At 53.6% G+C, this 57,671-nt stretch carries 48 protein-coding genes (2 of these 48 only partly in view); 30 read left to right on the forward strand and 18 right to left on the reverse strand.

Translation table 11 applies throughout. The features are described 5' to 3' along the window. Both ACUY4S_RS04565 and ACUY4S_RS04570 read left to right on the forward strand, forming a co-directional pair. Positions 1-318, forward strand: partial view of a sensor domain-containing protein gene (locus tag ACUY4S_RS04565; protein ID WP_312691681.1) — the final stretch only. Its footprint begins 1,332 nt before the window's first position; the window shows 318 of its 1,650 coding nt (coding positions 1,333-1,650); the start codon falls outside the window, past its left edge; it ends in the stop codon at positions 316-318. Positions 319-1,319: 1,001 nt separating this feature from the next. Then, positions 1,320-2,642 carry a sensor domain-containing diguanylate cyclase gene (locus tag ACUY4S_RS04570; protein WP_312691682.1) on the forward strand — a complete coding sequence of 441 codons (1,323 nt, stop codon included), beginning with the start codon at positions 1,320-1,322 and terminating at the stop codon, positions 2,640-2,642. A gap of 53 nt (positions 2,643-2,695) precedes the next feature. Here the strand turns inward: ACUY4S_RS04570 and ACUY4S_RS04575 are convergent, their stop codons facing one another. Then, positions 2,696-3,841, reverse strand: coding sequence for a trans-sulfuration enzyme family protein (locus tag ACUY4S_RS04575; RefSeq protein ID WP_312691683.1), 1,146 nt, complete (start codon positions 3,839-3,841; stop codon positions 2,696-2,698). Between the two features lie 10 nt (positions 3,842-3,851). Beyond that, a complete protein-coding gene (locus ACUY4S_RS04580; RefSeq protein ID WP_458022162.1) occupies positions 3,852-5,222 on the reverse strand; it encodes a pyridoxal-phosphate dependent enzyme in 1,371 nt (456 codons plus the stop codon). Between the two features lie 395 nt (positions 5,223-5,617). Here ACUY4S_RS04580 and ACUY4S_RS04585 point away from each other — a divergent pair, with 395 nt between their 5' ends. The 5 genes from ACUY4S_RS04585 (at position 5,618) to ACUY4S_RS04605 (ending at position 10,626) form a co-directional block, all read left to right on the forward strand. Continuing rightward, positions 5,618-6,640 (forward strand): methionine ABC transporter ATP-binding protein, encoded by a 1,023-nt coding sequence (locus tag ACUY4S_RS04585; protein ID WP_312691685.1) that lies wholly within the window; start codon positions 5,618-5,620, stop codon positions 6,638-6,640. After that, entirely contained in the window at positions 6,633-7,301 is a 669-nt protein-coding gene (locus ACUY4S_RS04590; protein ID WP_312691686.1) for a methionine ABC transporter permease, read from the forward strand. The genes ACUY4S_RS04585 and ACUY4S_RS04590 overlap by 8 nt, the downstream gene beginning before the upstream one ends. Positions 7,302-7,319: 18 nt before the next feature. Then, entirely contained in the window at positions 7,320-8,132 is an 813-nt protein-coding gene (locus tag ACUY4S_RS04595) for a MetQ/NlpA family ABC transporter substrate-binding protein (RefSeq protein ID WP_312691687.1), read from the forward strand. A gap of 156 nt (positions 8,133-8,288) precedes the next feature. Beyond that, positions 8,289-9,470 (forward strand): acetyl-CoA C-acetyltransferase, encoded by a 1,182-nt coding sequence (locus ACUY4S_RS04600; RefSeq protein WP_312691688.1) that lies wholly within the window; start codon positions 8,289-8,291, stop codon positions 9,468-9,470. Between the two features lie 475 nt (positions 9,471-9,945). Further along, positions 9,946-10,626 (forward strand): oligogalacturonate-specific porin KdgM family protein, encoded by a 681-nt coding sequence (locus tag ACUY4S_RS04605; RefSeq protein ID WP_312691689.1) that lies wholly within the window; start codon positions 9,946-9,948, stop codon positions 10,624-10,626. Between the two features lie 264 nt (positions 10,627-10,890). On the opposite strand, the gene ACUY4S_RS04610 is transcribed toward ACUY4S_RS04605, so the two are convergent. After that, positions 10,891-12,066, reverse strand: a complete 1,176-nt coding sequence (locus ACUY4S_RS04610; protein WP_458022161.1) for an oligogalacturonate lyase family protein — start codon at positions 12,064-12,066, stop codon at positions 10,891-10,893. Between the two features lie 488 nt (positions 12,067-12,554). Between ACUY4S_RS04610 and kduI the strand changes: the two genes are divergently transcribed. The 4 genes from kduI to ACUY4S_RS04630 all read left to right on the forward strand — a co-directional run bounded on the left by kduI (position 12,555) and on the right by ACUY4S_RS04630 (position 16,407). Beyond that, entirely contained in the window at positions 12,555-13,391 is an 837-nt protein-coding gene (gene kduI / locus ACUY4S_RS04615; RefSeq protein WP_458022160.1) for a 5-dehydro-4-deoxy-D-glucuronate isomerase, read from the forward strand. A 60-nt stretch (positions 13,392-13,451) separates the two neighbouring features. After that, positions 13,452-14,213: a 2-dehydro-3-deoxy-D-gluconate 5-dehydrogenase KduD gene (gene kduD, locus ACUY4S_RS04620; protein WP_312691692.1), complete on the forward strand. Its 762-nt coding sequence runs from the start codon at positions 13,452-13,454 to the stop codon at positions 14,211-14,213. Positions 14,214-14,528: 315 nt separating this feature from the next. Then, positions 14,529-15,947 (forward strand): arabinose-proton symporter AraE, encoded by a 1,419-nt coding sequence (araE, locus tag ACUY4S_RS04625; RefSeq protein WP_312691693.1) that lies wholly within the window; start codon positions 14,529-14,531, stop codon positions 15,945-15,947. Between the two features lie 124 nt (positions 15,948-16,071). Then, positions 16,072-16,407, forward strand: coding sequence for a colicin E1 family microcin immunity protein (locus ACUY4S_RS04630; protein WP_458022159.1), 336 nt, complete (start codon positions 16,072-16,074; stop codon positions 16,405-16,407). Between the two features lie 20 nt (positions 16,408-16,427). Here ACUY4S_RS04630 and ACUY4S_RS04635 read toward each other — a convergent pair whose 3' ends face one another. From ACUY4S_RS04635 to ACUY4S_RS04665, 7 genes are all read right to left on the reverse strand, one after another. Further along, positions 16,428-17,639, reverse strand: a complete 1,212-nt coding sequence (locus ACUY4S_RS04635; protein ID WP_458022158.1) for a colicin-like pore-forming protein — start codon at positions 17,637-17,639, stop codon at positions 16,428-16,430. Between the two features lie 313 nt (positions 17,640-17,952). Further along, on the reverse strand, positions 17,953-19,083 hold the full coding sequence (locus ACUY4S_RS04640; RefSeq protein WP_458022157.1) for an oligogalacturonate lyase family protein: 1,131 nt from the start codon (positions 19,081-19,083) through the stop codon (positions 17,953-17,955). Positions 19,084-19,150: 67 nt separating this feature from the next. After that, on the reverse strand, positions 19,151-20,440 hold the full coding sequence (locus ACUY4S_RS04645) for an ABC transporter substrate-binding protein (RefSeq protein ID WP_312691697.1): 1,290 nt from the start codon (positions 20,438-20,440) through the stop codon (positions 19,151-19,153). Positions 20,441-20,460: 20 nt separating this feature from the next. After that, positions 20,461-21,588, reverse strand: a complete 1,128-nt coding sequence (locus tag ACUY4S_RS04650) for an ABC transporter ATP-binding protein (RefSeq protein WP_312691698.1) — start codon at positions 21,586-21,588, stop codon at positions 20,461-20,463. Between the two features lie 12 nt (positions 21,589-21,600). Next, entirely contained in the window at positions 21,601-22,503 is a 903-nt protein-coding gene (locus ACUY4S_RS04655) for a carbohydrate ABC transporter permease (RefSeq protein ID WP_312691699.1), read from the reverse strand. Continuing rightward, positions 22,496-23,386, reverse strand: coding sequence for a carbohydrate ABC transporter permease (locus ACUY4S_RS04660; RefSeq protein ID WP_061493306.1), 891 nt, complete (start codon positions 23,384-23,386; stop codon positions 22,496-22,498). The genes ACUY4S_RS04655 and ACUY4S_RS04660 overlap by 8 nt, the downstream gene beginning before the upstream one ends. Before the next feature lie 502 nt (positions 23,387-23,888). Next, positions 23,889-24,215: a cupin domain-containing protein gene (locus ACUY4S_RS04665; protein WP_312691700.1), complete on the reverse strand. Its 327-nt coding sequence runs from the start codon at positions 24,213-24,215 to the stop codon at positions 23,889-23,891. A gap of 147 nt (positions 24,216-24,362) precedes the next feature. On the opposite strand from ACUY4S_RS04665, the gene ACUY4S_RS04670 reads away from it, so the two are divergent. Beyond that, positions 24,363-25,055 (forward strand): aspartate/glutamate racemase, encoded by a 693-nt coding sequence (locus tag ACUY4S_RS04670; protein ID WP_312691701.1) that lies wholly within the window; start codon positions 24,363-24,365, stop codon positions 25,053-25,055. Here the strand turns inward: ACUY4S_RS04670 and ACUY4S_RS04675 are convergent. Continuing rightward, positions 25,052-25,978 (reverse strand): LysR family transcriptional regulator, encoded by a 927-nt coding sequence (locus ACUY4S_RS04675; RefSeq protein ID WP_458022156.1) that lies wholly within the window; start codon positions 25,976-25,978, stop codon positions 25,052-25,054. The two genes, ACUY4S_RS04670 and ACUY4S_RS04675, sit on opposite strands and share 4 nt — an antisense overlap. A gap of 121 nt (positions 25,979-26,099) precedes the next feature. Between ACUY4S_RS04675 and lysA the strand changes: the two genes are divergently transcribed. Then, a complete protein-coding gene (gene lysA, locus ACUY4S_RS04680; protein ID WP_458022155.1) occupies positions 26,100-27,362 on the forward strand; it encodes a diaminopimelate decarboxylase in 1,263 nt (420 codons plus the stop codon). On the opposite strand, the gene ACUY4S_RS04685 is transcribed toward lysA, so the two are convergent. Then, complete coding sequence (locus ACUY4S_RS04685) at positions 27,359-28,372, reverse strand: LacI family DNA-binding transcriptional regulator (protein ID WP_458022154.1); 1,014 nt, start codon at positions 28,370-28,372, stop codon at positions 27,359-27,361. The two genes, lysA and ACUY4S_RS04685, sit on opposite strands and share 4 nt — an antisense overlap. Positions 28,373-28,604: 232 nt before the next feature. Here ACUY4S_RS04685 and ACUY4S_RS04690 point away from each other — a divergent pair, with 232 nt between their 5' ends. The 4 genes from ACUY4S_RS04690 to ACUY4S_RS04705 are packed head-to-tail and all read left to right on the forward strand — an operon-like array spanning position 28,605 to position 32,619. Further along, positions 28,605-29,933, forward strand: coding sequence for a PTS sugar transporter subunit IIC (locus ACUY4S_RS04690; protein WP_312691705.1), 1,329 nt, complete (start codon positions 28,605-28,607; stop codon positions 29,931-29,933). A 7-nt stretch (positions 29,934-29,940) separates the two neighbouring features. Next, the gene (locus ACUY4S_RS04695) at positions 29,941-31,368 is read left to right on the forward strand and encodes a glycoside hydrolase family 1 protein (RefSeq protein ID WP_458022153.1); all 1,428 of its coding nucleotides are present in this window, start codon (positions 29,941-29,943) and stop codon (positions 31,366-31,368) included. A gap of 31 nt (positions 31,369-31,399) precedes the next feature. After that, complete coding sequence (locus ACUY4S_RS04700) at positions 31,400-32,173, forward strand: GntR family transcriptional regulator (protein ID WP_312691707.1); 774 nt, start codon at positions 31,400-31,402, stop codon at positions 32,171-32,173. Then, complete coding sequence (locus ACUY4S_RS04705) at positions 32,170-32,619, forward strand: GNAT family N-acetyltransferase (protein WP_312691708.1); 450 nt, start codon at positions 32,170-32,172, stop codon at positions 32,617-32,619. The genes ACUY4S_RS04700 and ACUY4S_RS04705 overlap by 4 nt, the downstream gene beginning before the upstream one ends. 61 nt (positions 32,620-32,680) lie before the next feature. Here the strand turns inward: ACUY4S_RS04705 and galR are convergent, their stop codons facing one another. Next, complete coding sequence (galR, locus tag ACUY4S_RS04710) at positions 32,681-33,688, reverse strand: HTH-type transcriptional regulator GalR (protein ID WP_312691709.1); 1,008 nt, start codon at positions 33,686-33,688, stop codon at positions 32,681-32,683. A 610-nt stretch (positions 33,689-34,298) separates the two neighbouring features. Between galR and aas the strand changes: the two genes are divergently transcribed. Further along, on the forward strand, positions 34,299-36,458 hold the full coding sequence (gene aas / locus ACUY4S_RS04715; protein ID WP_458022152.1) for a bifunctional acyl-ACP--phospholipid O-acyltransferase/long-chain-fatty-acid--ACP ligase: 2,160 nt from the start codon (positions 34,299-34,301) through the stop codon (positions 36,456-36,458). Next, on the forward strand, positions 36,451-37,644 hold the full coding sequence (gene lplT, locus ACUY4S_RS04720; protein ID WP_312691711.1) for a lysophospholipid transporter LplT: 1,194 nt from the start codon (positions 36,451-36,453) through the stop codon (positions 37,642-37,644). The genes aas and lplT overlap by 8 nt, the downstream gene beginning before the upstream one ends. 3 nt (positions 37,645-37,647) lie before the next feature. Here the strand turns inward: lplT and ACUY4S_RS04725 are convergent, their stop codons facing one another. The 5 genes from ACUY4S_RS04725 to ACUY4S_RS04745 all read right to left on the reverse strand — a co-directional run bounded on the left by ACUY4S_RS04725 (position 37,648) and on the right by ACUY4S_RS04745 (position 40,885). After that, a complete protein-coding gene (locus tag ACUY4S_RS04725) occupies positions 37,648-38,688 on the reverse strand; it encodes an NADP(H)-dependent aldo-keto reductase (protein WP_312691712.1) in 1,041 nt (346 codons plus the stop codon). Positions 38,689-38,817: 129 nt separating this feature from the next. Continuing rightward, positions 38,818-39,036, reverse strand: coding sequence for a YgdI/YgdR family lipoprotein (locus ACUY4S_RS04730; RefSeq protein ID WP_312691713.1), 219 nt, complete (start codon positions 39,034-39,036; stop codon positions 38,818-38,820). Between the two features lie 144 nt (positions 39,037-39,180). Further along, positions 39,181-39,894, reverse strand: coding sequence for a TerC family protein (locus ACUY4S_RS04735; RefSeq protein ID WP_020455057.1), 714 nt, complete (start codon positions 39,892-39,894; stop codon positions 39,181-39,183). A 66-nt stretch (positions 39,895-39,960) separates the two neighbouring features. Continuing rightward, positions 39,961-40,656, reverse strand: a complete 696-nt coding sequence (gene mutH, locus ACUY4S_RS04740) for a DNA mismatch repair endonuclease MutH (RefSeq protein ID WP_312691714.1) — start codon at positions 40,654-40,656, stop codon at positions 39,961-39,963. Between the two features lie 109 nt (positions 40,657-40,765). Further along, positions 40,766-40,885 carry a hypothetical protein gene (locus tag ACUY4S_RS04745; protein ID WP_312691715.1) on the reverse strand — a complete coding sequence of 40 codons (120 nt, stop codon included), beginning with the start codon at positions 40,883-40,885 and terminating at the stop codon, positions 40,766-40,768. A 452-nt stretch (positions 40,886-41,337) separates the two neighbouring features. On the opposite strand from ACUY4S_RS04745, the gene rppH reads away from it, so the two are divergent. The 11 genes from rppH to recB all read left to right on the forward strand — a co-directional run. Further along, a complete protein-coding gene (gene rppH / locus ACUY4S_RS04750) occupies positions 41,338-41,868 on the forward strand; it encodes an RNA pyrophosphohydrolase (RefSeq protein ID WP_458022151.1) in 531 nt (176 codons plus the stop codon). Between the two features lie 12 nt (positions 41,869-41,880). Further along, a complete protein-coding gene (gene ptsP / locus ACUY4S_RS04755) occupies positions 41,881-44,127 on the forward strand; it encodes a phosphoenolpyruvate--protein phosphotransferase (protein WP_458022150.1) in 2,247 nt (748 codons plus the stop codon). Between the two features lie 231 nt (positions 44,128-44,358). Further along, entirely contained in the window at positions 44,359-45,234 is an 876-nt protein-coding gene (gene lgt / locus ACUY4S_RS04760; protein WP_312691718.1) for a prolipoprotein diacylglyceryl transferase, read from the forward strand. Between the two features lie 6 nt (positions 45,235-45,240). After that, positions 45,241-46,035 (forward strand): thymidylate synthase, encoded by a 795-nt coding sequence (gene thyA / locus ACUY4S_RS04765; protein ID WP_458022149.1) that lies wholly within the window; start codon positions 45,241-45,243, stop codon positions 46,033-46,035. Between the two features lie 184 nt (positions 46,036-46,219). Next, positions 46,220-46,681, forward strand: a complete 462-nt coding sequence (locus tag ACUY4S_RS04770; RefSeq protein ID WP_458022148.1) for a prepilin peptidase-dependent protein — start codon at positions 46,220-46,222, stop codon at positions 46,679-46,681. Further along, the gene (locus ACUY4S_RS04775; protein WP_312691721.1) at positions 46,675-47,238 is read left to right on the forward strand and encodes a prepilin peptidase-dependent protein; all 564 of its coding nucleotides are present in this window, start codon (positions 46,675-46,677) and stop codon (positions 47,236-47,238) included. The genes ACUY4S_RS04770 and ACUY4S_RS04775 overlap by 7 nt, the downstream gene beginning before the upstream one ends. Beyond that, positions 47,235-47,642, forward strand: coding sequence for a DUF2509 family protein (locus ACUY4S_RS04780; protein WP_312691722.1), 408 nt, complete (start codon positions 47,235-47,237; stop codon positions 47,640-47,642). The genes ACUY4S_RS04775 and ACUY4S_RS04780 overlap by 4 nt, the downstream gene beginning before the upstream one ends. Continuing rightward, on the forward strand, positions 47,627-47,950 hold the full coding sequence (locus tag ACUY4S_RS04785) for a prepilin-type N-terminal cleavage/methylation domain-containing protein (protein WP_312691723.1): 324 nt from the start codon (positions 47,627-47,629) through the stop codon (positions 47,948-47,950). Before ACUY4S_RS04780 ends, ACUY4S_RS04785 begins: the two co-directional genes overlap by 16 nt. 12 nt (positions 47,951-47,962) lie before the next feature. Then, entirely contained in the window at positions 47,963-51,334 is a 3,372-nt protein-coding gene (gene recC / locus ACUY4S_RS04790) for an exodeoxyribonuclease V subunit gamma (RefSeq protein ID WP_458022147.1), read from the forward strand. Positions 51,335-51,488: 154 nt separating this feature from the next. Then, positions 51,489-54,377, forward strand: a complete 2,889-nt coding sequence (ptrA, locus tag ACUY4S_RS04795) for a pitrilysin (protein ID WP_458022146.1) — start codon at positions 51,489-51,491, stop codon at positions 54,375-54,377. Then, positions 54,370-57,671, forward strand: partial view of an exodeoxyribonuclease V subunit beta gene (gene recB / locus ACUY4S_RS04800; protein WP_458022145.1) — the 5' portion only. The gene runs 247 nt beyond the window's last position; the window shows 3,302 of its 3,549 coding nt (coding positions 1-3,302); the start codon lies at positions 54,370-54,372; the stop codon falls past the right edge of the window. Before ptrA ends, recB begins: the two co-directional genes overlap by 8 nt.

Below are 57,671 nucleotides of genomic sequence, written 5' to 3' on the forward strand. Positions count from 1 at the left end.
ATGGATGATTTCGGTACGGGTTTCTCTTGCCTGTCGCGTCTGGCGCACCTGCCAATGACCGAACTGAAAATCGATCAGAGCTTTATGCGCGACCTGAGCGAAGGCAGCAAAATGAAAGCCATTGCCACGACGGTGGTAAAAATCGGTCAAAGCCTGCACCAGACAGTGGTGGCCGAAGGGGTCGAAACCGAACAGCAGCGTAACCAGTTACGCGATCTGCAATGTGATATAGCGCAGGGATATCTTTATTCACGCGCGCTCACGGCGGCGGCGCTGGCGGGGTGGCTGCAAAGTCGACCACAAAGCGAAATGATTTAATCAAAGAGTGAGTTTGCACGGTAGCAGTGGCCAGGCTTGAAAGGATTATCAGGCCGGAATAACCCCCGGTGCGCGTCCAGTGCCGGGGATTATTTTCATCCCCTCGAGTTTTTCCCGTCTATATATTTTCTGTTTGTTGCAGAATTAACTAAAAAACTTCAAAACGACAAGTAATAAACAAAATCCCAGCATTCCCCATGACATATGTCGATGCGCCTGTCGCGCAGGGTTTACGCTGGTTGTTTTATTTTTGTTGTTTTCAATATTCATATTTCATATTACCCGGAATTGATGACAATCCACGCCAGGCCTTGCGGTACGGGCGCATTACAGGGACGATTGCATGCAGAGCAAGCCGCCGCAGTAGGTGCGGTCAGCCTTTATTTTTTCTTTTATAGATACTTTTAATTAATCCGCTTTTATATATAGCTGAGTTGCGATGATTACCTTTTTATTCTTATTCGTGGGCAACATGTTAAGCGAATTAAATTTATATTACCGTGAAAAAAATAAAAATCCATGCGGAAATTTGCGTTTGGGACAATAATTTTATTAAGATAGGCGAGGTCTATAATTCCAGGTTTTCGGCGGCTGAGAACAAATAAATAACGGTGATTTACTGTTGCCAGCCTGAAAAACGACGCTTGTGTGAACAGGTCGTCAAAACGTCTGAAAGGATAACGAAAAAGCCTGACGTATTGTCACGCGCCAGGGCTATTATTACCTCTCGTAATGGATGGGGGCGCGTACAGACCATTATCGCGCGGCGCGATCGGCGAAGCATTTCACAATGATCGCGCAGAATAAGTGCAAATCTGATTCACTTTCACCGGGTTAGCCTGCAGTTTAGGCATGACGCATAGTTATTTATGTGGTGAATTGTTTGCGACTGAAGGTCATTCTGGCAAGGAGTGCGGCTTTAGCAGTTGCTGGCATTTTTCGCTTTCACTACGTCACCAGGCCGTTGTTAAGCGCATAGCGGGTCATGCGGAACAAAAATCATGAGTGAAAAAAAACGTACAGACCACCGGGATGAAGATGCTGAACATCTCTTTGAATTACTTAATAATAATTCTGACTGGGTATGGGAAGTCGACGCGCAGGGGCGTTATACCTGGTCATCTGATGTTGTCACAGAGTTGCTGGGCGTGTCGCCTGAAGAGGTGATCGGCAAAACGCCTTTTGATTTTATGCCGCCTGGCGAAGCCGAACGGGTGGCTGGCGCTTTCGGCGCCATCGTGGCGGAAAAACGCGCCTTCTCCGGGCTCGTTAACCGCAATCAGCGCAGGGATGGCACCATCGTGGTGCTCGAAACCAGCGGGGTCCCCCTCTTTGACGCGCAGGGTGAACTTCGGGGCTATCGTGGAATCGATCGCAACATCTCCTATCTGGGGGAACGTGTACTGCAGCTGGAAACCATCTATGAAACCACGCCGGTTGCACTTTGCATGATTGACCGCCAGGGGAGGCTGGTGATGTCGAACAAAGCGATGGCAAAACTGCTGGGCGAGCGGGGAACGCAGGGGAGCGACATCTTTTTTCAGCGCTTAATGCCGGACTACTGGCATTTTTTTCGTACTGATTTTGAACTGGCAGACAACGGCGAAGCGCTGCCCTCGCGAGAACTGGGCTGGTTCGACCGCTGCTACGACATTCAGTCGGTACCGGTGCATGACGCGATGGGGAATGTGATTGGCCTGTCGGTCACCTGGGTTGATATTACTGAACGCCGCCATGCGGAGCAGAAACTGGCCAGCGCGAACAAAGTCCTGCAACAGTACGCCCAGCACGACCATTTGACCGGGTTGTTCAATCGTCGTTATATGGATGAGTGTCTGGTGGCCGAAATCACGCGCGCCATTCAGGAGAATTTCCCGTTGTCGGTCTGCCTGGCTGACATTGATTACTTTAAAAACTACAACGATACCCAGGGGCACCAGGCGGGAGATGATTGCCTGCGCATCGTTGCCAAAACGCTGGCATCTGCACGCCTGCGCAGCGGCGATAATGTCAGCCGTTACGGTGGTGAAGAATTTCTGATCATCCTGCCTGGCACCGATCTGGCTCAGGCGCTGGGCGTGGCTGAAGTCGTCAGAAGCAATATTAATGCACTCCAGCTACCGCACGACGCCAGCCCGACCGGTTTTCTGACCATCAGTATTGGCGTGGCGACACTGCATGGTGACTATGCCCGCGATGATGACAAACCGCTGCATATGATTGCCAGCGGTCTGATCCACCGGGCGGATACCGCGCTTTATGCGGCAAAGAAACAGGGGCGTAACCAGGTGGTTTCCGCGCGGGATGTGCATACCGTCCCCTGAAAGCATGGCGTTACCCGCAGTGCCTGCGAACGGTGCAGGCGCTGCGGGGTGCATCAATATGCCAGAGCTTGTTGCCAGTCGGCTATCAGATCCTTTTCATCCTCAATGCCCACCGACAGGCGGATGAGCTGCGGTGTAATACCGTTAGCCAGCCGCTGTTCCAGCGGAATAGAGGCATGCGTCATGCTGAAGGGCTGGCTGACTAGGCTTTCAATCCCGCCCAGACTTTCCGCCAGCGTAAATAACTTCAACGCATGAATAATTGCCGCAGCGCGTGCATCGTCGCCTTTGATGACCACCGAGATCATGCCCCCTGGTAGCGCCATCTGCTTGCGCGCCAGGTGATATTGCGGGTGTGACTCCAGCCACGGAAACCAGACTTTCTCGACCTGCGGTTGCTGCTCCAGCCAGCGTGCCAGCGCCAGCGCATTGCTGCTATGGCGCTCAATGCGCAGCGCCAACGTGCGGATGCCGCGTAAGGTCAGGAAACTGCTAAAGGGATCAAGCACTCCGCCGATGGCGTTTTGCAGATAACCGAGTTTCTCTGCCAGTGGCGGGTTATCGCCCACCACGGCCAGACCGGCGACCACATCGGAGTGACCGTTTAAATATTTGGTGGCAGAGTGCACCACAATATCAAAGCCGAGTTCCAGCGGGCGATGGATCACGGGGGAGGCAAAAGTATTGTCCGCCACGCTGAGCACATTGTGGCGTTTGGCAATCGCGGCAATCGCCTGCAGATCTGCCAGTTTCAGCAGCGGGTTCGTCGGGGTTTCCACCCAAATCATGCGCGTTTCCGGTCGGATAGCGGCTTCCAGCCCGGCAAGATCGTCCGGTTTCACCCAGCTAACCTGTAGACCAGCACTATGACGACGGACATTTTCCAGCAGACGATAGGTGCCGCCGTAGACATCATCGATTGCCACCAGGTGGCTGTCTTTATCCAGCAGCTCAAGCACTGTTGAAATACTGGCAAGACCGGATGCAAACGCAAAACCGCGAGTGCCGCCTTCCAGTTCGGCGATGGCTGTTTCCAGTGCGTGGCGGGTAGGATTGCCGCTGCGCGAATATTCATAGCCCGTGTGCTGCCCCGGCGCGGGCTGCGCAAAGGTGGAGGTGGCGTAAATGGGCGGCATAACCGCGCCATGTTGATCGTGGAAGGTGCCGCTGTGGACGCTTTCGGTTGCCAGTGTTTTCATTTTATTTCCTTTATTGTTCAAGACGGTTGCGCCAGGTCGTCAGTACATCGCTGCGGGTGACGAGGCCGACAAAGCGGCCCTGGTCAGCGATGACCGCCACCAGACCACGATCAAAAATGGCGTACAGCGTGCTTTCCGGCGCGTGCTTATCGAGGATTTCTACATTACGGGTCATGGCCGCTTTTACCGGCAGAGCAAACCGTGCGCTGTCGCCCCGGACATGGCTTATCAGATCCCACTCATCGACAATGCCGACCACTTTGCCATTGTCCAGCACCGGTAGTTGCGAGATGTCATACAGACGCATACGCGCCAGTACTGCCGCAAGGCTGTCTTCCGGGGCTGCGGTAACGGTCGCGCCTTCATCGTGGCGCAGGGCGATAAAATCGGTGAGATCGCCTTGTGTTGGTCGCGTTAACAGACCCTGCTGGCGCATCCAGTCATCGTTAAACATTTTCGACAGGTATTTATTGCCGCTATCGCAGGCAAACGTGACCACCCGTTTGGCCGTTGTTTGCGCCTGGCAGTAACGCAGCGCGGCGCTCAGCAGCGTGCCGGTGGAGGAACCCGCAAGGATCCCTTCCTGCTGCAGCAGTTCCCGCGCGGAGGCAAAGGCGTCGCGATCGCTGACGCGAAAGGCCTGGCGCACGCCGTCGAGATGCGCGAGCGGCGGAATAAAATCTTCGCCGATGCCTTCGACCAGCCAGCTGCCGGGTTCGTTGTAATGGCCGTTTTCAACCTGATCGGCAAGGATCGATCCTGCCGGATCCGCCAGCACGAATTCGGTATGGGGGGAGTGTTCGGCGAACCAGGCTTGCAAACCGCCCAGTGTGCCGCCGGAACCCACACCCACCACGATGGCGTCAATTTTGCCGTCGAGCTGGCGGAAAATTTCCGGTGCGGTAGTGGTGGTGTGCGCCAGCGGATTGGCGTCATTGTTGAACTGGTCGATGTAAAATGCGCCGGGGATCTCCTGCGCGAGGCGGCGGGCATAATCCTGATAATAGGCCGGATGGCCTTTGTTCACATCAGAGCGGGTGAGTATCACTTTCGCCCCTAATGCACGCAGGTGGAAGATCTTTTCGCGGCTCATTTTGTCTGGCACCACCAGTATCAGCGAGTACCCTTTTTGCGCAGCAATTAACGCCAGACCAAGCCCGGTATTGCCCGCCGTGGCTTCAATAATGGTGCCGCCGGCGCGCAGCAAACCTGTGCGTTCGGCTTCGGTAATCATCGACAGCGCTACCCGGTCTTTTATCGACCCGCCGGGGTTCTGGTTCTCCAGTTTAAGGAATAATTCACACGGCCCGCTGTTCAGTTTATGTAACTGCAGCAGAGGCGTCTGGCCGATCAATTCGGTTACTGAATGGAAGACTGACATTGTGTTTTCACCCGTAAACAATCGTGATGAGCGGATGATAGGTCTGTCATTTTTCGCTTTTAAAGAATGTTTATTTGGTCTTTAGAACGAACAGAAATATAAAGCTCTGTTTAGCCATCAGGAAGGAGAGCCATATAGTCGTCCAGATGTGTCGATAGCCAAAAAAGGTCTTTTTTGCGCTGATTTGCAGCGAATTTCCTGCCTTCGCACCTGGTGTTATGCGTTTTAAGGGAATGCAATGCGAAATAAATCCTTACGGGTTAAAGCCGTGTTTCGCCGGGGTTAGCGTGTTTGGTTATAAGTAATGTCCATTTGGTTATTTGAAATATAATTACGGCTGATTATTATCTTCTGGACATCCATACTGCTAAACCGCCAAACGGAAACACCAACGCATGATCGTTCTGAGGAATATCTCCAGGATTTTCGACCAGGGAAAGGCATCGATTACCGCCGTCGACAACGTCAATCTGACGGTTGAGCAGGGGCAAATTTACGGAATTATCGGCTACAGCGGCGCCGGAAAAAGTACGCTGATCCGCTTGCTGAACGGCCTGGAAAAGCCAACGTCTGGCAGCGTGGTGATCAACGGTCAGGATATTGGTGCCGCACGCGGTGAAGCGCTGCGCCGCGCACGCCTGAAAATCAGCATGGTGTTTCAGCATTTCAATTTGCTGTGGTCGCGTACCGTGCGCGAAAACATCGCTTTCTCAATGCAGATTGCCGGCGCGCCAAAGGCCAAAATTAACGCCCGCGTGGCGGAACTGATTGAGCTGGTGGGGCTGAAAGGCCGTGAAAATGCGTACCCGTCACAACTCAGCGGCGGCCAGAAACAGCGGGTGGGCATTGCCCGTGCGCTGGCCAATAACCCGGACGTGCTGCTGTGTGATGAAGCAACTTCCGCGCTGGATCCGCAGACGACCGATCAAATTCTTGAGCTGCTGCTGGATATTAATCGTCGCTTCAAACTGACCATTGTGTTGATCACGCATGAGATGCATGTGGTGCGCAAGATTTGCGATCGCGTGGCGGTGATGGAGAACGGGCAGGTGGTCGAAGAGGGCGATGTGTTAAGCGTTTTTACCCATCCGCAAAAACCCATTACCCAGCAGTTTGTGCGTCAGGTGAGTCAGTATAAAGAAGAAGAGACATTCAATCCGGAACTGAACCGCGAGCTGGAGGGAACAGTCATTAAGCTGACGTTTACCGGGCACAATACGCATCAGCCGATTGTTGGCGAACTGACCCTGCGCTACGGTCTGCCGTTTAATATTCTGCACGGCAAAATGTCGCAAACGGCGCACGGTGTTTTCGGGCAATTATGGGTGAACGTGAAAGCGACCCCGGAGCAACTGAATAATATCCTCGCGGACTTAAGCAAGACGGATATTGAAAGCGAGGTCGTTACCCATGGCTGAATCATTTTTTCCGCATCTGAAATGGGCCCAACTCTGGGCGGCCACGCAGGAGACACTGTATATGACGGCGCTGTCCGGCGCGGCGACCTTTGTGCTGGGCATCCTGTTGGGACTGGCGCTGTTTCTGACGGCACGCGGCGGGTTGTTCCAGAACCGCGTGCTCTATAGCGTGATTTCGATTGTGGTGAACATTTTTCGCTCGATCCCGTTCATCATTTTGATTGTGTTATTGATCCCTTTTACCAAAACCCTGGTGGGCACCATTCTCGGTGCGAACGCCGCGTTACCTGCGTTGATTGTTGGTGCGGCGCCATTTTATGCGCGCCTGGTCGAGATTGCGCTACGCGAAGTGGATAAAGGGGTGATTGAGGCGACCCGCGCGATGGGGGCCCGTCTTAGCACACTGGTTTTTCGGGTGCTGCTGCCCGAATCATCACCTGCGCTGGTGTCCGGTATTACCGTGACGCTGATTGCGTTGGTGAGCTACAGCGCCATGGCCGGGGTCATCGGCGCGGGCGGTCTGGGCAACCTTGCTTATCTGGAAGGATTCCAGCGGAACCACAACGACGTCACGCTGGTGGCGACGGTGACGATCCTTATCATCGTCTTCATCATCCAGTTCTGCGGCGACGTGCTGACTTCTCTGTTAGATAAACGATAATTATTGGAAACCACCATCATGAAAAAGACACTGACACTGATTGCCGCAGCCACCCTGAGCGTTCTGAGCCTCTCCTCCTGGGCGGACACGCTGACTGTGGGCGCATCCAATGTGCCGCACGCTGAAATTCTTGAGCAGGCGAAACCCATTCTGGCAAAACAGGGTATCGATCTGGAAATCAAACCGTTCCAGGACTACATCCTGCCGAACACAGCGCTGGCAAGCCGGGAGCTGGATGCCAACTACTTCCAGCACATTCCGTACCTGAACAGCGTTATCAAAGATCATGCGGGCGACAAAACCTATGACTTTGTCAGTGCGGGTGCCATTCATATTGAGCCAATCGGCATTTACTCTAAGAAATACAAATCGCTTAAAGAACTGCCAGAAGGCGGCAAAATCATTATGCGCGATGCGGTTTCGGAAGAGGGGCGCATTCTCTCTATCTTCGAGAAAGAAGGGGTGATCAAGCTGAAACCGGGGATTGATAAAGTCACTGCGCGTATTGACGATATCGTGGAGAACCCGAAAAAGCTTAAATTCCTGCCGAACGTCGAAGCAGCACTGCTGCCGCAAATGTACAACAATGATGAAGGCGATGCTGTCGTCATCAACGCCAACTACGCTATTGATGCGGGTCTGGATCCGGTACACGATCCTATCGCGGTAGAAAGCGGTGAGAACAACCCGTATGCCAACATCATTACCGTGCACCGTGGTGACGAGAAGAAAAAAGATATCGTCGCGCTGGTGAACGTACTGCACTCTAAAGCGATCCAGGACTGGATCCGCACGAAATATAAAGGTGCAGTGATCCCGGTGAATAACTGATTTGCCTTTTCGCGCGGTCATTTCTGGCCGCGCGTCTCCCCGCGTGTTTCCTGACCCGGCTTTCCTTGTGATTAATCTCACCAATTTAAAACATCCTCGTTAATACTCATTAACAATGCACTACTATTGCCAGGTTCATTAATGGCGGAGGTAGGGATGAAAGAGGTCGTGATCGTGGGGGCTGTCCGCACGCCAATCGGCTGTTTCCAGGGGGCATTATCGCGTCACTCTGCCGTTGAGCTGGGCAGCCAGGTTGTGCGGGCACTGGTGGAGCGTAGCGGCGTACAGCCACAAGATATTGATGAAGTGATCTTAGGCCAGGTGTTAACCGCCGGTGCCGGGCAAAACCCTGCGCGCCAGTCGGCCATCAAAGGCGGCCTGCCGAACACGGTTTCTGCTATCACCATTAATGATGTGTGTGGCTCCGGGCTAAAAGCCTTACACCTGGCGTCGCAGGCTATTCAGTGCGGTGAGGCGGATGTGGTGATTGCTGGCGGCCAGGAGAATATGAGTCGTGCTCCGCATGTGCTTACCGACAGCCGCACCGGCGCACAACTGGGTAACAGCCAGTTGATTGACAGCCTGGTGCATGATGGCCTGTGGGATGCTTTCAATGATTACCATATGGGCATGACGGCGGAAAATCTGGCGCGGGAGTATGGCATCAGCCGCGAGCGCCAGGATGAATGGGCGCTCAGTTCGCAACATAAAGCGCGTGCCGCCATTGATTCAGGCCGCTTTCGCGATGAAATTGTCCCGTTGCAGACCCTGACCGCCGATGGCCGCACGGTGCTGGTCGATACCGATGAACAGCCACGCACCGATCCCAGCGCCGAAGCACTGGCAAAACTGGCTCCCGCCTTTGAATTAACAGGCTCGGTTACGGCAGGTAATGCCTCACCGATCAACGACGGTGCGGCAGCGGTATTAATGATGAGTGAGCTAAAGGCGCAGTCGCTCAACTTACCCGTGCTGGCGCGGATTCGTGCTTTTGCCAGCGTCGGTGTTGATCCAGCGTTAATGGGCATCGCGCCGGTCTATGCCATGCGCCGCTGTCTGGAGCGTGCAGGCTGGCAGCTGGATGAGGTCGATCTGATCGAAGCGAACGAAGCCTATGCCGCGCAGGCGCTGTCGGTGGGGAAAATACTAGAGTGGGATGAGAAACGGGTGAATGTGAATGGCGGTGCCATTGCACTGGGCCACCCTATCGGTGCATCAGGCTGCCGTATTCTCGTTTCGCTGGTGCATGAGATGCAAAAACGGCAGGCCCGCAAAGGGCTGGCGACGTTGTGCATCGGCGGTGGCCAGGGCGTGGCGCTGGCCATTGAGCGCGATTGAGTCACCGCTTAAGTCAAATAAAGCCTTCCTCCCGGAAGGCTTTATTATTTGTGATGTCGATCTCATGTGTCATTTCAATTAAAATGAAACTGTAACCACTTCCTCTAATAATTTCCCTCCGTGGTTCTAAAATACTTCTTAAGTTCCAAAAATAAACATAGTTGCCTTGTTTACAATTTGGAATCATTAAAGTAAGCAGACTTATTATTAGCTCATCCTTCATGTAGATTGCTGTTTTGCAATCTGTTTTTAATTTGTATTGGTAATTGTAAGTGTTCGGTTAATAAAAAATGATGTGATCTTCATCCATTTTTTTATGGGTATTATGGGAAATTTATTGATATTCATCACGCCGTTTTACATAGTTCCGTTCTCTACAAATATTTACGATCGAGATCACTAAAATAAAGTTACCAAAAAAATAAAATGTAATTCCATAAAAATGGAACATAATTTTAATTATTAGAGGTGACTCATGCTTAAGAAAACTCTGGCCCTTGCTTCACTCCTCGGCGCGTCCTTCGCTTCACAGGCAGTAACCGTAGATTTACGTCATGAATACATCGACAGCGGCTCTAACGCTGACCGTGTCGCGGTATCTCACCGTTTCGACAACGGCGTGGGTTTCGGTGTGGAAGCAAAATGGAAATCCGGCGGTGATGATGCCGATAAACCCTTAACTGAAATTGTGGGTAACGGCCATGAAGAGTCGATTAACTGGCGCTGGGCTGCGACCAAAAATTTTGCGTTAACACCAGGTTTTAATATCGAAAGCAAAGATACTAACTCTATTTATAAGCCGTACATCCACGCGCAATACAGCTTTGATAACGGCATTTACATTGCTGGCCGCTATCGTTATGAGTACACACGCAACCCGGATTCCAGCACCGTTGATAATAAAGTCAACAAATTCGACACCTGGGTAGGTTGGGCGCTGGGCGATTTCCGCTTTGAGCTGAACTATGTTTATGCCAAGAGCACCGAAGACGTTATTCGCGAAAACAACAAAACCTACTCCAACGAATATAACGCCAAAGTGGCTTATAAACTTGATAAAAACTGGTCCCCGTATGTTGAATTGGGCAACGTTGGCGTGAAAAGCACCGACGAACGTCAGACCCGTTTCCGCCTGGGTGTTGCTTACTCTTTCTGATTGTCTGAATAACCTGTTTACCCTCAAATCTTCCCCGGCGCAGTTAGCCGGGGATTTTTTATTGCGATGAAATGCCATTCACTGGCGGATTTATTATTGCTCCCTTTGCGTCAATTAAATTGTCTTGCACGTGGTGGTTGGGCCGCGTCATAGAAAAGAGGGGGAATAAATAAACGTAACGAGCCCGCAGCGCAGAATATCTGTTATAAAAAAAAGCCCTCCAGGAGGAGGGCAAGGCCAGTTACAGAAACACTAACTCAAACGTTATGCTTGCAACATAATGCGTTGCTCAGGAAGTTTCGCGATATAGAGCGCCGGTTTGCCGTCTTTATCTGAACTAAACAAAATCGCACTGTCGTCGGGGGTAAACGACGGATGCGGATGGGTTACCTGGCGGCTATTGGCGACAGTCGCCCATGACGTATCGTGACGGGCGACACGGAAATAGCCTTTCTCCGCCACATCAAACACATACAAATACGGATCGTTATCGATGGTATAACCGCTGGTGTCTTTTACGTCCACCGGCGTACCGGAACCGTCGCCAACCAGCAGCGTGCCGTCAAAGTTGCTCATCAGATGTGAGCATGCCGGCATGGCCATTACCGCTTCGTTTACGCCGCTATCCGGGTTGAAGCGATAAATGGTGCGACCTTGCTGACCTTTCAAATAGGAGACATAAACCAGCGCAGAGCCGTTAGGCACCCAGAATTCATGTGTACAGCTTTCGCCTTCCGCGTGATCTTTTACTTTGCGCACGTTGCTGCCATCTTCATTCACCAGCCACATCCGTGCATCGACCAGATCGTGCGGGCCTTCATGGCAGAAGGCGACGGTGTGATCGTCGAACGGACGATAGATCGGATGACCCAGCCAGTTTTTCTCTTCATGGATCACGCTGCTTTCGCCGCTTTGCAGATCGACACGCAGCAAGCGGCAGTGCGGGCCTTTATGGAAAAAGTCATGGAACAGCTGCCAGTCATTGAGCGGCGTCCAGTCGCTGGCTGCAATTTCGATGCCGACCAGTTTCGTGCAGTCGCTATTCGCCACCCAGGTGCCGTAACCGACCCAGGCGTCCGGAACGCGGTAAATTTCGCGCTCGGCCAGCGTCTGCAGGTTTACTTCGCGCAGAGTGCGGTCATTTTTTACGTAATATAACGCGCTGTCATCGGGCGAGAGGAAGCCGCCAAACGTATTATCGCCTGCGCCTTCCGTTAACTGCACGGCTTCGGCGTTGGCAATATCCAGCAGGTAGTAATTCCAGTGACCGTCGAATTCACCGGCGAACAAAAGATGACTGCCATCGTTGAAAAAACACTTTTGATAAAAGTAGTTACGGTGACACGTCACGTCCGGTGGTGTTAAGCGGGTGATTTCCGCGCCGGTATCCGGATCGCGGCTAACAGCATAATCCAGTTTTACCCGCATGCCTTTCGCCATTTTTCACTCCTTTAACAGGTCTGCCGGGCAAGCGAGCGCCCCAATGATGACCTCAGTGGCTAACAAGTTTAAAAACTAAGTGTTAATTTATCAAAACATCGTTTCAATATGTGTGATAGCTAACGCACTTTGTAATAAAAGCGCCACGGTAAGTTGAAAAATGAGAGTGGAAAATCACCGACTTAGATTTTAGACATGAAAAATGCCGATCGTCTGTCAAAACTCAAAGATGTTATTAACTCTCTGTTTGTTATGATTAATTTTATGGGAAGGCTAAAAAAGTAAACGCGCTTTCTCGCTGTCAATACTTAACATTCGTGATCGCACTTACAGATCTTGCAAGAAGTAGCAGAAAAAGTGAAACGTTGTTTTAGTTAACATTGAAAACACGTTTCAGCCGGGATAAGATGTTCGAATATATGAAACGGAACGCCGTTTCTACGTTTCGTTTGACGCTATTTCGGTCAAAATTTACTTCGGAGGTTAATGTGGAAGTCAGACAAAGCATCCACAGTGCGCATGCAAAAACGCTGGATACCCAGGGCCTGCGCAATGAGTTTTTAGTCGAAAAAGTCTTCGTTGATGATGAATACACCATGGTCTATAGCCATATTGACCGCATCATTGTCGGCGGCATTAAACCGGTGACAAAGACCGTTTCTGTCGGCGGCGAAGTCGGTAAGCAACTTGGCGTGACGTACTTCCTTGAGCGTCGTGAACTGGGGGTTATCAATATTGGCGGGCCAGGCACCATTACGGTGGATGGTGAGTGCTACGAAATTGGCCACCGCGATGCGTTGTACGTGGGTAAAGGGGCGAAAGAGGTCGTCTTCGCCAGTAGCGATAGCGCCAAACCGGCAAAGTTCTACTATAACTGCGCACCCGCGCACATGACCTTCCCGACGAAGAAAGTTACCCCTGCTGATGTTGCGCCAGTCACGCTTGGCGATCCGCTGACCAGTAACCGCCGTACCATCAATAAATACTTCGTACCGGATGTGCTGGAAACCTGCCAGTTAAGCATGGGGCTGACCGAACTGGAACCCGGCAACTTGTGGAACACCATGCCTTGCCACACCCATGAGCGCCGGATGGAAGTGTATTTCTACTTCAATATGGAAGAAGACGCCTGCGTGTTCCATATGATGGGCCAGCCGCAGGAAACGCGTCATTTGGTGATGCATAACGAACAAGCTGTGATTTCTCCAAGCTGGTCAATCCATTCGGGGGTGGGTACGCGTGCGTATACCTTCATCTGGGGGATGGTGGGCGAGAACCAGGTCTTTGATGACATGGACCACGTTGCTGTAAAAGATCTGCGCTAGTTGCGGACAGCGTATAACCATGCCTGTCCGGTACAGGCGCTGATAGATTAAGGAATACATATGATTCTGGATGCATTTTCTCTTCAAGGTAAGGTTGCGGTAGTGAGCGGTTGCGATACCGGTCTGGGTCAGGGGATGGCATTAGGGCTGGCGGAAGCGGGCTGTGATATCGTCGGTATCAATATTGTTGAACCCACGGAAACCATTGCACGCGTGACGGCGCTGGGCCGCCGTTTTCTGAGCCTGACTGCTGACCTGCGTCAGATTGACGGCATTCCGGCCCTGCTGGAACGCGCCGTTGCTGAATTCGGCAAGATCGACATTCTGGTTAACAACGCTGGTCTGATCCGTCGCGAAGATGCGATCAACTTCAGCGAGAAAGACTGGGACGACGTTATGAACCTGAACATTAAGAGCGTGTTCTTTATGTCCCAGGCGGCAGCGAAGCACTTTATCGCGCAGGGTCACGGCGGCAAGATCATTAACATCGCTTCCATGCTCTCTTTCCAGGGCGGGATCCGCGTTCCATCTTACACCGCGTCCAAAAGCGGCGTGATGGGCGTAACGCGTCTGCTGGCGAACGAATGGGCAAAACATAACATTAACGTGAACGCCATCGCGCCGGGCTATATGGCGACCAACAACACCCAACAACTGCGTGCAGATGAACAGCGCAGCGCGGAGATCCTTGATCGTATCCCGGCTGGCCGTTGGGGCCTGCCGAGCGACCTGATGGGGCCGGTCGTGTTCCTCGCATCACAAGCGTCGGATTACATCAGCGGCTACACCATTGCGGTGGACGGTGGCTGGCTGGCGCGTTAATAGCCTGCGTGCCTCTGCTGAAAACCTGCCCGCGGGCAGGTTTTTTTATACCTGCATATTCTTTGTCCATATGGGGCTGCTTAAAAAATCCATATCCTTTTGTCTTAATTAGCAGGCTTTGTTTAAAAAATGATTATTAATTAAGGTGTTAAAAATAGTTTATGGCTTAAACGTTATTTTCAAAATTGTAAACTCCATCACAAAACACCCTGTCACAGCGGATTTATCCATATCTTCGCGTTTAACTGACTGACACATAACTCTCTCGCTGACTTACTTTCATAAGACATCTTATTCTGTGCAGGCAGGAAGAAAATGGCATCTATCAGTAATGAGTCTGTAGTTTTACCGCGTGCGCTACGTGACACACGGCGCATGAACCTGTTTGTCTCTGTCTCTGCGGCAGTTGCCGGGCTGCTGTTTGGCCTGGATATCGGCGTGATTGCCGGGGCGTTGCCGTTTATCACCGATCATTTCACCTTAAGTAGCCGGTTGCAGGAGTGGGTGGTCAGCAGCATGATGCTCGGCGCGGCGCTGGGTGCGCTGTTTAACGGCTGGCTGTCGTTCCGTCTGGGGCGTAAATACAGCCTGATGGTGGGGGCTGTGTTGTTCGTTGCCGGCTCGCTCGGTTCTGCGTTTGCCGCGAGTGTGGAAGTCCTGCTGATTTCGCGCATCGTGCTGGGCATTGCCGTGGGGATCGCGTCTTACACCGCGCCGCTCTATCTCTCCGAAATGGCGAGTGAAAACGTGCGTGGCAAGATGATCAGCATGTATCAGTTGATGGTAACACTGGGTATTGTGCTGGCGTTCCTGTCCGATACGGCATTTAGCTACAGTGGCAACTGGCGGGCCATGCTTGGCGTGCTGGCGTTACCGGCGGTGTTATTAATTATTCTGGTGGTGTTTTTGCCGAACAGTCCACGTTGGCTGGCGCAAAAAGGGCGGCATATCGAGGCGGAAGAAGTGCTGCGCATGCTGCGCGACACCTCTGAAAAAGCCCGTGAAGAACTGAATGAGATCCGCGAAAGCCTGAAATTAAAGCAGGGTGGGTTCCAGCTGTTTAAAGCCAACCGCAATGTGCGTCGCGCGGTATTCCTCGGCATGTTGTTGCAGGCAATGCAGCAGTTCACCGGTATGAATATCATCATGTATTACGCGCCGCGAATCTTTAAAATGGCGGGATTCACCACCACCGAACAGCAGATGATTGCCACGCTGGTGGTCGGGCTGACCTTTATGTTTGCCACCTTTATTGCCGTGTTTACGGTAGACAAAGCGGGCCGTAAACCGGCGCTGAAAATTGGCTTTAGCGTGATGGCGTTGGGGACGTTGATCCTCGGCTACTGTCTGATGCAGTTCGATAACGGGACGGCTTCCAGCGGGTTGTCCTGGCTTTCGGTCGGCATGACGATGATCTGTATCGCTGGCTATGCGATGAGTGCCGCGCCAGTGGTGTGGATCCTTTGTTCGGAGATCCAGCCTTTAAAATGCCGTGACTTTGGCATCACCTGTTCAACCACCACCAACTGGGTGTCGAATATGATCATCGGCGCGACGTTCCTGACCTTGCTGGATGCGATTGGTGCCGCGGGAACCTTCTGGTTGTACACCGCGCTGAACCTGGCCTTTGTCGGCGTAACGTTCTGGCTGATCCCGGAAACGAAAAACGTGACGCTCGAGCATATTGAACGCCGACTGATGGCGGGAGAAAAACTGCGCAATATCGGCGTATAAACCAGGAGCGTGGCGCTGACGGGTGTCACGCTCACATTGCGGGTGAAAAGCACGTGCATCGTTGCCGCTTTTTATGGTGATATTAATCAGTTACGGTTGGTACATCATTGGGATCGGGCGCGTTATGACCGCGAAATACTACTGCAAAAATATTTTTTGGGGGCTCTTTTTCCTGTCTGGTTTTGCCTGGGCATGGAGCCAGGATATGCAGGATCGCGTTTCACAATACTTTTTTGTGCTGTCGCTTTTGAGTTGCCCGCTGTACCCGTTTGCCAAAAAAGGGGTTGAAACCCTGGCGCTGAGATTTACGACGCGCGCGTTCTGGCAGCGGGGGTATTTTACAGAGACGCCTGGCAAAAACGGCCTCTATGCCTTGTATTACGGCGCGTGCTTTTTGTTTGCTATCCCGCTCGGACTGGGTTACTTGCTCTATTTATTGCTGAATAAAAAGGCCGGTTAATACCGGCCTTTTGCTTGCTTTTATACGCCTAACAGCGCATTCGCTTTGGTGACAAAGGCTTCATCAACCAGCGCGCCGACGAGGGCCATCATCAGGGCAAACCCAAGGATACCGAGCGCGCTACCTGTAATGGCGCTGAAGGCAAACGCGGTCAGCGCAGTTGCTGCGTTACCTGCCGCGATGGCTTCCACCTTCACAAAGAACGGACGCCAGTTTTTGGTGCGGATCGCTTTCGGCAGTTCGACCAGAATCGCATCATACGCATCGATGGCTTTCCCCACATAACCAAAGCCTTTGCTGAATTTTGCCAGGCTGTTGGCCATGTTGGCGCGGTTGACAGACTCCAGCGCTTTTGCAATCGCTTCGCGGTCGGCCACGCTGTACTTACTTTCCAGCACCCCCTGATAACGTTCAAAAGCGGCCAGTGCCTGTTCAACGTTGCGGATCTTCTTGCCTTTCGCGGCCGCGGCCAGTTCCTGAGCAACTTTAGCCGACTGTTCGCTAAATTTCGCCGTGACCTCTTTGTAGAAATCGGCGGTAAATTTCACCGCATCTTTCACGTCCGCCCGTTGGGTTTCACCCTGTTTATACGCCTGGGTCAGGGCGGGGACTTCTACTTCAACGGTTACAATTCGGGTATGCTCATTGCCGTTTTTCCCGCCGCCGCCTGTGGTGATCTCCCGGCGAACTTTGGTCATCACTTTGCCGTTATTCAGCCAGTAGCCAGAAGGCAATACACCCTGCAACACCGTAACAAACTGGCCAACCGATGATGCGGCGATTGTATCAGCATTGAACCCGCCTTTACCGTTCTTTGGCTGGCTGCCTTGTAGCGGATGGCCAGAGTTGAAATCGCCAATGGCGACCGTTACGCCATTACTCTGCAGGCCCATCACCAGGCCAGACAAACCAATGTCCGTTGCCTGATCGGCAGTTAACCCTTCCGCAGAAATGCTGAGCATGCCATTGGGTTTCACTTGTTCAATTTTGAGTTTGGATAAGGGGTTAATGGTACGGGCTGCCAGGATCAGGTTCGCCAGCTTCTGGCGAAGCGCCTGATCATTCTGGATGGCAGATAACTGTTTTTGGGCTGGCGTGGCGTTTGCCGAGCCGCCGTTATCACGATCGCCACCATGTCCGTTGGAACCGCCGCCAGGCGACGGCTCAGAGCCGCGTTCTGAACTCCAGTTGGTCCCATCACCAGCGCCACCGCCATAGTTAAATCCAGGCATATTGTTTTCCTCGTTTGTCATTTTTGATTGTGGGTTGAGAAATCCGGTGCGCATCTTTGAAATCAGAGAACGTCTTTTGCACCGAAAGTGCTGTATATAAAAACAGGTATTTTGCTACAGCAAGGGCGATGCTACGCCTGAGATATTCACCCCGTCAATAGGCTGGAATAAATAAAAAATATAATAATAACAATGAGTTGTGTGGTTTTTGGGTAAACATGAAAGGCTGGAAAACGGCATAAAACGAGAGGTGAAAAATGCGCAAATAAACATCAAAATGCCCTCATCGCAGCGGAGAGGGCGGAGGGATAACTCAGACCTGAGCTAAATAGAGCGCGGGCATGCCTTCGGCATCAGACGTGTAGAGCACCCACTGATTATCCGGCGAGAATGACGGGTGCGGATGCGTAACCTGGCGGTCGCCGTCGAGTACTTTCCAGCTGCTGTTATGCTCGCAAATGGCTTTTTGCTCGCCGCTGTTAACGTCAAATACCCAGATAAACGGATCATTAAGGTGAATATCGCCGGTATGGTGTGGTGCGCCATCACCGACTATCAGGCTACCGTCGTGATTGCTCATCAGGTGAGAGCAGGGCGGTATGGCCATTAACTGGCGGTTTTCCAGCGTGGCCGGATCGGCACTGCACAGATAGCGTTTCGCATCGTTTTCCTGGTGCGCCACATAATAGAGCGCGGACCCGTCCGGCACCCAAAATTCGTGGGTAAAACTTTCGCCCGTGTTGTGCTGTCGCACCTTACGCAAGTTGCTGCCGTCTTCGTTAATCAGCCACATGCGTGCATCAATCGCATCGCGCGGGCCTTCATGGCAAAACGCCACGGTAGTGTCATCAAACGGGCGGTAAATGGGGTGACCAAGCCAGCGTTTCTCTTGCAGCAGTGTTTCGCGCTTGCCGCTCTGTAGATCGATGCGGATCAACCGACATTCCGGGTTGGTGAAGTAGAAATCGCGGAATTTTTGCCAGTCAGTCAGTGGTTGCCAGTCACTTTTTTTAATCTCAATCCCGACCAGTTTTGTGCAGTCAGAATTAGCGACCCATGTACCGTAAGCCACCCATTCGTCATCGACCTCATAAACAATGTGTTCTTCAAGCGAGGCCAGATCGACACGGCGTAATTCGCGGGTGTTTTTCACGTACCAGAGCGCGCTATCGTCGGCAGATAAAAAGCCGCCGAATGTATTATCGCCGGCACCCTCAGTGAGCTGTGTCGCCTGGCTACGGGCAATATCCAGCAAGTAGTAATTCCAGTGGCCTTCAAATGCGCCGCCGAAAATCAGTTTCCCGCCATCGCGGGTGAAGCATTTTTGATAGAAGTAATTACGGTGACAAATCACATGTGGAGGCGTCATCCGGATGACTTCGTGCCCGGTTTTCGTATCTTTTCGGCTACGAAAGGTGAGCGGGATGATTTTGCCTTTTGCCATGACGTTCTCTCCTTAGATAAAAAAATACCCCGCCCAAATGGGCAGGGTATGGTGTGACGGTAAAACGTTAGCGCATGGCGCGTTTCAGGATACGTTCAGCCTGGCGCTGGAAGTCGGCAGCGGTTTCTTCTACCGTTTTCTGGCCGTAGTCGATGTACTGAATCGCGGTGCCGAACTGGGCCACAATCTGCGGATCGTCAAAGTACGGCGAAACCGAGAGCTTGGTCGGCAGTGATTGCGCCAGACGCAGGCCCGCAACAGCCGGATCGCCATCTTTGATCGCCCCGTTGTCGGTCAGCGTTTTCACCGCGGCTTTGCTCAGCGGAACGCCACGTTCCAGCCCCAGCGTTTCTGCGCCTTCTTTGCTGTTCAGGAGGAAGTTAATCACCTGCGCCGCTTCTTTCGGGTGCTTGGTGGATTTACCAATCGACAGCATCTGCGCCGGTTTGAAGAACAGACCCGCATCCGTTGCTCCTGGCAGCATTGGGTAATCACCCAGCACCAGTTTGGCTGGCGGCTTCAGGTTGTCGGAATATTTGGTGATGGTGGAGTTCCACATATAGGTACCGGCCCACTCACCTTCGATCCATGGTTTCATTTCATACATGTTGCTTTTGCCGAACGAGGCATAGTATTTCGAGTCCGGCATTACGTGGCTGTCGACCAGTTTTTTATACATCTGGAAGAATTCCACCCACTGCTCATTGGTGTAGCTGAATTTCTTCGCTTTCTCGTCCACGGCAGGAATGTTGTATTTCTGCACCATGTAGGAGTTCAGCAGCGCCAGTGTATCCTGGTGTTCCAGGACAACCGGGTAGTACTGTTTGCCGAGTTTGCTCTCGAAGGTTTTGCCCGCAGCTAACAGATCGTCCCAGGTTTTCGGGAAGGCGACACCGGCTTTTTTCCACTGCTCATCGTTAAAGTAGAACACGCGTGCGGTCACGGAAATGGGAATACCGTTCAGCTTGCCGTCCACGGTGGTGGATTTCAGCTCTTTTGCGTCGAACTGGCTCAAATCGATGATGTCTTTCACCTGGTTAAGGTCGTAAAAACCGTCACCGGATTTTGAGAAGATCGGCAGCCAGTTCCAGTTGGTCTGCATCACGTCCGGCTCGGTACCGCCCGCGATCTGCGTGGTCAGACGGGAGAGGTGCCCGTCCCAGCCGGTGTACTCAGATTTGACCGTAATATTTGGATGCTGTTGATGGAATTCTTCCAACGCTTTTAATGTCACCTGATGACGACCGTTGCCCCCCCACCAGGACATACGCAGGTCTACATTATCAGCGGCGGTTGCGGGTACAGCGCACATGCCCAGGGTTGCGGAGATAACGGCGCCTAATAGCACTTTTTTCATTTTTATACTCCAGTTTTTATTTACAGAGAGATGTTCTGTTCCGTTTTGGCGTCAAAAATATGACACTTATTCATATCAAACTTAAAGTACACTTTCCGGTGAAGTCCTTTTTCAATCATAGGCTTAGCTTCATCAGAAGGGATTCGGGCAGTCAGCTCGTAGTCGCCCACTTTCAGGTAAACAAAGAACTCGTGTCCCATGTTTTCTACTCGCACCAGATCGCCTGAGCCGCAGTCATCAGCAAAAGGTTGATCGGCGACGGAGACGAACTCCGGACGCACGCCAAAGAACACCTCTTTGCCTTCATAATCCGCAACTTTTTCCTGCTGCCGGGCATTCAGCGCCAGCGTGTCGTGACCGACCGTGATGTGTAACTGGTCGTCTTTTTTCACTATCTTCGCCGGTTTGATGTTCATTTCCGGCGCGCCAATAAAGCCCGCCACGAACATGTTTTTCGGGAAGTGATAGAGATTATCCGGGGTATCTACCTGCATGATATGGCCAAGTTTCATCACGCAGATACGGTCGCCCATGGTCATCGCTTCGGTCTGATCGTGCGTGACGTAAACGGTGGTTGCCGGTTTACCGGATTTCTTCAACTGCTTATGCAGGTCAGAAATACGGATGCGCATTGAGGCGCGCAGTTTGGCGTCGAGGTTGGAAAGCGGTTCATCAAACAGGAAGACGTCCGGTTTTTTCACAATTGCGCGACCTACCGCCACACGCTGTGCCTGACCACCCGAAAGCTGGCGTGGCAGACGATCCATCAACTCTTCCAGCTCAAGGATTTTTGCCGCTTCATCCACTTGTTTGTTGATTTCGTCTTTCGGCATCTTGCTGAGCTTGAGGCCAAACGCGAGGTTTTCGCGCACGGTCATATGCGGATAGAGCGCATAGTTCTGGAACACCATCGCGATTCCGCGCGATTTTGGCGCGAGGTTGTTGACGATCTTTTCGCCGATGCGCACTTCGCCGCCGCTGATGGTTTCCAGACCTGCGAGCATACGCAGGGTAGTGGATTTGGCGCAGCCAGACGGGCCGACAATGACCATAAATTCACCGTCGGCGATTTTCAGGTCGATACCATGTACCGCTTTGAAGCCGTTGGAGTACACCTTTTCCAGTTTGTTGAAAATAACTTCAGCCATGATATTTCCCTCTTAACCTTTAATTCCGCTGCTGGTCACGCCCTGTACGAAGTAGCGCTGTGCCAGGAAGAAGACAATGATGGACGGCAGAATGGAGATACTCGCCATTGCCAGAATTTCGTTCCACGGTGCGCCTTCGGTCACGTCGATGGACATTTTCAGCGCCAGTGCGATGGGGTACTTATCCACGCTGTAGACATAAATCAGCGGGCCGATAAAGTCGTTCATCGACCACATAAACTGGAACAGCGCCACCGAGATAATCGCCGGTTTCAGGATTGGCACCACCACGTACCACAGCACCTGCCAGGAGTTACAGCCGTCGATCTGCGCGGCTTCTTCCATGTCACGCGGTACACCGCGCAGGAACTGAATCAACATAAAGACGAAGAACCCGTGAGTAGCGAACGCCGTCGGCAGATACAGCGGCATATAGCTGTTGAGCATGCCCATTTCACGGAACATCAGGTACTGCGGGATCAGCAGCACGGTGCTGGGCAGCAGCATGGTGGCGATAAGCGTACCGAACCAGAAGTTCTTCCACGGGATCTCAAAGCGGGCAAAACCGTACGCCACAATGGTGGAAGAGATAATGGTCAGGATCACTTTCGGGATCACATACTTGAAGGTGTTCAGCATGTAATGGCCAAAGGTGTATTCCGTGCCGGTTTTCCAGCCGTTGATAAAACCATCCCAGGTGGCGTGCTCTGGCCACAAGCCCAGCGTGGTAAAGATCTCGTGGTTCGGTTTGAACGATGCCGAGAACATCCATGCCAGTGGGTAGAGCATCAACAAGCCGACAAACAGCAGGATCACATAGCGGATCCACGCGCTCACTTTCTCGCGGCGCAGGGTACGCGCCACTTCACGCTCAGCTTCCTGCATGCCCGGCGTGACGTGTTGGATATCAGCCATTTTTGCCTCCCTTATCGGCAGAGTAGAACACCCAGTATTTCGACGACTTAAAGGCGATAGAGGCGAAGACCGCCACCACCAGGAACAGAACCCAGGCCAGCGCTGCGCCGTAGCCCATATCGAAGTACTTGAAGGCTGTGTCGTAGATATAGAGCGAGAACAGATAGGTGTAATAGGTCGGGCCGCCGCCTGTAATGACATACGGGCCGGTAAATTCCTGGAACGCCTGCGTGGTCTGCATGATGAAGTTGAAGAAAATCACCGGCGTAATCAGCGGTACGGTAACTTTCATAAACATCTGCCATTTACTGGCACCGTCGATCATGGCTGCTTCGTACTGCGATTGCGGCACGTTTTGCAACGCAGCAAGGAAGATGACCATCGCCGAACCAAACTGCCACACACGCAGTAATGTTACTGACATCAGGGCCAGTGACGGTTCGCCCAGCCAGTTAACCGGATCAAGGCCGAACACACCGATAAAGCTGTTCAGCAAGCCATCAATAGCAAACAACGCGCGCCACAGCACGGCGATCGCCACTGAGCTCCCAAGAATTGAAGGAATGTAGTAAGCGGTACGGAAAAAGCCGATACCGCGCAATTTAAAGTTCAGAACAAAGGCAATACCCAGCGCAAAGGCGAGCTTCAGCGGGATGGTCAAAAATACATACGCAAACGTGACGCCCATTGATTTCCAGAAGAGGGTGTCTTCGGTAAACATGTAGCGGTAGTTTTCGATGCCGTTAAATACCGGCGGGCTCATCAGATCATACTCAGTAAAACTGAGGAAGAACGATGAGATGAATGGGAATGCCGTAAAGACTATCAGCCCAATAACGTAAGGCGATATCCAGGCCAATCCCAGTAGTCTGTTTTCATTCATACATACCTACCTGGCGAACAATGGTGTAATACGGATTCGGAGATTAACTTCTTTCCCCCGCCGCCTGGGCGTACAGGGGTAAAAACAGGTTCTGCGTGTGCGCTTGATCACAATGTTTCGCGTAATCAATGTGATATGAATCTTTAACTGCCCGAAATCATTAGCAAATTTCCGGGTTTTAAAATGCTGCGAACTGACATTCTTGATTTGTAAAACATCGTTTTAAAATATTTTATTGAGTTTTAATTTTCCGTCATTCGATTAATTCGTGAAATGTGATCAAAGTCGAAACGATGTTTCAATAAGGTGAGGTGGGTGTCATTTTTGCCGATAAAACACGGGTTTCACCAGAAATAAATGGCCGCGGGATAAGAAAGGAAACGCTGATGAAATATCGCAAAATGAAATCATTTAAATCTTAAATGATTATCGGGCGAAGTATTGTATGACGGTCATATGAAGAAAAACGCCCTCAAAAATGAGGGCGTTGTTCAGTTGGGGATCAGGATTTTAAAAAATCTTCGCGCACCGGGGTGAAGGTATCCAGCAGGGTGCCGGCTTTCAGACATACGCAGCCGTGCATAATGTGCGGTTGCTTATAAAGAGTATCGCCTGCCGTGACGATATGTTTCTCATCACCGATGGTAAATTCGAATTCACCGGATAAAACATAAGTGAGTTGTTCATGAGGATGGTTATGCATTGGGCCGACGGCGCCTTGTTCAAAATTGACCTCGACGGCCATCATTTTGCCGTCATGGGCCAGAATACGGCGGCTGACACCGTTGCCCAGATCGTCAAGTTGTGTGTCTTTATGAAAGATAAACATCGGGCTGTCCTGTAGTGGTATTAAATGATGAAACAATGTTTCAAATAATTTATCTCAGGCTCGCGTAAAAATAAATGGCAGGCCAGAGAAGTTGAAAGCTGATCACAACTTTGATTGACTGGGTGCAAAACCCGACGGAGAGACACGATGAAAACAATAGGATTGCTGGGCGGCATGAGCTGGGAATCGACCGTTCCCTACTATCGCCTGATCAATGAGGGCGTCAAAGCGCGCCTGGGTGGCTTACACTCCGCCAGTTTGCTGTTGCACAGCGTGGATTTCCACGAGATTGAGACTTGCCAGGCCACGGCGCAGTGGCATAAAGCGGGTGAAATTCTTGCCCAGGCGGCGGCAGGCCTTGAGCAGGCAGGCGCGCAGGCGATCGTGTTGTGCACCAACACCATGCACAAAGTCGCGGGGCAAATCGAGGAACGCTGCCATATTCCTTTTCTTCATATTGCCGATGCCACGGGACGGGCGATTGAAAACGCCGGGCTGCACAATGTTGCCCTGCTGGGCACGCGTTACACCATGGAGCAGGATTTCTATCGCGGGCGTCTGGAAAAACAGTTCGGCATCAAAACGTGCGTGCCAGGCCCGGAAGATCGCGAGCGCGTCAATGAGATCATCTTCGATGAGCTGTGCCTTGGCACTTTTACCGACGAGTCGCGCTATTACTTTTTGAATCTGATCAAACAGATGGCCGCAGAAGGCGCGGATGGGGTGATTTTTGGCTGCACCGAAATTGGCCTGCTTTTGCCGGAGACACACTGCCCGATTAAGGTCTTTGACACGGCGGCACTGCATGCTGCCGATGCGGTCAACTTTATGCTCTCTTAACGTGCGGTGAGCATGGCAGCCAACGGCTGAGCGATCAGCGGCATGGCTGCCTGCAAATGGCGGGTAAAAGCCTCGACCAGTGCCGATGCCGGGCGATGCAGCGGGCGGATGAGGCTGACGGTAAACGGCACATCAATGCTGAACCGCCGCACTGCCACGCCGCTGGCGGCATAATCCAGCGCGGTTAACGGGTTCACCACGGAAATACCTACGCCAGCACGCACCATCGCACAGACCGAGGCGGCACTGTGCGTTTCCAGCACCATACGGCGCTTCACCTGATGTTCGCTAAACAGCTGATCCAACAGCTGCCGGTAGCTGTCAGTACGCGACAGACTGATGTAATTCTCACCCTGGAAATCCGCCGGTGTCAGCATGCTTTTGCGCGCCAGCGGGTGTTCCTGCGGCATGACGCAGACTTCATTACAGGTTAACAGCGGGGTGCGTTCCGTCCCGGCGGGGGTGCTCAATGTTTCCGTTAGCCCCAGATCGTGACGCTGGGCTGAAAGCCACTCCTCCAGCAGCGGCGACTCCTGCGGCACAATATTGAGGCTCACGTCCGGGTAGCGGGCGAGGAATGGCTGTAGCAGCAGCGGTAGAAATGACTGCGAGAAAACCGGTAAGCAGGCAACGGATAATTCCCCCTGACGAAATTCGCGCAGGCTTTCCGCTGCGCTGACAATTCTGTCCAGCCCGTACCAGGAGCGCTGGACTTCTTCAAACAACCGTAACCCCTGCACGGTAGGCTGCAGGCGGCCGCGTGTCCGCTCAAACAGCGTTAACCCCAGCACTTTTTCAAAGCGCGCCAGTTCTCGGCTGACGGTGGGCTGTGAGGTATGCAACAGTGCGGCGGCTTCAGTCAGGTTGCCGGTGGTCATCACCGCATGAAAAATTTCGATATGGCGCAGGTTCACAGCAGGCATGGCATGCATCCGTTTCGCGGGGTTATCCATATCATTTTTGCATAGAGTAGAGATAAAACGATATTTTTTATTCTCTTCGCGCTATGGCGTAATGGTCAAAAATGATCACCGGAGCCAGACCATGCCACGCTCGTTACACCAGACTGAAACCGACCTGAATGCCGCTAACCTGCTGAAACTTCCTGCTGAATTTGGCTGCCCGGTATGGGTATATGACGCGCAAATCATTCGCGGGCAAATTGCCAAACTGCGCGACTTTGATGTGGTGCGTTTCGCGCAGAAAGCCTGTTCTAATATTCATATTCTGCGCCTGATGCGTGAGCAGGGCGTAAAAGTTGATTCCGTGTCGCTGGGCGAGATCGAGCGTGCGCTGGCGGCGGGTTACGATCCGCAAACGCACCCGGACGATATCGTCTTTACCGCCGATGTGATCGATGAGGCGACGCTGGCCCGCGTTACGGAACTGGGCATTGCGGTTAACGCCGGTTCGGTGGATATGCTGGAACAGCTAGGCGCGGTATCGCCGGGCCACCGCGTCTGGTTGCGAGTTAACCCTGGTTTTGGTCATGGTCACAGCCAGAAAACCAACACCGGCGGCGAAAATAGCAAACACGGGATCTGGCACAGCGACATGGGCGCTGCGCTGGCAGTAATGCAGCGCTATCAGCTGAAACTGGCGGGCATTCATATGCATATCGGTTCCGGTGTTGACTACGCGCATCTGGAGCAGGTGTGTGGCGCGATGGTACAGCTGGTGGTGGAGTTTGGTCAGGATCTTCCTGCTATTTCCGCAGGCGGCGGCTTGTCCATTCCTTACCATGAAGGGGATGCGCAGGTTGATACGGCGCACTATTACGGTTTGTGGAATGCTGCCCGCGAGCAGATTGCCCGCCATCTTGGGCACGCGGTGAAACTGGAGATCGAACCGGGGCGCTTCCTGGTGGCGGAGTCCGGTGTGCTGGTGTCACAAGTGCGCAGCGTAAAGAACATGGGCAGCCGTCATTTCGTATTGATCGACGCCGGTTTTAACGATCTGATGCGCCCGGCAATGTACGGTAGCTATCACCATATTACCGCGCTGGCGCGCGATGGTCGCGACCTGCAAAATGCGCCACTGATCGAGACGGTAGTCGCCGGGCCGTTGTGTGAATCGGGTGATGTTTTTACACAGTTAGAGGGCGGCAAAGTGGAAACCCGCGCGCTCCCTGCGGTGGCGCCGGGCGACTACCTGGTATTGCATGATACGGGCGCGTACGGCGCTTCGATGTCGTCTAACTACAATAGCCGACCGCTACTGCCGGAAGTGCTGTTTGATAACGGTGTGGCATGGCTGATTCGCCGCCGTCAGACCATTGAAGAGCTGCTCGCACTGGAGCTGGGTTAAGCCTTCTGATACGGTCCCGCTGCCACCGACTCGCGTAAGACCAGCGTGCCGGTAAACGGCGGGATTGCCGCTGTTTCTTCGTTGTTTGCCGCTTTAATCGCCTGATCAATGGCGGTGGTGATCATGGTGTCGATGGGCAGATAAACCGTCGACAGCGCTGGCTCCAGCCAGCGGGCACCGGGCGAGTCATCAAAGCCGAACAGCGAGATCTCCTGCGGAATAGTCAACCCCGCCTGGCGGATAGCTTTGGATGCGCCGAGCGCCATGTCGTCATTACAGGTGAACAGGGCGCTGATCTTCACCCCCTCTTGTAACATCTCCCGACAGAGTTCAAAGCCGCGTGTCATGGTGGCGTCGCCATACTTCACTTTGGCCGGATCCCAGCGAATGCCGTGTTTTTCCAGAGCCTTACGATAGCCCATTAGCCGTGATTTCCCGGTTGGCGTGTGGATAGGCACAGTAATGCAGCCAATATCCCGGTGGCCCTGGCTTATCAGATAATCCACGGCCTGAAAGGCAGCATCCTGCTGCTCGAAGAAGACACATTTGTCGTGCGCCTGCGCCACTTCACGGTTTATAACAATCAGCGGCATGGGCACGCTGTCGATCAGCCGCAGAATCGCTTTTTCGCGCATAAATCGGGTGTAGAGAATAATGGCGTCGCAGCGGCGGTCGGCCAGCATCTGCACCGCCAGCTCTTCCCGCTCCGGCGTATCGTGCCCGTCGGTAACAATCAACTGCTTGCCATGCAGTTCCGCCTGGCGCGACGCCTGTTGTAGCAGACGGCCAAAATAGAAACCATCAAAGCTGGACACCACCAGGCCAATACTGTTGCTGGTGCGGTTTGCCAGGGAGCGCGCAAGGAAATTAGGCCGGTATCCCAGCTCTTCCATTGCTTTAAAAACCTGATTGCGGGTGCTCTCTTTAACCTGCCCCGTATTGTTCAGAACGCGGGAAACCGTGGCTTTTGATACCCCGGCGCGCAGTGAAACGTCCAGCATTGTGACCATGACAAATTCTCGTTTCGCATAATAGCGGCAGTCTACCACACTCGGGAAAAGCCCTGATAAAAGCAAGGTGGTATGCCAATGGAGAAAAAAGCCGCATTTTGGAATACCAGAAACGGCGATGCGAGGCGTGTCACAGAACTTTTTCCCATCCATGACTATTTTTGGTATGCCAAATGGGATTCAGCTGTATCCCGGTTTCGATAATAAAACCCCTTTACTGAGGTGTTAACCCATGGCCCTACAAGAAAAGCTCATCGATTCTCTGGGTAGTTTTGCGACAAAATTCAACAGCTATCGCTACATCATGGCGATCAAATCTTCGTTTATTACTCTGATGCCGGTGATCATCGTCGGCGCGTTTTCCGTTCTGATCTCTAATATGGTGTTAGATCCGAAAAACGGCCTTGCCAGCTTCCAGTCGCTGTCGTTCCTTGCGGCGTTAAAACCCATCACCAGCGCCATTAATTACGCGACGCTGAATTTCCTCAATATTGGCGCGGTGTTTTTAATCGGTATCGAACTCGGGCGCATTAACGGCATTAAGTCCCTGTTTCCCGGGCTGCTGGCGGTAATCTGCTTTATTTGCGTAACCCCTACCACCGTGGAAATGCTGGTAGACGGGCAGATGCATGTGGTGAAAGACGTGCTGCTGCGCCAGTTCTCTGACACCCGCAGTCTGTTTTTAGGGATGTTTATCGCGATCTTATCCGTGGAAATTTACTGCTGGCTGGAAAACCGCGAAGGGCTGAAGATCAAAATGCCGGACACGGTGCCGCCCAATGTTTCAGCCTCGTTTTCGGCGCTGATCCCGGCGATCATCACCACTACCGTGATCGCCACGTTTGGGTTTGTTTTTCAGAAAGTGACCGGCATGTATCTGTATGACGCGGTTTACCAGGTGGTGCAACAGCCGCTGGAGCGCGTGGTGCAAAGCCTGCCTGGCATCCTGCTGCTGATGTTTGTCGCACAGTTGTTTTGGGTCATTGGTATTCATGGTAACCAGATGATCAAACCGATCCGCGAACCGCTACTGCTCGGGGCGATCACCGTAAATATGAGTGCCTTTGAGCAAGGCAAAGAGGTGCCTAACATCATCACCATGCCGTTCTGGGATGTCTATATGAGCATCGGTGGCTCCGGGCTGACTATCGGTTTGCTGATCGCGGTGATGATTGCCACCAAACGCAAAGAGATGAAAGAGATCGCCAAACTCTCGATCGGCCCGGGGATCTTCAACATTAACGAACCGGTGATATTCGGTATGCCGATCATGCTCAACCCGATCCTGGCCATCCCGTTCATTATTACCCCGCTGGTCACGGGATCGATTGGTTACTTTGCTACAGTGACCGGGTTTGCCGGTAAAGCCGTGGTGATGGTGCCGTGGACGACGCCACCGTTGATCAACGCCTGGCTCTCGACCGCAGGTTCAATGGGCGCAGTGGTGACGCAGCTCATTTGCATCATTACCGCCGTTATTATCTATCTGCCGTTTGTGAAAATTGCCTCACGCCGTGCAGAGCAGGCGCAATTGCAGGCCGAAACGGCGTCTAACTCCTGAGGATGCCATGAGCACGAAAACAATCGCTATTCCCCCGTCGTTTATTCTCGGGGCTGCCGCTTCTGCCTGGCAAACTGAAGGCTGGATCGGCAAACGGGAGGGGCAGGACTCCTGGCCAGATCTCTGGTACAAAAACGATCGCCATGTCTGGCACGAAGGCTATGGCCCGGCGGTGGCAACTAACTTTTACCAGCGTTTTCGGGAAGATGTGCAGCTGATGAAGCAGGCGGGGTTGACGCACTACCGCACCTCCATCAACTGGTCGCGCTTTCTGACCGATTATGAGAAGGGCGTGGTAGATGAAACCTACGCCGCCTATTACGACGAACTTTTTGATGAGATGCAGCGCCACGGCATTGTGCCGATGATCTGCCTTGAGCATTACGAACTGCCGGGTTACTTGCTGGAAACGTATGGCGGCTGGGCGTCAAAAAAAGTGGTGGAGCTTTACCTGCTATACGCCAGTAAGGTATTTGAACGTTTTCATCATAAAGTGACGCGCTGGTTCACTTTTAACGAGCCGATTGTGGTGCAAACCCGCGTTTACCTTGATGCGTTGCGCTGGCCTTACGAGCAGAACACCGGCACATGGATGCAGTGGAATCACCATAAAAACCTGGCGACGGCGAAAGTAGTTAATTTATTCCGCGAAAAGGGCTACGCCGGCACGGTGGGGTGTATTCTGAATCCGGAAGTGACCTACCCTCGTTCCCGCGCGCCGCACGATGTGCAAGCCGCAGAGCGTTACGATCTGTTCTATAACCGCATGTTCCTCGACCCGATGGTGAAAGGCCACTACCCGCCAGAGCTTTTTGCGCTACTGGAAAAACACCAGGTCGCCTGGGATTACAGCGAAGAAGAGCTGGCGATCATCCGTGATAACACCGTGGATGAACTGGGGATTAATCTCTACTATCCGCACCGGGTTAAAGCGCCTTCCCGCGCCTGGCACCCGGAAACGCCTTTCCACCCCGCTTATTATTATGAACCGTTCGAATTACCTGGGCGGAGAATGAATAAATCCCGTGGCTGGGAGATCCTGCCGTCGATTATTTACGACATGGCCATGCGCATTAAAAATGAGTACGGCAATATTCCGTGGTTTGTGGCGGAAAGCGGAATGGGTGTCGAGAACGAAGGACAATTTCGCAATGCGCAAGGGGTGATTGAAGATGATTACCGCATTGCGTTTATCGCTGAGCATTTGTGGCACACTTTGCGCGCGCGGGAAGCGGGCGCGAACTGTCAGGGCTATATGTTGTGGGCGTTTACCGATAATGTCTCGCCAATGAACGCCTTTAAAAACCGTTACGGGCTGGTGGAGATCGATTTGCACAACAACCGCGACCGCCGGGCGAAAAAGTCGTTGTCGTGGTATCGCAGGTTAAGCGATGACCGTCAGTTGACCCTCACCCTTGATGATGACGTAAAATAGAACGCAATAACTGAAAAGCGCAGGTGATATTGTGGAGAAGGCCGTCGTCCCGCCGGAAAAAAAACAGTACCAGGAGATTGGCGAAGATCTACGTGAGCAGATCATCAACGGGCATTACCCTGTTGGCTCTCGTTTGCCGCCGGAGCGCAATATCGCGGAAAAATATGGCGTTAGCCGCACGATTGTGCGCGAAGCCCTACTGATGCTGGAACTGCAAGGCACGGTGGATATTCGCCAGGGGTCGGGCGTGTATGTGATGCGCATACCGCAGGCGCATGAAAACGAGGAGGAGCGTTTTTTAAGTAGCGATGTTGGCCCGTTTGAGATTTTGCAGGCGCGCCAGTTGTTGGAAAGCAATATTGCCGCGTTTGCCGCGAAAATGGCGACCCGGGCGGATATCGACAATCTGCGGCGCATTCTCGAGCAGGAGCAGCGCGCCATCGCTATGAATGACACTTCGCAGGATAACAGCAAGATGTTCCACCTGGTGCTGGCCGGTGCGTCGCAAAACCAGATGTTGCTTGCGACGGTGGAGAGCATCTGGCACCACATGGACAGCAGCCCCCTCTGGCAACAGTTCAATGTGCACATCGCCAGCCGCCCGTACCGCCTGAAATGGCTTGGCGACCGTCAGACGCTACTGGCGGCGCTGCGTCGACGTGATGTGATGGGGGCATGGCAGGCTATGTGGCAGCATCTCGAAAATGTAAAAAAAAGTCTGCTGGAATTGTCCGACGAAGATGCGCCGGATTTTGACGGCTATCTGTTTGAGTCGGTGCCAATCTTTCAGGGAAAACTGATGTGAACATTGTTCCCCTATATGAAGTGCCGCAAATGGCGGAACAGGTCACTGACTGGCTGTGGCGCGAGTTTGGCGATTCGTTGCCGCGGGACTTTTTCGCCAGCATTATTCAGCACAGCCAGACGCCGGGGCAGTTGCCATTGACCTTTGTACTGCTCGACGGGAACGCGCTGCTGGGCACGGTGGGGCTGTGGCGCTGCGATTTGATCAGTCGCCAGGATCTGTTCCCGTGGCTGGCAGCGTTGTATGTCAAAGAGAGTGCACGTGGTCAGGGGCTGGCCGGGCAGTTGCAGCGCCATGTGATGGCGCAGGCCCGGCTGATGGGCTTCAGCCAGCTGCATCTCTACTCGGCGTGTCGTGATTTTTATGAGCGTTTTGGCTGGAACTATATCGGTGACGCGCTCGATTACCCCGCTACCCGTGTGCACCTTTACCGTATTGCGCTGTGAATTTTGCCGGAGGGGGCCAGCAAAAGCCGGATCGGCGTCAGCACCCCTCCGGCAAAAGGAATTAGCTCTCTTGCGGCGCGATAACTGAATGGCGGCGCACCAGCGTTGGGTTAAACAGGTGAGTAATGTCCGGTAATGGCTGACTGGTCGCCAGCGCCAGTGCTAATTCAGCCGCCTGCGTTGCCATGGTGACTATCGGGTAACGTACTGTTGTCAGGCGCGGGCGGACATAGCGCGACACCAGCACATCGTCGAAACCAATCAGCGAAATCTCGCGTGGGACGTCAATACCGTTATCATTCAACACGCCCATCGCCCCGGCCGCCATTGAGTCGTTATAACAGGCCACTGCGGTAAAATTTTTCCCGCGTCCCAGCAGTTCGGTCATCGCCTGTTCGCCGCCGCTTTCATCCGGCTCGGCAAATGTTACCAGCCGGTCGTTACACGGCAGACCGTTCTCTTTCAGCGCATCGTAATAACCCTGTAACCGGTCTTCGGCATCTGAAATCGCATGGTTTGAACAAAGATAACCAATGCGCGTATGGCCCTGCTGAATCAGGTGGCGTGTCGCCAGCCAGGCACCATAACGGTCATCCAGCGCCACGCAGCGCTGCTCAAAGCCGGGTAAAATGCGATTAATCAGCACCATGCCCGGTATCTGCTTCATGAGTGAAGCAAGATCGTCGTCGGGGATGATTTTGGCATGCACGACCAGCGCCGCGCAGCGATGGCGTATCAACTGCTCAATGGCTTTACGCTCTTTCTCTTCATTATGATAGCCGTTGCCAATCAGCAGAAAATTACCGGTGGCAGAAGCCACCTGTTCGACGGCTTTTACCATCGCGCCAAAAAAAGGATCAGAAACATCACCCACGACCAGGCCGACGCTTTCCGTCGACTGTTGCGCCAGGGCGCGGGCGTTTGCGTTGGGGTGGTAATTTAACGAATCCATTGCAGTTTGCACCGCCTGACGTGAGGCTTCGCTCGCTTTCGGCGAGTCGTTGATCACACGGGAAACTGTCGCGACAGAGACGCCAGCCAGCCGTGCTACATCTTTTATGGTCGCCATGGCGCACCGTCCTTAGAGGTAAGCGTTTACACACTCTGTAGTGTTACGGAAAAGGGAGGGCTAATCAAGGAAGTTGCCCGTCAGGAGTATGCAAACGTGAGCTGACGCGGAGGACCGGGTGAAAACGTTACACAGCAAAGTTTTACCGATTAATACAGCTAAAATCTTTCGTTACACTTTGCGAAGGGCTGTTTCGATTGTCCGCTGGTGGGGGCATCGCCCCCGTGACAGAGTAGGGATCCCAGAGGTATTGATAGGTGAACGCAACCCTCAGGGTTGCACACTCGAATTGCACCAACCTGCGCAGATGCGCAGGTTTTTTTTTGCCTGCCGCTGCGTGTAACAGGAATCGAAAATCAACATACCTCGTTTCACTTCGGCTCACTCTCTTGCTTTTTCTCGCTGGCGATGCCCTGCGCCCCACGCCACAATCAAGATCCCAGAGGTATTGATTGGTGATTTATTCTGTACGCTCTTCGTACTTATTGATTGCACCAACCTGCGCGGACGCGCAGGTTTTTTTTTGCCTGCGTTTTCCCTCCTGCGCTTCTCGTGTAATCTGCCACAATTTGAAAATAACGTGCTTAATTGACTGGCAAAAGGAGTTGAAATGCTACTGGGCTTTTTTCGCGGCCTGTTTCGCGTGTTGTTCCGGGTACAACTGACCGGAAAGACGCAGGCACTGCGCGGCGAACGTGTGTTAATCACCCCGAACCATGTCTCATTTATTGATGGCATTCTGCTGGCGTTGTTCCTGCCTGTGCGCCCGGTTTTCGCGGTTTATACCTCCATCAGTACCCAGTGGTACATGCGCTGGATCAGTTCAATTATCGATTTTGTTCCGCTGGATCCCACCAAGCCGATGTCGATTAAACATCTGGTGCGACTGGTTGAGCAGGGGCGTCCGGTAGTGATTTTTCCGGAAGGGCGCATTTCGGTTTCCGGCTCGCTGATGAAAATTTATGACGGTGCCGGGTTTGTCGCGGCAAAATCCGGTGCAACAGTGATCCCCGTGCGTATTGACGGTGCCGAACTGACGTTTTTCAGCCGTCTGAAAGGGCTGGTAAAACAGCGACTGTTCCCGCGTATTACATTGCACATCCTGCCGCCGACAACCTTGCCGATGCCGGATGCCCCGCGTGCCCGCGACAGGCGTAAAATCGCCGGAGAGATGCTGCACCAAATCATGATGGAAGCCCGCATGGCAGTGCGCCCGCGTGAAACGTTGTATGAAGCTTTGCTTTCGGCACAGTATCGCTATGGCGAAAAGAAACCTTGCGTAGAAGACATTAATTTCACGCCGGACAGTTACCGCAAGCTGCTGACCAAGACACTCTTTGTGGCGCGTCTTCTGGACAGATACAGCGCGCAAGGGGAAAAAATCGGCCTGATGCTGCCGAATGCCGGTATCAGCGCTGCGGTGATTTTCGGCGCCATTGCCCGCGGGCGTATTCCGGCGATGATGAACTATACCGCCGGAGTGAAAGGCCTGAGCAGCGCCATTACTGCCGCGCAGATCAAGACCATCTTTACCTCCCGCACTTTTATGGATAAAGGCAAACTCTGGCACCTGCCGGAGCAGTTAACGCAGGTGCGTTGGGTTTATCTGGAAGATCTGAAAGGCGAGGTAAGACTGGCCGATAAACTTTGGATATTCCGCCACTTGCTCATGCCTTTGAAAGCGCAGGTTGCCCAGAAAGCGGAAGACCCGGCGCTGATCCTGTTCACGTCGGGTTCTGAAGGCAACCCGAAAGGGGTGGTGCACAGTCACAAAAGCCTGCTGGCCAACGTCGAGCAAATCAAAACCATCGCCGACTTTACCGCCAATGACCGCTTTATGTCGGCGCTGCCGCTGTTTCATTCGTTCGGTCTTACCGTCGGGTTGTTAACCCCCCTTCTGACCGGGGCCCAGGTGTTTCTTTACCCCAGCCCGCTTCACTACCGGATTGTGCCGGAACTGGTCTACGACCGTAACTGCACCGTACTGTTTGGCACCTCGACATTCCTTGGCAATTACGCGCGCTTCGCAAACCCGTATGACTTTTTCCGCCTGCGTTATGTTGTTGCCGGGGCGGAAAAACTCCAGGAGAGCACGCGCCAGTTATGGCAGGACAAATTTGGGCTGCGCATTCTTGAAGGTTACGGCGTGACCGAATGTGCGCCAGTGGTGTCGATCAACGTGCCAATGGCGGCGAAGCCGGGAACGGTCGGGCGCATTCTGCCGGGTATGGATGCACGCCTGATGGCGGTACCGGGCATTGAAGAGGGCGGCCGGCTGCAATTGAAAGGCCCTAACGTGATGACCGGCTATCTGCGGGTGGAAAACCCCGGCGTGCTGGAAGCGCCCGCAGCGGAGAATATCCACGGCGAGCTGGAGCCAGGCTGGTATGACACCGGCGATATTGTGCGATTTGACGAGCAGGGTTTTGTGCAGATCCAGGGCCGTGCGAAGCGGTTCGCTAAAATTGCCGGCGAGATGATTTCGCTGGAGATTGTAGAGCAGCTGGCGCTGGCTGTGTCGCCGGACAAACTGCACGCGACGGTTGTTAAGAGCGATGCCAGCAAAGGCGAAGCGCTGGTGATGTTTACCACCGATAGCGAACTAACGCGCGATAAGCTGCAGCAGCAGGCACGTGCGCAAGGTGTCCCCGAACTGGCCGTGCCGCGTGATATCCGTTTCCTGAAACAGCTACCGGTGCTCGGCAGCGGTAAGCCCGATTTTGTTACGCTGAAGAGTATGGTCGAAGAGGTCGAGTCTTATCATGCCTGAGTCAGTAAGCACTAACTCCTCGCTGTGGACGCGAGGAATGATGGCGGTGATTGCCGCCCAGTTCCTCTCTGCATTTGGCGATAACGCGTTGTTATTTGCGACGCTGGCGTTATTAAAGGCCGAATTTTACCCCGACTGGAGCCAGCCGGTACTTCAGATGGTGTTTGTGGGCGCTTACATTCTTTTTGCGCCCTTTGTTGGTCAAATTGCCGACAGCTTTGCCAAAGGCCGGGTGATGATGATAGCTAATGGCTTGAAATTACTGGGCGCGGCCAGCATTTGCGTCGGCGTTAACCCGTTTGTTGGTTATCTGTTGGTGGGCATTGGCGCGGCGGCGTACTCGCCGGCCAAATACGGTATTTTGGGTGAAATCACCACCGGCGATAAGCTGGTTAAAGCCAACGGCTTAATGGAATCCTCCACTATTGCGGCGATTTTGTTGGGGTCGGTTGCTGGCGGTGTGCTGGCCGACTGGCATGTGCTGGCATCACTCGCGGTGTGTGCGCTGGTGTATGGCGGCGCGGTGGCGGCAAACGTGATGATCCCGAAATTGCCGGCGGCGCGTCCGGGGCAATCCTGGCGGTTTACGCCGATGACGCACAGTTTTTTTAGCGCCTGTAGAACATTGTGGCGCAACGGTGAAACCCGGTTTTCTTTGGTCGGTACCAGCCTGTTCTGGGGCGCAGGGGTAACGCTGCGCTTCCTGCTGGTGTTGTGGGTGCCGGTGGCGCTGGGGATGACCGATAACGCCACGCCGACCTACCTCAACGCGATGGTGGCGGTGGGGATTGTGGCAGGCGCAGGTCTGGCGGCGAAGCTGGTAACACTGGAAACCGTTGCCCGCTGTATGCCTGCCGGGATCCTGATTGGTGTGGCGGTGGTGTTATTTTCATTACAACACGCATTATTGCCCGCTTATGGCGTGCTGATGCTGATTGGCATGTTGGGTGGTTTTTTTGTTGTGCCGCTGAATGCGCTGCTGCAGGCGATTGGCAAAACCTCGGTGGGTGCAGGCAACGCCATTGCGGTGCAGAATCTGGGTGAAAACACGGCCATGCTGCTGATGCTGGGGCTTTACTCGCTGGCAGTGAAAGTGGGTGTCCCGGTGGTTGGCGTCGGCGTCGGTTTTGGCGCGTTGTTTGCGCTGGCGATTGCGGCGCTGTGGATCTGGCAGCGCCGCCGTTAAGTGTTACGGGGCCGGGTAGGTATAAACCTGGTGTACGGCTTCGATTTCAGCCAGCACCTCTTCACTGAGATCCAGATGCAGGCTTTCCACATTAGTTTTTAACTGTTCCATCGTTGTCGCACCCAGCAGGGTGCTGGCAACGAAGGGCTGACGACGCACGAACGCTAATGCCATTTGCGCCGGATCCAGGTTATGCCGTTTGGCAATCTCCACATAAGCCGCCACCGCTTTTTGCGCCTGCTCGCCGCTGTAGCGTGTAAAACGACTGAACAGCGTATTGCGCGCGCCGGCCGGTTTTGCGCCATTAAGGTACTTGCCGGTCAGCGTGCCGAACGCAAGGCATGAATAAGCCAGCAATTCTACGCCTTCATACTGGCTTACTTCCGCCAGCCCGACCTCATAGCTGCGGTTTAGCAGGCTGTAAGGGTTCTGGATGGTAACTATGCGCGGCAGTTCGTGTTTTTCCGCCAGATGCAAATAGCGCATCACGCCGAATGCGGTCTCGTTTGATACGCCGATATAGCGGATCTTCCCGGCGCGTTGAAACTCGGTCAGTGCTTCCAGCGTTTCCAGCAGCGTGACGACCGGTGCGCTGTCAACCCAACTGTAACCCAGTTTGCCGAAGCAGTTAGTTGGGCGTTGCGGCCAGTGCACCTGGTAGAGATCGAGGTAATCCGTTTGCAGGCGTCGCAGGCTATCGTCCAGCGCGTTACGGATATTTTTACGATCCAGCGCCTGGTTCGGGCGGATTGCATTGTCGTTATTGCGGCTCGGGCCGCTCACTTTCGAGGCGATAACCAGTTTTTCGCGGTTGGCGCGTTTCGCCAGCCAGTTGCCTACATAGGTTTCCGTCAGACCTTGTGTTTCGGGACGCGGCGGCACAGGGTACATCTCCGCCACATCAATCAGGTTAATGCCCTGGCTTACGGCATAATCGAGCTGTGCGTGGGCGTCGGCTTCGCTGTTTTGTTCACCAAACGTCATTGTGCCCAGCCCCAGGGTGCTTATCTCAAGCGAACTGTGGGGGATACGGTGATAATGCATAGCCGGCTTCCTCAATAAAGCAGCGTCAGTGGTTCTGACAAAGGAATATAAACATGGCAGAGGGGCGGAAAAAGGGAAAGCAGAAAATCAAAAAAAGGCCAGCAGGTCACTGACCTTTATAGGAATTTGTTAGCGCTCAATAATCTGGGATACATCATCACGGTTAATCTGCATTTTATTGCCTTGCTGATCGCGGTAGCTAACCAGCCCGGTATCATCGTCAATTTCCGGTTTACCTTGCGTCAGGATCATCCTGCCGTCTTTTGTCGCCATGACATAATCGCTGCTGCATCCTGCCACTGCAAAAGCCAGTCCCACTGCGGAAATCAGTACTGCCCATTTTTTCATCGCTCTTATCCTCTCACGACTGCGTCTTACACAAGTTTAGTAATAACGCGCGATCCGGTAATGAAAAAGCGGGATTATCTGAAAATATTTGTTTAGGGAAGAGAAACAGCGAGGCAAGCTTCCCCCGCAGGGGAAGCTCCGGACTTACAGCGGGTTTTTCTTGTTACGCATCAGGTTGAGCGTTTCGACGGCGATAGAGAAGAACATCGCGAAGTAGATGTAGCCCTTCGGCACGTGGATAGAGACGCTTTCCAGGATCAACGTAAACCCGACCAGGATCAGGAATGACAGCGCCAGCATTTTTACTGACGGATGGCGATCGACGAACTCGCCAATGGGCCGTGCGGCAAACATCATCACACCAACAGCAATCACCACGGCGGCCATCATAATAAACAGGTGATCCGACAAACCGACGGCGGTGATCACCGAATCGAGACTGAAAATAATGTCCAGCAGCATGATCTGCACAATAGCGCCAAAAAACGAATGCACATTGGTCTTCAGCCCCTCTTCTTCACCTTCGATCGATTCGTGGATCTCTTTGCTCGCCTTCCAGATCAGGAACAAGCCGCCTAAGAACAGGATCAGATCGCGGGCCGAAACGCTATGGTCAAATACGCTAAACAGCGGGTGTGTCAGACGCGTGACCCAGGCAATAGACGCCAGCAACAGCAGGCGCATGATCATTGCAGCGGCAAGCCCCAGTCTGCGAGCGTGATTGCGCTGCGCGGTTGGAAGTTTTGCCACAACCAGAGAGAGAAAAATAATGTTGTCGATGCCCAGCACGATCTCCAGCAGCGTCAGTGTTCCGAGCGCAAGCCAGGCGTTGGGATCGGTTATCCATGCAAATAACATTTAAATAAAGTCCTGCCAAAATAAAGAAGCGCTAATTATAAGCACGGGCGCCACTATGGCAAAAATTTAATAGCCGGATAATAAAAAGTGGCGTGCAAGCAGGGCTCGGGTGAAGTTTTTTTTCAAATAAAAACCGCGCGGCAAAGTGAGGATCGGTTCACCGTGTTCACCGATCGCTTCGGTAAGCGCTTTGCTGTTGGCGGCTTTTGGTCGCAGTTGCAGAACCTCACCGTGGCGGGCGGTAATCGTTGTTACTTTGCCCAGTACAATCAGATCCATCAATTCTTCCCAATCCAGCCGCAACTGCTGCTCTTCTTCCTCGTTGGGACTCCACAACAGCGGCGATCCGACCCTGCGTTCGGCAACAGGGATCTCTCGTGAACCTTCAATAGGGATCCATAGCACGCGCTTGAGCTTATGACGGACGTGACTGGTTTCCCACACCACGCCGCTGTTGCCGGTTAACGGCGCCACGCAAACAAAGGTGGTTTCCAGCGGACGGCCCTGACTATCCACAGGGATCGTTTTCAATTCCACGCCCAGCGCGGCAAAGTCCTGTTCAGGTTTACTGCCAGCGCTGGCACCTAACCACAGTTCCAGTAGTACACCCGTCCAGCCTTTATCACGCTTCAAATCTCGTGGGACGGGCAAGCCTGCTTTGGCTGCCAGTTCACCCAATGTGTAACCTGCCAGCTGCTGCGCCTGGGCAAGCAGCAGTGCTTCAGAATCCGGAGGCGTGAGAAGGGGAGATAAAGCAGACATGCCAGAACCCTTTTGGTTAAAAAACGAACGGCTGTTTTGCACCGCAGTGGGTCAGTTTACCTTTTTCTGGATTAGATAAACAATGCCATGATTTATAAGATAATTTATTTCATTGATTTGTGTGTTGCGCAACACTGTGATCGGTTTTCCAAATCTGGTCACTGACAATAAACAGGATCTTACACCATGTTATCCACAGAAAAGTGGGATAACTGGGGAAAAGCAGCACTACTGTTTCGATTTACAGCCTTGACGTGCGACGAAAATCGAATTTCTGCACAAAATGTGCCTAACTTATTGGCATAATCTGTGGATAAAAACGGCTCTGTTCGATCTTTCATCAACGCCAGGATCCTTAGGGTGATGATCGTCACATTATGCCTTGAAAAAAGGTTAACAACCTATTTAACTTTATGAATTGAAAAAGCTTATTTTTAAAGGCGAAAATGGGTATATTCAGACTGTTCCGGGTTTTCCCTGGGTAATTCCATACTTTTTCACAACTCTATCCACAGAAAAGGTGAATAAAAACGGTGAAAAGCGACGTTTGCTGTTTATAACTCGGGCGATAACTGTGAGTTATTCAATTGTTATCCGTTAGTATCGCTGTAATAGAGTGGTTTACCGTTATCCGGGAGTATGAAACAATCGCTTCATTCAGGTTTATTTTGAGGTAGTCCGGTGATTGATGACGATGGCTACCGCCCAAATGTGGGAATCGTAATCTGTAATCGACAGGGTCAGGTCATGTGGGCCAGGCGCTTTGGGCAGCACTCATGGCAGTTTCCCCAAGGGGGAATCAATCCTGGGGAATCCCCGGAGCAGGCAATGTACCGGGAACTGTTCGAGGAAGTGGGCTTAAGTCGTAAAGATGTTCGTATCCTTGCTTCTACCCGTAACTGGTTGCGTTACAAGTTACCGAAACGTTTGGTGCGTTGGGACACAAAGCCGGTGTGTATCGGCCAGAAACAAAAGTGGTTTCTTCTGCAATTGGTCGGCAACGATGCTGACATAAATATGCAAACCAGTAGTACACCTGAGTTTGATGGCTGGCGTTGGGTAAGCTACTGGTATCCTGTTCGCCAGGTAGTCTCGTTTAAGCGCGATGTCTACCGGCGGGTGATGAAAGAATTCGCGAGCGCGGTAATGTTGCTTCAGGAAACGCCTCCTAAGCCGCAGAGTGCGCCCGCATGGCGACGTAAACGAGGTTAAGCCACCCACATCATGCTCACCCGACTGCGAGAAATAGTTGAGAAAGTCGCCAGCGCGCCACGCCTTAACGAAGCGCTGGAAATTTTGGTTACCGACGTTTGCCTGGCGATGGAAACCGAAGTGTGCTCGGTCTATCTCGCAGATCACGACAGGCGTTGCTATTACCTGATGGCGACGCGCGGTTTGAAAAAACCGCGCGGCCGCACCGTCACACTCGCATTCGATCAGGGGATCGTTGGTCTGGTTGGCAGACTGGCAGAACCCATCAACCTCGCCGATGCGCAGAAACACCCCAGCTTTAAATACATCCCCTCTGTAAAAGAAGAGCGTTTTCGCGCTTTTCTCGGCGTGCCGATCATCCAGCGTCGCCAGTTGCTTGGCGTGCTGGTGGTACAGCAGCGTGAACTACGCCAGTACGACGAGAGCGAAGAGTCTTTTCTGGTTACGCTCGCGACACAAATGGCGGCTATCCTCTCGCAATCGCAATTAAACGCGCTGTTTGGTCAATACCGGCAGACGCGTATTCGCGCACTGCCTGCTTCGCCGGGTGTGGCTATCGCAGAAGGCTGGATGGACGAAACCCTTCCGCTGATGGAACAGGTTTACCCGGCATCGACGCTGGATACCTCCCTCGAACGTGAACGGCTGACGACGGCGCTGGAAGAAGCCGCCAATGAATTCCGCCGCTACAGCAAACGCTTCGCCGCCGGTGCGCAGAAAGAGACGGCGGCCATTTTCGATCTTTACTCGCACCTGCTTTCTGATGCGCGCCTGCGCCGCGAACTCTTTGAAGAAGTCGACAGAGGCGTCGTCGCCGAATGGGCGGTAAAAACCGTTATTGAAAGCTTCGCCGAACAATTTGCTGCCCTGAATGATGGTTATCTGAAAGAGCGAGCCGGCGATTTACGCACGCTGGGCCAACGTCTGTTGTTCCACCTTGATGACTCGATTTCGGGGCCAAACAGCTGGCCGGAACGCTTTGTGCTGGTGGCAGATGAGCTCTCGGCCACCACACTCGCAGAGTTACCGCACGATCGACTGGCTGGCGTAGTCGTGCGCGACGGCGCATCGAACTCGCACGCGGCAATTATGGTGCGGGCGCTTGGCATTCCTACGGTGATGGGGGCTGATATCCAGCCTGCAGTGTTACAACGCCGGACGCTGGTAGTAGACGGTTATCGTGGTGAGTTGTTGGTGGATCCGGAACCGGTCTTGCTGCAGGAATACCAGCGGCTGATCACCGAAGAAAACGCCTTAAGCCGCCTTGCTGAAGATGATGTTAACCTGCCCGCGCAGCTTAAAAGCGGTGAAAGAATCAAAGTCATGCTCAACGCGGGTTTAAGCCCGGAGCATGAAGAAAAGCTGGGTAGCCGTATCGATGGCATCGGTCTGTACCGCACCGAAATCCCTTTTATGTTGCAAAGCGGGTTCCCTTCTGAAGAGGAGCAGGTGGCGCAATATCAGGGAATGATGCAGATGTTCAACGATAAACCGGTGACGTTGCGAACGCTGGATATTGGCGCTGACAAGCAGCTGCCCTATATGCCCATCAGCGAAGAGAACCCTTGCCTTGGCTGGCGTGGTATTCGTATTACGCTCGACCAGCCGGAGATCTTTTTGGTACAGGTACGAGCCATGCTGCGCGCCAATGCGGCAACCGGTAATCTCAGTATCTTGCTGCCGATGATCACCAGTATTGATGAAGTGGACGAAGCGCGGCGTTTAATTGAGCGCGCCGGGCGTGAAGTGGAGGAGATGATCGGTTATGCGATCCCGAAGCCGCGCATTGGCGTCATGCTTGAAGTCCCGTCAATGGTATTTATGCTGTCGCATCTGGCGACGCGGGTCGATTTTATCTCCATAGGTACTAACGATCTGACGCAGTACATCCTGGCAGTGGATCGCAACAACACCCGCGTGGCCAGTATGTACGACAGTCTGCATCCCGCCGTGTTGCGTGCGCTGGCAATGGTGGCAGAGGAAGCGGAGCGACTCGGCATTGATCTTCGTCTCTGTGGCGAAATGGCGGGCGATCCGATGTGTGTTGCCGTACTGATTGGCCTTGGCTACCGGCACTTATCCATGAATGGACGATCCGTGGCACGTATCAAATACCTGTTACGGCGCATTGATTACGAAGAGGCGCAGACGCTGGCGCGACGTGCGCTGGATGCGCAGCTGGCAACAGAAGTGCGCCACCAGATCGCCGCCTTTATGGAGCGCCGAGGGCTCGGCGGGTTGATCCGCGGCGGAATTTAAGTCTCAGGTTGCTCATAGCGCGCTGATCGCATCAGCATCAGCGCCAGTCCGGGAACAACGCGCCGCTGGCAAAACGCCAGCCTGGCCGGCTTACACATCTTTTACAACTTCGCCGCCACCAGCACCCATGCCTTATGCTATGATTCGCAGCTTTGGTACGGCCGTCGGTTACGGTCGAACATGTAAACCGCTCCCCACTTTCGGCGGAATAACAACAAGTTGTGGTGACAGATGAACAGTGGCTATCTGCGTTTTCCGGACTTCGATCCGGTGATTTTTTCTATCGGGCCTGTTTCCCTCCACTGGTACGGTTTGATGTATCTGGTGGGGTTTGTTTTTGCGATGTGGCTGGCGACGCGCCGGGCGAACCGTCCGGGCAGTGGCTGGACAAAAAATGAAGTAGAGAACCTGTTGTACGCGGGTTTTTTGGGCGTATTCCTCGGTGGACGTCTCGGTTACGTTCTGTTCTACAACTTCCCGCTGTTCCTCGATGATCCGCTCTATCTTTTCCGCGTCTGGGACGGGGGGATGTCCTTCCATGGTGGTTTGATCGGTGTGATCGTGGTGATGATCATCTTCGCCAGACGCACCCAACGTAGCTTCTTCCAGGTGTCTGATTTTATTGCGCCATTGATTCCGTTTGGTCTTGGTGCGGGTCGCCTTGGGAACTTTATTAACGGCGAATTATGGGGCCGTGTCGATCCCGCCTTCCCGTTTACGATGCTGTTTCCGGGTTCGCGCGCAGAAGATATAGCGCTGCTGCCGTCACACCCGCAATGGCAGTCCATTTTTGATACTTACGGCGTGCTGCCGCGCCACATGTCTCAGCTGTATGAGCTGGCGCTGGAAGGTGTGGTACTGTTTATCATTCTTAACCTCTTTATTCGTAAACCCCGCCCGACGGGTTCGGTCTCCGGTCTGTTCCTGATTGGTTATGGCGCGTTCCGAATTATCGTTGAGTTCTTCCGCCAGCCGGATGCGCAATTCACCGGTGCGTGGGTACAATACATCAGCATGGGGCAGATCCTGTCCATTCCGATGATCGTCGCGGGCGTAATCATGATGATTTGGGCTTACCGCCAGCGTCCGCAGCAACAAGTTTCCTGAGGAACCATGAAACAGTATTTAGAATTGATGCAAAAGGTGCTGGATGAAGGCACCCCGAAAAACGACCGCACCGGGACAGGCACGCTGTCTATTTTTGGCCATCAGATGCGTTTTAATCTGCAGGACGGTTTCCCGCTGGTGACCACCAAGCGCTGCCATTTGCGTTCAATTATTCATGAGTTGCTGTGGTTCCTTCAGGGTGACACCAACGTTGCGTATTTGCATGAAAACAATGTCTCCATCTGGGATGAGTGGGCCGATGAGCAGGGCAATCTCGGCCCGGTTTATGGTAAGCAGTGGCGCGCGTGGCCTACCCCGGATGGTCGTCATATCGACCAGATCTCGACGGTCATTAACCAGTTGAAAAACGACCCGGATTCGCGTCGCATCATCGTGTCCGCATGGAATGTTGGCGAGCTGGATAAAATGGCGCTGGCCCCATGCCACGCGTTTTTCCAGTTCTATGTGGCGGACGGTAAGCTCTCATGCCAGCTCTACCAGCGTTCCTGCGACGTGTTCCTTGGCCTGCCTTTCAACATTGCCAGCTACGCGCTGCTGGTGCATATGATGGCACAGCAGTGCGACCTCGAGCCCGGCGATTTTGTCTGGACCGGCGGCGACACTCACCTTTATAGCAACCATATGGAACAGACGCACTTGCAACTGAGCCGCGAGCCGAGAGCGTTACCGAAACTGGTCATCAAACGTAAGCCTGCTTCACTGTTTGATTACCGCTTCGATGATTTCGAAATTGAAGGCTACGATCCGCACCCTGCAATCAAAGCACCGGTTGCAATCTGAACCTCTGCAACATGACATAACCGGTGCGATAACGTGCCGGTTTTTTTTGCCCGATTAAGACTTCTTTGAGCCTCTTTCCTGCCTTTTTGCAACGCCGTGTAAAACGGTAATTTTTTCCCGCAGCAGTACGCAAAACCTCTTTTTTCGTCTCGTCTCCATCAACGCGCCACCGCACACTGCCGCTATGAAAAATGAACACGGCTTTACCCTGATTGAAACCCTGGTAGCGCTTGCACTGATTGTCATTCTCTCCAGTGCGGGGATCGGTGGCTGGCAACGCTGGCAGTCACAACAGCGCCTGTGGCAAACCGCCTTACAGGTTCGCCTTTTTCTGGAACGTCTACGCGATGAGGCGAACTGGCAAAACCAGTCCCAGCGGGTTTATGCCGTGCGTGAAAATAAAGAGTGGTGTCTGGCAAATACCAGAACCCACGTCTGCGGCACCGAGGGGCGCTTTATCCTGCAACCAGCGTGGGCGGAGGTGGAACTGGTTGATATCACCCCATCATTGGGTTTCTTTGGCCTGCGAAACACCGCCTGGCCCGGCCATGTCCATCTTCGCAGTGATGCCGGGGAGTGGCGCATCGTGGTATCCGCATGGGGAAGGATCAGAATGTGCCAAAAAACGGCGGGGAACACATGTTAAACAGCCAGTCCGGGTTTTCATTGCTTGAGACATTATTGGCGATGGCGATAGGTAGCGTACTGCTGCTCGCCTGCGCCCGGTTTTTACCGGCTTTACAACTTGGCGTCATGCAACACTCCCGTATGCAAATAGCCGGAGATGAAGTATGGCAGCAGGTGTGGACTGTCGCAAAACACTTGCAACGCGCGGGTTATTGCAATGGTCAATGTACCGGGCAGCCGCTGACCATCGATAATTCGGGTGCGTGTGTCATTGTACAGTGGGACTCCAACAGTAATGGTCGCTGGGAACCCTCAGGTCACAGCGAGTCAGAACAGATGGGTTTTCGCCTGCAAAATGGCGCGCTGGAAACGCTGCGAGGCGCGACGCGGTGTTCGGGGCGTGGCTGGGAAAAAACAACTGACCCGGGGCAAATTACTGTGCAGCGCTTCAATGTTTCTCTTCAACGCACAACGGGGTTTGCGCCACAACTGACTGTCAGCATGGTGGCTCGCGTTGTGGGCTTACATGGCCAGGAAATTGCCGCTGCGCTGAGCGTGACAGGGTATAACCTGTGAACCGTCAACGAGGTATGTCATCTCTGGCGCTGGTGTTGTTATTGCTCTTGCTGGGTAGCCTGATGCTACATGGCCTTAGCCAGCAACTTACCAGCCATGTCTGGCGGGCAGGCCGCGAGAGCCAGGCGTTGCGCCAACTGTCAGAACTCCATTCAGCCATGGAATGGGCTCGTATGCAGAAGTGGGGATCACAATCAGCATGGCAATGTCAGGCACCGGATGGGCAGCAATGGCGCGCCTGTTTACGCATTTTTGCAGACACTTCAGCTCTGTTGATCGTGGCGAGCGACGAAGCGCAACTGTGGCGGCTGGCTGAAGTGCAACAGCAGAGGGTGATTTTTTTACCGCACGGCTGGAGTGATTTTTGTCCACGAAAGGAGACCGCGCAATGCCTGCTACCGTGAATAAACAGTCGGGATTCAGCCTGACGGAAGTCCTGCTGGCGATGGTATTAATGATGATGGTGGTCACCGCGCTGGGCGGTTATCATCGGGCGCTGGCCGTGGGTTTCACCACCGCCAGTCAGTGGCGGCAACTCTGGCGCACTGGCTGGCAGCAGGCGCAACAACACCCTGTGCCGCCTTCTTCGGGCTGGCAGGTACGCCGGGAGCAGACAACAACACAGGGATGTGTCAGCATCAACGTTAGCGTCATCTCGCCAGTGGGCAGGCAGGGGCAAATGACACGGTTATTCTGCCCAATCAGTCAGTAGTCAGGAGCACTTATGTTAAGGGTTTACCACTCCAATCGTCTGGATGTTCTGGAAGCATTGATGGAGTTTATCGTGGAGCGCGATCCGCTTGACGATCCCTTTGAGCCTGAAGTGGTACTGGTGCAAAGCACCGGTATGGCGCAATGGCTGCAAATGACGCTGGCACAGAAGTTTACCATCGCCGCCAATATTACTTTCCCGCTTCCCGCCAGTTTTATCTGGGATATGTTTGTCAGCGTGCTGGATGATATTCCAAAAGAGAGCGCTTTTAACAAACAGAGCATGAGCTGGAAACTGATGTCGCTGTTACCAGATATGCTCCATCGCGAAGAGTTCACCATGTTGCGCCATTACCTGAGCGATGACGATGACAAACGTAAGCTTTTTCAGCTCTCTTCTCGTGTGGCGGATTTATATGACCAGTATCTGGTTTACCGTCCCGAATGGCTGACGCGCTGGGAAGCGGATCAAAGCGTTGAAGGCCTCGATGAGGCGCAACGCTGGCAGGCGCCGCTGTGGCGGGCACTGGTAGAGCATACCGCCGCGTTAGGCCAGCCGCACTGGCATCGCGCTAATCTGTACCAACGGTTTATCGATAAGCTCCAGTTCGCAAAGGAGAAACCCGCTGGTCTGCCTTCCCGCGTGTTTATTTGTGGTATTTCGGCGCTGCCGCCAGTTTACCTGCAAGCCTTGCAGGCGCTGGGCAAGCACATTGATGTGCACCTGCTATTCACAAACCCGTGCCGCTACTATTGGGGTGACATTAAAGATCCTGCATTTCTGGCGAAACTGCTCACCCGCCAGCGTCGCCATCACCGCGAGGCCCGCCAGTTTCCGCTCTTTCGCGATGTGCAGAACGCCGACAGTTTGTTCAACGACGACGGGGAACAAGATATCGGTAATCCCTTACTGGGCTCGTGGGGCAAGCTGGGGCGCGACAATATTTTTCTACTGGCGGGCATGGAGCATTACGAAGAACTGGACGCCTTTGTCGACGTCACGCCCGGCACCCTGTTACAAAATCTGAAATACGACATTCTTGAACTGAAAAACAGCGCAGTCGCGGGTGTGACAGCCGAAGAATTTGCCCGCAGCGACAGTAAACGCAGACTCGATCCTGACGATCGCAGCGTCACGGTGCATGTTTGCCATAGTCCGCAGCGTGAAGTGGAGGTACTCCACGACCGGCTGTTAGCCATGCTGGAGGCCGACCCCGAGCTGACGCCGCGCGATGTCGTGGTGATGGTAGCGGACATTGACAGCTACAGCCCCTATATTCAGGCCGTCTTTGGCAGCGCCAGCGGTGAACGTTATGTGCCGTATGCGATTTCTGACCGTCGCGCCCGGCAGGCGCATCCTGCGTTACAGGCATTTATTAGCTTACTTTCGCTGCCGGACAGCCGTTTCGTCTCTGAAGATGTTCTGGCGCTCCTTGATGTGCCAGTACTGGCGGCACGTTTCAACATCAACGAAGAAGGGCTGCGTTATTTGCGCCTGTGGGTTAATGAATCGGGCATTCGCTGGGGAATGGACGATGATAACGTGCGCGAACTGGAGTTGCCGCCGACTGGCCAGCATACCTGGCAGTTCGGCCTGACGCGCATGCTGCTTGGTTACGCTATGGAAAGCCGCCAGGGCGAGTGGCAATCCATTTTGCCTTACGATGAGTCCAGCGGCCTGATTGCCGAGCTGGTAGGGCACCTGGCAACGCTTCTGATGCAGTTAAATCTTTGGCGTCGGGGGCTGGCGCAAGCGCGTCCGTTGGAGGAGTGGTTACCGGTTTGTCGCGACATGCTTAATGACTTTTTCCTGCCGGATCAGGACACCGAAGCGGCGCTGGCGCTGATTGAACAGCAATGGCAGGCGATCATTGCTCACGGCGTTGGGGCGAGCTACGGTGAAGCAATCCCACTGTCGCTACTGCGTGACGAGCTTGCACAACGCCTTGATCAGGAACGCATCAGCCAACGTTTTCTGGCGGGGCCAGTGAATATCTGCACTTTGATGCCAATGCGCTCCATTCCTTTCAAAGTGGTCTGTTTGCTGGGAATGAATGACGGCGTGTACCCGCGTACGCTGCCGCCACCAGGCTTTGATTTGATGAGCCAGAAACCACAACGTGGTGACCGCAGTCGCCGCGACGATGACCGCTATTTATTTCTGGAGGCGCTGATCTCCGCCCAGCAGCAGCTGTATATCAGCTACATCGGTCGTTCAATTCAGGACAACAAAGAGCGTTTCCCCTCGGTGCTGGTTCAGGAACTGGTGGACTATATTGGCCAAAGCCACTGCCTGCCGGGCGACGAGGCGCTTAATTGTGATGAAAGCGAGCAGCGGGTAAAAGCGCATATCACCCATTTACACACCCGTATGCCGTTCGATCCTGCTAACTATAGTGATGATGAATGGCAGAGCTATGTACGGGACTGGCTGCCTGCGGCGAGTTTACAGGGCGAAGCGCACTCCGCGTTCATTCAGCCTCTGGAACCGCAGCCGCTGGAAACGCTGGCCTTCGATCAACTTCAGCGATTCTGGGCGCACCCGGTGCGTGCCTTTTTCCAGATGCGTCTGCGGGTCAATTTCCGCCCTGAAGAGAGCGAAATCCCGGATGCCGAACCTTTTGTGTTGGATGGACTGAGTCGCTATCAACTGAATCATGAATTGCTTAACGCGCTGGTCGAACAGGACGATGCTGACAAGCTGTTTCGTCGTTACCGGGCGGCAGGCGCGCTGCCTTACGGTGCGTTTGGGGAAATTATCTGGGAGACGCAGTGTCAGGAGATGCAGACGCTGGCCGATCGTGTCAGTGAGTTTCGCCAGCCGGCGGACAGCCTCGAAATCGACCTGCATTGTGGGGACGTGCATTTGACAGGCTGGTTACCGCGCGTCCAGGCGGATGGTCTGTTGCGCTGGCGGCCGTCGCTGTTAAGCGTATCTCAGGGGGTGCATCTCTGGCTGGAGCATCTGGTCTATTGCGCCAGCGGTGGAACCGGCGAAAGCCGGCTGTTTGTTCGCAAGGGGGGCGAGTGGCGTTTCCCGCCGTTGGCACCCGATCTGGCGATGCGCTACCTGACGCTGATGATTGACGGCTACCGGGAAGGCATGGCAAAACCGTTGCTGATGCTTCCGGAAAGCGGCGGTGCCTGGATAAAAGTCTGTTATGACGCGGCAAATGATGCCATGGTAATGGACGAAGAGACGTTACAAAAAGCGCAGAGCAAATTTTTACAAGCGTACGAAGGGAATATGGTGGTACGCGGCGAAGGAGAAGATATTTGGTATCAGCGCCTGTGGCGAACCCTTGAGCCAGAGTACTACGCTGAAATAACCCAACAGGCGCAACGTTTCCTGTTACCGCTTTACCGACATCATCAGTCCGGTTGATTGTATAAAAATTGCGCACCGTGCAGGCTTCTATTATTATGCGCGACGATCACGGACTGATATAACAAGAGTGCTGGCTCAGTCAGCGCATGTTTTACCCGGTGATGCCCGTCATAACAGGCATTTTCGGGATCGTTAATGATGAGGTTCGTGAATGCCCCGCAGCACCTGGTTAAAAGCTTTAGTACTGTTTTTTGCCCTCTGGGCGCCATTCAGTCAGGCAGACAACGGTTGGCAACCTGTTCAGGAAACTATCCGTAAAAGCGATAAAGATACCCGTCAGTACCAGGCCATCCGCCTTGATAATGGTATGGTGGTCTTGCTGGTGTCCGATGCGCAGGCCGTCAAATCCCTCTCTGCGTTAGTGGTGCCGGTCGGATCGCTGGAAGATCCAGATACGCACCCTGGACTCGCGCACTATCTGGAGCATATGACCCTGATGGGGTCAAAAAAATACCCGCAGCCGGACAGCCTTGCAGAATACCTGAAACTGCACGGGGGCAGTCACAATGCCAGTACCGCGCCATATCGTACCGCTTACTATCTGGAAGTTGAGAATAACGCGCTTGAAGGGGCTGTTGACCGTCTGGCCGATGCGATTGCTGCGCCGACCTTAGATAAAAAATATGCTGAACGCGAGCGTAATGCGGTCAATGCCGAACTGACAATGGCGCGTACCCGTGATGGCATGCGCATGGCGCAGGTCAGCGCGGAGACCATCAACCCGGCTCACCCTGGTGCGCGTTTCTCTGGCGGCAACCTCGAAACGCTGAGCGACAAACCGGGCAGCCCCGTGCACGATGCATTGCTGGCGTTTCGCGATAAGTATTATTCCGCCAACCTGATGAAGGCGGTCATCTACAGCAACCGTCCTCTGAACGAGTTGGCTACACTCGCTGTAGAAACTTACGGGCGCGTACCAAACAAGAATATCGACAAACCGGAAATTAACGTCCCGGTGGTGACCAGTGCGCAAAAAGGCATCATCATTCACTATGTGCCGGCAGTACCGCGTAAAGTCCTGCGTGTTGAATTCCGTATTGATAACAACACCGCCGCGTTTCGCAGTAAAACTGATGAACTGATCACTTATCTGATTGGCAATCGCAGTCCCGGCACGCTTTCTGACTGGCTTCAAAGTCAGGGTCTGGTGGAAGGGATCCGGGGTGATTCCGATCCAGTCGTGAACGGCAACAGCGGTGTGCTGGCTATCTCTGCGACGCTAACGGATAAAGGCCAGGCCAACCGTGACCAGGTGGTGGCCGCGATTTTCAGCTACCTGCAATTGCTGCGCGAAAAAGGCGTAGATAAACGCTATTTCGATGAGCTCTCCCATATTCTTGACCTCGATTTCCGCTATCCGTCCATTACCCGTGATATGGATTATGTCGAGTGGCTGGCCGACACCATGATCCGCGTGCCAGTGGCGCACACGCTGGATTCCGTCAACATTGCCGACCAGTTTGACGCAAAAGCGGTACAGGCGCGTTTGAACGAAATGACGCCGCAAAATGCCCGTATCTGGTATATCAGCCCGGATGAGCCGCATGATAAAACTGCCTACTTTGTTGAGGCGCCTTATCAGGTGAACAAAATCACTCCGGAGATGTTCGCCGACTGGCAGAAGCGCGCAGGCAACATTGCGCTGCAGTTTCCGGAGCTGAACCCTTACATTCCGGATGATTTTTCACTGATTACGCCGCAGAAGAAATATGATCATCCGGAACTGGTTGTCGATGAACCGACGCTGCGCGTGGTCTATATGCCAAGCCGTTATTTCGCCAGCGAACCGAAGGCAGATGTCAGTGTCGTTCTGCGTAACCCGCAGGCCATGGACAGTGCGAAAAATCAGGTGATGTTTGCGCTCAATGACTACCTTGCCGGGCTGGCACTCGATCAGCTTAGCAACCAGGCGGCGGTTGGCGGCATCAGTTTCTCGACGAATGCCAACAATGGATTAATGCTCAACGCCAACGGTTATACGCAGCGTTTACCGCAATTATTCCAGGCGCTGCTGGCGGGCTACTTTAGCTATACGCCAACGGAAGAACAGCTTGCACAAGCCAAGTCCTGGTATACCCAGATGATGGATTCGGCGGAGAAGGGTAAGGCGTTTGATCAGGCGATAATGCCGGTGCAGATGTTGTCACAGGTGCCTTATTTCCTGCGTGAAGACCGCCGCGCGTTACTGCCGTCGGTGACATTGCAGGACATTTTACATTATCGCGAAGCACTGAAAACCAACGCCCGCCCGGAGTTTCTCGTTGTGGGTAATCTTGCTGAACAACAGGCAAAAGATCTCGCGCATGCGGTGCAGAAACAGCTGGGCGCGAAAGGTACCGAGTGGTGCCGCAATAAAGATGTGCGGATTGATAAACCGCAGAAGGCCAGCTTTGAAAAAGCTGGCAACAGTACCGATTCTGCGTTGGCTGCGGTCTTTGTCCCGACGGGTTTCGACGAATACCGTAGTTCTGCTTATAGCGCCATGCTCGGGCAGATTATCCAGCCATGGTTCTACAACCAACTGCGTACAGAAGAACAACTGGGTTACGCTGTCTTTGCCTTTCCTGTGAGTGTGGGTCGCCAGTGGGGGATGGGCTTCCTTCTGCAAAGTAACGTGAAACAACCGGCGTATTTGTGGGAGCGATATCAGGCCTTTTTCCCCGGCGCAGAAGCGAAACTCAGAGCATTAAAGCCAGACGAGTTCGCGCAGATCCAGTCCGGGGTAATTGCACAAATCGAGCAGGCGCCACAAACCCTGGGCGAAGAGGCTTCTAAACTCAGCAAAGATTTTGATCGTGGCAATATGCGCTTCGATTCACGTGATAAAGTAGTGGCTCAGATAAAACTGCTGACGCCGCAGAAACTTGCTGACTTCTTCCATCAGGCGGTGGTAGAGCCGCAAGGCATGGCGATTTTGTCGCAGATCTCAGGAAGCCAGAGCGGAAAAGCAGACTATGCTGCTCCGCAGGGCTGGAAGGTCTGGGATAGCGTCAGCGCTTTGCAGCAATCCTTACCCCTGATGAGCGAGAAAGATGAGTGATACGACCGCTGAGTCCCTTGATCCCCTGCGCCTGCCGCTCACCGGCGAGCGCCTGATTGAAGCCTCGGCGGGAACCGGTAAAACCTTCACCATTGCCGCGCTCTATTTGCGGCTGTTATTAGGGCTTGGCGGCAATGCCGCCTTCCCGCGCCAGCTCAGCGTTGAAGAGTTGCTGGTGGTGACCTTTACAGAGGCCGCAACAGAAGAGTTGCGCGGGCGTATTCGCAGTAATATCCACGCGCTACGGATCGCCTGTCTGCGAGAAAGTTCGGACGACCCCCTTTACGCCCGTCTGCTGGACGAGATCGTTGATAAACAGCAGGCAGCGCACTGGTTGATGCTGGCTGAGCGGCAGATGGATGAGGCGGCGGTTTTCACCATCCACGGTTTTTGCCAGCGCATGCTGAGCCTGAATGCATTTGAATCTGGCATGCTGTTTGAGCAACAGCTGGTGGAAGACGAATCCCTGCTGCGCTACCAGGCCTGCGCAGATTTCTGGCGTCGTCACTGCTACCCGTTACCGCGAGAAATTGCGCAGGTGATTCATGCATCGTGGAAAGGGCCCCAGGAGTTGCTGCAATCCATTGATCGCTATCTACAGGGCGAAGCCCCGGAAATCAAAGCACCGCCTGCGGCAGATGAAACCCTGGCGTCCCGCCATCAACACATTGTTGCCCAAATCAATGCACTGAAACATTTCTGGAATGAGACGGTTAGCGAGCTGGAGCCGCTGATTGAGAACTCCGGCATCGACAGGCGCAAGTTCAACCGTGGCAATCAGGGGAAATGGATCGAGAAAATCTCAGCCTGGGCGCAGGAAGAGACAACCAGCTACCTGTTGCCGGATGCGCTGGAAAAGTTTGCTCAGTCCTTCCTGGCTCAGCGCACAAAAGCGGGCGGAGTGGTACCTGAACATGCACTTTTTGCCGCTATTGAGACGTTGCTGGCGCAACCACTTACCCTTGACGATCTGGTTCTGACCTCAGCGATGCGCGAGATCCGCGATGCGGTGGCAAAGGAAAAACGCCGGCGTGGCGAACTGGGCTTTGATGACATGCTAAGCCGTCTGGATAGCGCCTTGCACAGCCAGAATGGCGAAGCGCTGGCTGCCGCCATCCGTGCCCGCTTTCCGGTCGCCATGATTGACGAGTTCCAGGACACCGATCCGCAGCAGTACCGTATCTTTAGCCGTATCTGGTTGCGGCAGCCGGAATGCGGCCTGTTGTTGATAGGCGATCCCAAACAGGCCATTTATGCGTTTCGTGGCGCGGATATTTTTACCTATATGAAGGCGCGTGATGAAGTGAGCGCCCGCTATACGCTTGACACCAACTGGCGCTCGGCACCGGGAATGATCGCCAGTGTTAATCGCTTGTTCAGTCAGATGGACGACGCCTTCATGTTCCGGCAGATCCCCTTTTTACCGGTGAGCGCAGCCAGCAAAAATGTCGGGCTGCGCTTTGAATTTCGCGGTGAAACTCAACCTGCCATGAAGATGTGGTTGATGGAGGGGGAAGGTGTTGGCGTGGGCGATTATCAGAGCGCGATGGCGCAACTCTGCGCCACACAAATCCGCGACTGGCTTGATGCCGGGCTGCGGGGAGAAGCGCTGCTATTTAGCGGCGAAAAGCCGCGCCCGGTAAAAGCCTCAGACATTACCGTGCTGGTGCGCAGCCGCCATGAAGCGTCGTTGATCCGCGATGCATTAACGTTACTGAATATTCCCTCTGTTTATCTTTCCAACCGCGATAGCGTATTCGAAACACCCGAAGCGCAGGAACTGTTGTGGTTGTTACAGGCTGTCCTGGCGCCAGAGCGGGAAAGCACGCTGCGCAGCGCGCTGGCGACCTCCATGCTCGGGCTGACCGCCCGTGATATTGAAGCCCTGAATCTGGATGAGCTGCAATGGGATGCGGTGGTAGAAGAGTTTTCCCGCTATCGCGAACTGTGGCAAAAACGCGGCGTCATGCCGATGCTGCGCACGTTAATGGGCGCGCGCCGGGTAGCGGAGAATTTACTCGCCACGCCGGGTGGAGAAAGACGCCTGACCGACATTTTGCATATCAGTGAGTTGTTGCAGGAAGCCGGAACACAACTGGAGAGTGAGTATGCACTCACCCGCTGGCTGGCACAGCATATTGCTGAACCCAATACTAACGCCTCCAGCGAGCAACTGAGGCTGGAAAGCGATAAGCATCTGGTGCAGGTAGTCACAATCCACAAGTCAAAAGGGCTTGAATACCCGCTGGTCTGGCTGCCGTTCATCGCCAATTTCCGCGTGCAGGATCAGGGGTTTTATCACGATCGCGACTCTTTCCGCGCGGTGCTCGATCTTAGCCATGCCGAAGAGAGTATTGAACTGGCGGAAGCAGAACGGCTGGCCGAAGATTTGCGTTTGCTGTATGTCGCACTGACCCGCTCCATTTGGCATTGCAGCCTGGGTATCGCCCCGTTATTTCGCCGCCGCGGCGAGAAAACAGGGGCGTCAGATTTCCACCTAAGCGCGATTGGCCGGCTTTTGCAAAAAGGCGAAGCGCTGGACGCCGCTGCGCTGCACAGCGCGGTGCAGCAATTATGCAATGAAGATATTGCGCTCTGTACACCCTCCACACTTGATGGCTCGCCATGGTTGATGCCGCAAGGGCAGTCGCCTGATCTCAGTGCACGGGAGGTGCGGCGGCGTATTGCCGATGACTGGCGGGTTACCAGTTACTCCGGTTTGCAGCAGCGCGCTCACGGCCTGGCGCAGGATTTGTTGCCGCGTCTGGATATGGACGCCGCGGGCGAGCGGGAGTTGTTACCTGAACCGATGTTAACGCCGCACCAGTTTCCTCGCGGCGCATCGCCGGGCACCTTCCTGCATAGCCTGTTTGAGGAGATGGACTTTACCCAGCCAGTTTCTGCACAGTGGGTAGCGGAAAAATTACTCGCCGGGGGCTATGAAGAGCACTGGCAACCGGTGTTCAACGACTGGCTGGAGACGGTGCTGCACACCCCGCTGGCGGATGCTGGCGTTTCCCTTAGCGAACTGAGCGCTAAAGATAAACAAGTGGAGATGGAGTTTTATCTGCCCATCAGCGAGACGCTGACCGCCCCCGCGCTGGACGCGCTTATCCGCCGTTACGATCCACTGTCAGCAGGTTGTCCACCGCTCGACTTCCGTGATGTGCGCGGCATGCTAAAAGGGTTTATTGACCTGGTGTTTCGCCACGACGGGCGCTACTACTTGTTGGATTACAAATCCAACTGGCTGGGAGAGAGCGCGCAAGCCTATACCCAACAGGCGATGGCTGC

This window comes from Kosakonia beeri, from assembly GCF_054165705.1.

Bases quoted from the DNA above. Each gene is read 5' to 3' on its own strand.
- ACUY4S_RS04570 (WP_312691682.1), top strand. From the start codon at position 1,320: ATGAGTGAAAAAAAACGTACAGACCACCGGGATGAAGATGCTGAACAT.
- ACUY4S_RS04575 (WP_312691683.1), bottom strand. From the start codon at position 3,841: ATGAAAACACTGGCAACCGAAAGCGTCCACAGCGGCACCTTCCACGAT.
- ACUY4S_RS04580 (WP_458022162.1), bottom strand. From the start codon at position 5,222: ATGTCAGTCTTCCATTCAGTAACCGAATTGATCGGCCAGACGCCTCTG.
- ACUY4S_RS04585 (WP_312691685.1), top strand. From the start codon at position 5,618: ATGATCGTTCTGAGGAATATCTCCAGGATTTTCGACCAGGGAAAGGCA.
- ACUY4S_RS04590 (WP_312691686.1), top strand. From the start codon at position 6,633: ATGGCTGAATCATTTTTTCCGCATCTGAAATGGGCCCAACTCTGGGCG.
- ACUY4S_RS04595 (WP_312691687.1), top strand. From the start codon at position 7,320: ATGAAAAAGACACTGACACTGATTGCCGCAGCCACCCTGAGCGTTCTG.
- ACUY4S_RS04600 (WP_312691688.1), top strand. From the start codon at position 8,289: ATGAAAGAGGTCGTGATCGTGGGGGCTGTCCGCACGCCAATCGGCTGT.
- ACUY4S_RS04605 (WP_312691689.1), top strand. From the start codon at position 9,946: ATGCTTAAGAAAACTCTGGCCCTTGCTTCACTCCTCGGCGCGTCCTTC.
- ACUY4S_RS04610 (WP_458022161.1), bottom strand. From the start codon at position 12,066: ATGGCGAAAGGCATGCGGGTAAAACTGGATTATGCTGTTAGCCGCGAT.
- kduD (WP_312691692.1), top strand. From the start codon at position 13,452: ATGATTCTGGATGCATTTTCTCTTCAAGGTAAGGTTGCGGTAGTGAGC.
- araE (WP_312691693.1), top strand. From the start codon at position 14,529: ATGGCATCTATCAGTAATGAGTCTGTAGTTTTACCGCGTGCGCTACGT.
- ACUY4S_RS04630 (WP_458022159.1), top strand. From the start codon at position 16,072: ATGACCGCGAAATACTACTGCAAAAATATTTTTTGGGGGCTCTTTTTC.
- ACUY4S_RS04635 (WP_458022158.1), bottom strand. From the start codon at position 17,639: ATGCCTGGATTTAACTATGGCGGTGGCGCTGGTGATGGGACCAACTGG.
- ACUY4S_RS04640 (WP_458022157.1), bottom strand. From the start codon at position 19,083: ATGGCAAAAGGCAAAATCATCCCGCTCACCTTTCGTAGCCGAAAAGAT.
- ACUY4S_RS04645 (WP_312691697.1), bottom strand. From the start codon at position 20,440: ATGAAAAAAGTGCTATTAGGCGCCGTTATCTCCGCAACCCTGGGCATG.
- ACUY4S_RS04650 (WP_312691698.1), bottom strand. From the start codon at position 21,588: ATGGCTGAAGTTATTTTCAACAAACTGGAAAAGGTGTACTCCAACGGC.
- ACUY4S_RS04655 (WP_312691699.1), bottom strand. From the start codon at position 22,503: ATGGCTGATATCCAACACGTCACGCCGGGCATGCAGGAAGCTGAGCGT.
- ACUY4S_RS04660 (WP_061493306.1), bottom strand. From the start codon at position 23,386: ATGAATGAAAACAGACTACTGGGATTGGCCTGGATATCGCCTTACGTT.
- ACUY4S_RS04665 (WP_312691700.1), bottom strand. From the start codon at position 24,215: ATGTTTATCTTTCATAAAGACACACAACTTGACGATCTGGGCAACGGT.
- ACUY4S_RS04670 (WP_312691701.1), top strand. From the start codon at position 24,363: ATGAAAACAATAGGATTGCTGGGCGGCATGAGCTGGGAATCGACCGTT.
- ACUY4S_RS04675 (WP_458022156.1), bottom strand. From the start codon at position 25,978: ATGCCTGCTGTGAACCTGCGCCATATCGAAATTTTTCATGCGGTGATG.
- lysA (WP_458022155.1), top strand. From the start codon at position 26,100: ATGCCACGCTCGTTACACCAGACTGAAACCGACCTGAATGCCGCTAAC.
- ACUY4S_RS04685 (WP_458022154.1), bottom strand. From the start codon at position 28,372: ATGGTCACAATGCTGGACGTTTCACTGCGCGCCGGGGTATCAAAAGCC.
- ACUY4S_RS04690 (WP_312691705.1), top strand. From the start codon at position 28,605: ATGGCCCTACAAGAAAAGCTCATCGATTCTCTGGGTAGTTTTGCGACA.
- ACUY4S_RS04695 (WP_458022153.1), top strand. From the start codon at position 29,941: ATGAGCACGAAAACAATCGCTATTCCCCCGTCGTTTATTCTCGGGGCT.
- galR (WP_312691709.1), bottom strand. From the start codon at position 33,688: ATGGCGACCATAAAAGATGTAGCACGGCTGGCTGGCGTCTCTGTCGCG.
- aas (WP_458022152.1), top strand. From the start codon at position 34,299: ATGCTACTGGGCTTTTTTCGCGGCCTGTTTCGCGTGTTGTTCCGGGTA.
- lplT (WP_312691711.1), top strand. From the start codon at position 36,451: ATGCCTGAGTCAGTAAGCACTAACTCCTCGCTGTGGACGCGAGGAATG.
- ACUY4S_RS04725 (WP_312691712.1), bottom strand. From the start codon at position 38,688: ATGCATTATCACCGTATCCCCCACAGTTCGCTTGAGATAAGCACCCTG.
- ACUY4S_RS04730 (WP_312691713.1), bottom strand. From the start codon at position 39,036: ATGAAAAAATGGGCAGTACTGATTTCCGCAGTGGGACTGGCTTTTGCA.
- ACUY4S_RS04735 (WP_020455057.1), bottom strand. From the start codon at position 39,894: ATGTTATTTGCATGGATAACCGATCCCAACGCCTGGCTTGCGCTCGGA.
- mutH (WP_312691714.1), bottom strand. From the start codon at position 40,656: ATGTCTGCTTTATCTCCCCTTCTCACGCCTCCGGATTCTGAAGCACTG.
- ptsP (WP_458022150.1), top strand. From the start codon at position 41,881: ATGCTCACCCGACTGCGAGAAATAGTTGAGAAAGTCGCCAGCGCGCCA.
- lgt (WP_312691718.1), top strand. From the start codon at position 44,359: ATGAACAGTGGCTATCTGCGTTTTCCGGACTTCGATCCGGTGATTTTT.
- thyA (WP_458022149.1), top strand. From the start codon at position 45,241: ATGAAACAGTATTTAGAATTGATGCAAAAGGTGCTGGATGAAGGCACC.
- ACUY4S_RS04770 (WP_458022148.1), top strand. From the start codon at position 46,220: ATGAAAAATGAACACGGCTTTACCCTGATTGAAACCCTGGTAGCGCTT.
- ACUY4S_RS04775 (WP_312691721.1), top strand. From the start codon at position 46,675: ATGTTAAACAGCCAGTCCGGGTTTTCATTGCTTGAGACATTATTGGCG.
- ACUY4S_RS04785 (WP_312691723.1), top strand. From the start codon at position 47,627: ATGCCTGCTACCGTGAATAAACAGTCGGGATTCAGCCTGACGGAAGTC.
- recC (WP_458022147.1), top strand. From the start codon at position 47,963: ATGTTAAGGGTTTACCACTCCAATCGTCTGGATGTTCTGGAAGCATTG.
- ptrA (WP_458022146.1), top strand. From the start codon at position 51,489: ATGCCCCGCAGCACCTGGTTAAAAGCTTTAGTACTGTTTTTTGCCCTC.